42 protein-coding genes and 2 pseudogenes (2 of these 44 only partly in view) are annotated in these 57671 nt (G+C 66.3%); 19 read left to right on the top strand and 25 right to left on the bottom strand.

Going from position 1 to position 57671, the window contains the following annotated elements:
• A protein-coding gene (locus QX126_RS09335; protein WP_315712210.1) for an SDR family oxidoreductase crosses the window boundary here: on the bottom strand, nucleotides 1-614 show its 5' portion. 160 nt of this gene lie to the left of the window's left edge; 614 of the gene's 774 nt are visible here — the first part of the coding sequence; the start codon lies at nucleotides 612-614; its stop codon lies beyond the left edge, outside the window.
• A 213-nt stretch (nucleotides 615-827) separates the two neighbouring features.
• On the opposite strand from QX126_RS09335, the gene QX126_RS09340 reads away from it, so the two are divergent.
• Nucleotides 828-1808, top strand: coding sequence for a DUF2155 domain-containing protein (locus QX126_RS09340; RefSeq protein ID WP_315737766.1), 981 nt, complete (start codon nucleotides 828-830; stop codon nucleotides 1806-1808).
• A gap of 6 nt (nucleotides 1809-1814) precedes the next feature.
• Here the strand turns inward: QX126_RS09340 and aat are convergent, their stop codons facing one another.
• The 10 genes from aat to tcuA form a co-directional block, all read right to left on the bottom strand.
• Entirely contained in the window at nucleotides 1815-2495 is a 681-nt protein-coding gene (aat, locus tag QX126_RS09345) for a leucyl/phenylalanyl-tRNA--protein transferase (protein WP_315737767.1), read from the bottom strand.
• Between the two features lie 59 nt (nucleotides 2496-2554).
• Nucleotides 2555-3643 (bottom strand): sensor histidine kinase, encoded by a 1089-nt coding sequence (locus tag QX126_RS09350; RefSeq protein ID WP_315774627.1) that lies wholly within the window; start codon nucleotides 3641-3643, stop codon nucleotides 2555-2557.
• The gene (locus tag QX126_RS09355; RefSeq protein ID WP_315737769.1) at nucleotides 3640-4077 is read right to left on the bottom strand and encodes a response regulator; all 438 of its coding nucleotides are present in this window, start codon (nucleotides 4075-4077) and stop codon (nucleotides 3640-3642) included. The genes QX126_RS09350 and QX126_RS09355 overlap by 4 nt, the downstream gene beginning before the upstream one ends.
• On the bottom strand, nucleotides 4074-5594 hold the full coding sequence (locus QX126_RS09360) for a sensor histidine kinase (RefSeq protein ID WP_315774628.1): 1521 nt from the start codon (nucleotides 5592-5594) through the stop codon (nucleotides 4074-4076). Before QX126_RS09360 ends, QX126_RS09355 begins: the two co-directional genes overlap by 4 nt.
• A 114-nt stretch (nucleotides 5595-5708) precedes the next feature.
• Nucleotides 5709-7058 (bottom strand): acetyl-CoA carboxylase biotin carboxylase subunit, encoded by a 1350-nt coding sequence (gene accC, locus QX126_RS09365; RefSeq protein WP_315737771.1) that lies wholly within the window; start codon nucleotides 7056-7058, stop codon nucleotides 5709-5711.
• A gap of 90 nt (nucleotides 7059-7148) precedes the next feature.
• A complete protein-coding gene (gene accB, locus QX126_RS09370) occupies nucleotides 7149-7634 on the bottom strand; it encodes an acetyl-CoA carboxylase biotin carboxyl carrier protein (RefSeq protein WP_315737772.1) in 486 nt (161 codons plus the stop codon).
• A 51-nt stretch (nucleotides 7635-7685) separates the two neighbouring features.
• A complete protein-coding gene (gene aroQ, locus QX126_RS09375; RefSeq protein WP_315755619.1) occupies nucleotides 7686-8165 on the bottom strand; it encodes a type II 3-dehydroquinate dehydratase in 480 nt (159 codons plus the stop codon).
• A 281-nt stretch (nucleotides 8166-8446) separates the two neighbouring features.
• Nucleotides 8447-9109, bottom strand: a complete 663-nt coding sequence (locus QX126_RS09380) for a DUF1236 domain-containing protein (RefSeq protein ID WP_315780587.1) — start codon at nucleotides 9107-9109, stop codon at nucleotides 8447-8449.
• 181 nt (nucleotides 9110-9290) lie between these two features.
• Complete coding sequence (tcuB, locus tag QX126_RS09385; protein WP_315780588.1) at nucleotides 9291-10388, bottom strand: tricarballylate utilization 4Fe-4S protein TcuB; 1098 nt, start codon at nucleotides 10386-10388, stop codon at nucleotides 9291-9293.
• Complete coding sequence (gene tcuA, locus QX126_RS09390; RefSeq protein ID WP_315780589.1) at nucleotides 10375-11790, bottom strand: FAD-dependent tricarballylate dehydrogenase TcuA; 1416 nt, start codon at nucleotides 11788-11790, stop codon at nucleotides 10375-10377. Before tcuA ends, tcuB begins: the two co-directional genes overlap by 14 nt.
• 203 nt (nucleotides 11791-11993) lie before the next feature.
• Here tcuA and QX126_RS09395 point away from each other — a divergent pair, with 203 nt between their 5' ends.
• Nucleotides 11994-12665 carry a GntR family transcriptional regulator gene (locus QX126_RS09395; protein ID WP_315774634.1) on the top strand — a complete coding sequence of 224 codons (672 nt, stop codon included), beginning with the start codon at nucleotides 11994-11996 and terminating at the stop codon, nucleotides 12663-12665.
• 122 nt (nucleotides 12666-12787) lie between these two features.
• Here QX126_RS09395 and QX126_RS09400 read toward each other — a convergent pair whose 3' ends face one another.
• Together QX126_RS09400 and QX126_RS09405 are read right to left on the bottom strand one after the other, a co-directional pair.
• Nucleotides 12788-13552, bottom strand: a complete 765-nt coding sequence (locus tag QX126_RS09400) for a DsbA family protein (RefSeq protein WP_315780590.1) — start codon at nucleotides 13550-13552, stop codon at nucleotides 12788-12790.
• Nucleotides 13553-13680: 128 nt separating this feature from the next.
• Nucleotides 13681-15075: a M48 family metalloprotease gene (locus QX126_RS09405; RefSeq protein ID WP_315772228.1), complete on the bottom strand. Its 1395-nt coding sequence runs from the start codon at nucleotides 15073-15075 to the stop codon at nucleotides 13681-13683.
• Nucleotides 15076-15227: 152 nt separating this feature from the next.
• Here QX126_RS09405 and QX126_RS09410 point away from each other — a divergent pair, with 152 nt between their 5' ends.
• Both QX126_RS09410 and QX126_RS09415 read left to right on the top strand, forming a co-directional pair.
• Entirely contained in the window at nucleotides 15228-16427 is a 1200-nt protein-coding gene (locus tag QX126_RS09410) for a pyridoxal phosphate-dependent aminotransferase (protein WP_315780591.1), read from the top strand.
• 12 nt (nucleotides 16428-16439) lie between these two features.
• Nucleotides 16440-16628: pseudogene (locus QX126_RS09415) on the top strand (cation:dicarboxylate symporter family transporter); the annotation flags it as partial.
• 72 nt (nucleotides 16629-16700) lie between these two features.
• On the opposite strand, the gene QX126_RS09420 reads toward QX126_RS09415, so the two are convergent.
• On the bottom strand, nucleotides 16701-19916 hold the full coding sequence (locus QX126_RS09420; RefSeq protein WP_409999086.1) for an Rne/Rng family ribonuclease: 3216 nt from the start codon (nucleotides 19914-19916) through the stop codon (nucleotides 16701-16703).
• An 806-nt stretch (nucleotides 19917-20722) separates the two neighbouring features.
• Here QX126_RS09420 and QX126_RS09430 point away from each other — a divergent pair.
• The 5 genes and pseudogenes from QX126_RS09430 (at nucleotide 20723) to QX126_RS09450 (ending at nucleotide 27936) form a co-directional block, all read left to right on the top strand.
• Nucleotides 20723-22048, top strand: coding sequence for an N-acetylmuramoyl-L-alanine amidase (locus tag QX126_RS09430; RefSeq protein WP_315780644.1), 1326 nt, complete (start codon nucleotides 20723-20725; stop codon nucleotides 22046-22048).
• 230 nt (nucleotides 22049-22278) lie between these two features.
• Nucleotides 22279-24786, top strand: a complete 2508-nt coding sequence (locus QX126_RS09435) for a penicillin-binding protein 1A (protein ID WP_315737782.1) — start codon at nucleotides 22279-22281, stop codon at nucleotides 24784-24786.
• Between the two features lie 117 nt (nucleotides 24787-24903).
• Nucleotides 24904-26038 (top strand): peptide chain release factor 2 gene (prfB, locus tag QX126_RS09440; RefSeq protein WP_315737783.1). Its coding sequence is split into 2 segments (ribosomal slippage): nucleotides 24904-24972 and nucleotides 24974-26038, totalling 1134 coding nucleotides; the frame shifts between segments, so codons are not numbered across the junction.
• A pseudogene (locus tag QX126_RS09445) lies at nucleotides 26017-26922 on the top strand (NAD(P)-dependent oxidoreductase); the annotation flags it as partial. The gene prfB and the pseudogene QX126_RS09445, both read left to right, overlap by 22 nt.
• Nucleotides 26923-27033: 111 nt before the next feature.
• On the top strand, nucleotides 27034-27936 hold the full coding sequence (locus tag QX126_RS09450; RefSeq protein WP_409999087.1) for a DMT family transporter: 903 nt from the start codon (nucleotides 27034-27036) through the stop codon (nucleotides 27934-27936).
• A gap of 15 nt (nucleotides 27937-27951) precedes the next feature.
• On the opposite strand, the gene upp is transcribed toward QX126_RS09450, so the two are convergent.
• Both upp and QX126_RS09460 read right to left on the bottom strand, forming a co-directional pair.
• Entirely contained in the window at nucleotides 27952-28587 is a 636-nt protein-coding gene (gene upp, locus QX126_RS09455) for a uracil phosphoribosyltransferase (RefSeq protein WP_315755610.1), read from the bottom strand.
• Nucleotides 28588-28640: 53 nt separating this feature from the next.
• Nucleotides 28641-30368, bottom strand: a complete 1728-nt coding sequence (locus QX126_RS09460) for a cation:proton antiporter (protein ID WP_315755609.1) — start codon at nucleotides 30366-30368, stop codon at nucleotides 28641-28643.
• Nucleotides 30369-30393: 25 nt separating this feature from the next.
• On the opposite strand from QX126_RS09460, the gene QX126_RS09465 reads away from it, so the two are divergent.
• Nucleotides 30394-30948, top strand: coding sequence for a DUF3124 domain-containing protein (locus tag QX126_RS09465; RefSeq protein WP_315780646.1), 555 nt, complete (start codon nucleotides 30394-30396; stop codon nucleotides 30946-30948).
• 12 nt (nucleotides 30949-30960) lie between these two features.
• Here QX126_RS09465 and QX126_RS09470 read toward each other — a convergent pair whose 3' ends face one another.
• Nucleotides 30961-33111 carry a methyl-accepting chemotaxis protein gene (locus QX126_RS09470; protein ID WP_315780596.1) on the bottom strand — a complete coding sequence of 717 codons (2151 nt, stop codon included), beginning with the start codon at nucleotides 33109-33111 and terminating at the stop codon, nucleotides 30961-30963.
• Nucleotides 33112-33885: 774 nt separating this feature from the next.
• Between QX126_RS09470 and QX126_RS09475 the strand changes: the two genes are divergently transcribed.
• The gene (locus tag QX126_RS09475; RefSeq protein WP_315774644.1) at nucleotides 33886-35133 is read left to right on the top strand and encodes a LysM peptidoglycan-binding domain-containing protein; all 1248 of its coding nucleotides are present in this window, start codon (nucleotides 33886-33888) and stop codon (nucleotides 35131-35133) included.
• 207 nt (nucleotides 35134-35340) lie between these two features.
• On the opposite strand, the gene QX126_RS09480 is transcribed toward QX126_RS09475, so the two are convergent.
• Nucleotides 35341-36780: a PLP-dependent aminotransferase family protein gene (locus QX126_RS09480; protein WP_315780598.1), complete on the bottom strand. Its 1440-nt coding sequence runs from the start codon at nucleotides 36778-36780 to the stop codon at nucleotides 35341-35343.
• A gap of 107 nt (nucleotides 36781-36887) precedes the next feature.
• Here QX126_RS09480 and QX126_RS09485 point away from each other — a divergent pair, with 107 nt between their 5' ends.
• Nucleotides 36888-38015, top strand: coding sequence for a pyridoxal phosphate-dependent aminotransferase (locus QX126_RS09485; protein WP_315780599.1), 1128 nt, complete (start codon nucleotides 36888-36890; stop codon nucleotides 38013-38015).
• Nucleotides 38016-38264: 249 nt separating this feature from the next.
• A complete protein-coding gene (locus tag QX126_RS09490) occupies nucleotides 38265-39431 on the top strand; it encodes a trans-sulfuration enzyme family protein (RefSeq protein WP_315737794.1) in 1167 nt (388 codons plus the stop codon).
• Here QX126_RS09490 and QX126_RS09495 read toward each other — a convergent pair whose 3' ends face one another.
• Both QX126_RS09495 and QX126_RS09500 read right to left on the bottom strand, forming a co-directional pair.
• Nucleotides 39432-40790 carry a peptidoglycan DD-metalloendopeptidase family protein gene (locus QX126_RS09495; RefSeq protein WP_315780601.1) on the bottom strand — a complete coding sequence of 453 codons (1359 nt, stop codon included), beginning with the start codon at nucleotides 40788-40790 and terminating at the stop codon, nucleotides 39432-39434.
• Between the two features lie 105 nt (nucleotides 40791-40895).
• Nucleotides 40896-41582, bottom strand: coding sequence for a peroxiredoxin (locus tag QX126_RS09500; protein WP_315737796.1), 687 nt, complete (start codon nucleotides 41580-41582; stop codon nucleotides 40896-40898).
• Between the two features lie 514 nt (nucleotides 41583-42096).
• Here QX126_RS09500 and QX126_RS09505 point away from each other — a divergent pair.
• On the top strand, nucleotides 42097-45807 hold the full coding sequence (locus tag QX126_RS09505) for a DUF3971 domain-containing protein (RefSeq protein WP_315780603.1): 3711 nt from the start codon (nucleotides 42097-42099) through the stop codon (nucleotides 45805-45807).
• 52 nt (nucleotides 45808-45859) lie between these two features.
• On the opposite strand, the gene QX126_RS09510 is transcribed toward QX126_RS09505, so the two are convergent.
• The 3 genes from QX126_RS09510 to tyrS all read right to left on the bottom strand — a co-directional run bounded on the left by QX126_RS09510 (nucleotide 45860) and on the right by tyrS (nucleotide 50275).
• Complete coding sequence (locus tag QX126_RS09510) at nucleotides 45860-47557, bottom strand: methyl-accepting chemotaxis protein (RefSeq protein ID WP_315774651.1); 1698 nt, start codon at nucleotides 47555-47557, stop codon at nucleotides 45860-45862.
• Between the two features lie 149 nt (nucleotides 47558-47706).
• Complete coding sequence (locus tag QX126_RS09515; protein ID WP_315780605.1) at nucleotides 47707-48966, bottom strand: MFS transporter; 1260 nt, start codon at nucleotides 48964-48966, stop codon at nucleotides 47707-47709.
• 55 nt (nucleotides 48967-49021) lie between these two features.
• Nucleotides 49022-50275: a tyrosine--tRNA ligase gene (gene tyrS / locus QX126_RS09520; RefSeq protein ID WP_315737800.1), complete on the bottom strand. Its 1254-nt coding sequence runs from the start codon at nucleotides 50273-50275 to the stop codon at nucleotides 49022-49024.
• Between the two features lie 193 nt (nucleotides 50276-50468).
• Here tyrS and QX126_RS09525 point away from each other — a divergent pair, with 193 nt between their 5' ends.
• Nucleotides 50469-51572, top strand: coding sequence for an anhydro-N-acetylmuramic acid kinase (locus QX126_RS09525; protein WP_315737801.1), 1104 nt, complete (start codon nucleotides 50469-50471; stop codon nucleotides 51570-51572).
• 81 nt (nucleotides 51573-51653) lie between these two features.
• Nucleotides 51654-52331: a glutathione S-transferase family protein gene (locus QX126_RS09530; protein WP_315780606.1), complete on the top strand. Its 678-nt coding sequence runs from the start codon at nucleotides 51654-51656 to the stop codon at nucleotides 52329-52331.
• 327 nt (nucleotides 52332-52658) lie between these two features.
• Here the strand turns inward: QX126_RS09530 and QX126_RS09535 are convergent, their stop codons facing one another.
• Nucleotides 52659-53306 (bottom strand): alpha/beta hydrolase, encoded by a 648-nt coding sequence (locus tag QX126_RS09535; protein ID WP_008971476.1) that lies wholly within the window; start codon nucleotides 53304-53306, stop codon nucleotides 52659-52661.
• A 318-nt stretch (nucleotides 53307-53624) separates the two neighbouring features.
• Nucleotides 53625-54473 carry a LytTR family DNA-binding domain-containing protein gene (locus QX126_RS09540; RefSeq protein WP_315780608.1) on the bottom strand — a complete coding sequence of 283 codons (849 nt, stop codon included), beginning with the start codon at nucleotides 54471-54473 and terminating at the stop codon, nucleotides 53625-53627.
• Between the two features lie 115 nt (nucleotides 54474-54588).
• Between QX126_RS09540 and QX126_RS09545 the strand changes: the two genes are divergently transcribed.
• The 3 genes from QX126_RS09545 to sufC all read left to right on the top strand — a co-directional run.
• Nucleotides 54589-55752: a cysteine desulfurase family protein gene (locus QX126_RS09545; RefSeq protein ID WP_315780609.1), complete on the top strand. Its 1164-nt coding sequence runs from the start codon at nucleotides 54589-54591 to the stop codon at nucleotides 55750-55752.
• A gap of 84 nt (nucleotides 55753-55836) precedes the next feature.
• Complete coding sequence (gene sufB, locus QX126_RS09550) at nucleotides 55837-57333, top strand: Fe-S cluster assembly protein SufB (RefSeq protein WP_315737805.1); 1497 nt, start codon at nucleotides 55837-55839, stop codon at nucleotides 57331-57333.
• 113 nt (nucleotides 57334-57446) lie between these two features.
• Nucleotides 57447-57671, top strand: the beginning of a protein-coding gene (gene sufC, locus QX126_RS09555) for a Fe-S cluster assembly ATPase SufC (RefSeq protein WP_315712154.1). It continues 528 nt past the right edge of the window; 225 of the gene's 753 nt are visible here — the first part of the coding sequence; the start codon lies at nucleotides 57447-57449; the stop codon falls past the right edge of the window.

The following is a 57671-nucleotide window of genomic DNA, read 5'->3' on the forward strand; positions in this document are numbered from 1 at the left end:
CCGCTGCGCCCTTCGATGATCGCGCTCAGCATGCGGCTCTCGATCAGCCCGGGGCAGATGCAGTTCACACGCACATTAGTCCCGGTGCACTCCCAGGACGCGCTCTTGGTCAAGCCGATGACCGCGTGCTTGCTGGCGCTGTAGACGGCGATCTGCGGCGAGCCGATCAGGCCGGCGATCGAGGCGGTGTTGATGATCGAGCCGCGGTTCTGCTTCAGCATCACCGGAAGCACGTGCTTGAGGCCGAGGAAGACGCCGACGACGTTGACGTCGAGCACGCGACGGAACGCCTCCAGCGGGTAGGCGGTGATCGGCTTGATCTCGCCTTCGATGCCGGCGTTGTTGAAGAACACGTCGATGGTGCCGAACCGATCGCACGCTTGTCGCACATAAGCCGCGACCTGGTCCTCGTCGGTGACGTCGGCGGCCACGGCGAGCGCCTCGGCGCTTGCGGGCAGGGCGGCCGTCGCGGCGGCGAGATCGGCCTCGCGCCGGTCCACCGCGACGATGCGGGCACCGCGTGCGGCCAGCAGCCGCATGGTCGCGGCGCCGATGACGCCGGCCGCGCCGGTAACGACGGCCACTCGGCCGTCGAGACGGATCGAATCAGACATCGGTTTCCTTCCCTTTGACGCCGGTTCCGATCCGGCTCTTGATCACGACTATCTCATTGGATGAACCGGCTGACCAGCACGCGGAGCGCTGGCAGCTCGCCCTTCCCCCGCCGTATTCGACATGTTAACGGGAGGGCTGATCGAGAGCGGCGGATGGGTCATGACGCGATTTGATTGTCCCGAACCCCGATTCGCCTGATAAAGCCGCGCGAGATGCACCGAACAATCGTCCTGACCGGTATCGCGGCATTGCTGGCCGCCACATCCCTCACGCTGTCCGTGCCGGCGCGCGCGCAGATCGGTACCATTTTCTCCGATCCCGTTCCGCGCCCGCCGGGCAACATTCCGCGCCGTGGCGAGCCAATTCCGCCTCCCGAGGAAGAGGAGGAGGTCCCGGAGCTGCCGCAGGGCCGGGTGCTGCCGGCGCCGACCCGTCCGCCGCCAGGGCAGGGCGCCGCCCTGCCGGGCCCGGTCCAATCCCAGCCGCTGGCGCCGCCGCCGGGAACGACGATCCTGCCACAGAACAATCCCCCAGTCGCGGCCGTGCCGCCGCCCGGCCAGGCTGCGCCCGGTCAGCGGCAGGCACCGGCTCGCGGCGCACCCCAGAATGCGGCGATCCCGCCGAACGGCGCGGTGCCGCAGACGCCGGCCACCATCCAGCCGGGCGACGAGGTCGTGACCGAGCCGCCGGCGCAGAAGATCGTGAACAAGAAGGCGAGCTTCTCCGGGCTCGACAAGATCACCGGCCGCATCATCAATTTCGACGAGGACATCGGCGAGACCGTGCAGTTCGGCGCGCTCCGGGTGAAGACCGACGCCTGCTACACGAGGCCGGCCACCGAGGCCGCCAACACCGACGCGTTCGTGCAGGTCGACGAGATCACCTTGCAGGGCGAGGTGAAGCGCATCTTCTCGGGCTGGATGTTCGCGGCCAGCCCCGGCCTGCACGGCGTCGAGCACCCGATCTACGACATCTGGCTGGTCGACTGCAAAGAGCCGCAGACCACGGTGGTCAGCGCAGCCCCCGATCAGAAGCCCACGCCCACGGCGCAGCCGGCACAGAAGCGGCCGCCGCAGCAGAGGCAGGCGGCTCCCAGGCCGCCATCGCCGCCGCAGCAATATCAGACCCAGCAGGTGCCGCCACCGCCGCCGCCGCCCCAGGCGGGCGGACCGTTCGGCGGAGTGTTCAGATAACCGGGCTCAGCCGCGCGCGGCGATGATCGCCAACGCTTCGGTACCCGGCATCGGCCGATCAACCGCCAGCCTGGCGAAATTGGCGGCCGGTCCCCTCAGGGCCTTTTCGAGCAGCACGGTGTAGCGCCGGCGCGGGATCTCGACGGCGCCGAAGGTCTTGAGGTGCTCGGTGACGTATTGGGTGTCGAGCAACTCGAAGCCGCCGGCGATCAGCCGCGCGACGAGATGCACCAGCGCGACCTTCGAGGCGTCGCGGGTGCGATGAAACATGCTCTCGCCGAAGAAGGCGCGGCCCAGGCTGACGCCGTAGAGGCCGCCCACAAGCTCGCCATCCTGCCAGCATTCGACGCTGTGGCAATGGCCGAGCGCGTGGAGGCCGCTGTAGAGCTCGCGGATACGCTTGTTGATCCAGGTGTCCTCGCGGCCGGGCTGCGGCTCGGCACAGCCATCCATCACCGCCTTGAAGGCCTGGTTCACGGTCACGGTGAAGGTGTCCGATCGCACCGTGCGCGCAAGGCGCGAGGCGACGCGAAAGCCGTCGAGCGGAATGACGCCGCGCAGCTCCGGCTCGACCCAGAACAAGGTCGGGTCGTCGGCGCTTTCGGCCATCGGGAAGATGCCGCAGGCATAGGCACGCAGCAGCACCTCGGGCGTGATCTCGGACGCTGCAGAGTCGCGCGTATTCATGGGATCAGCATAGCAGGCCGACGTCGGGTGCGCGATGGTCGCGTGCCGGCTGCGTCGGCTCAGCCGACCCCAGCAGCCGCGGGCTTGGGAGCATGTTTTTCGAGGCGGAAGCGGACCACGATCTTGGTGCCGGCATGGCTCGGATCGGGGCCGACGGTGGCATCGAGCTTGGTCGCCATGGCGCTGACGATGCGCTGGCCCATTCCGGTCGAACGCGGATCGCTGGTTGCGTTGAGGCCGACGCCGTCGTCGGCAATCGACAGCACGATGTCCTCGCCTGCAAGCTTCAGCTCGACATGGATCGGGCCCGGCCCATCGGGGTAGGCGTATTTGACCGCGTTCATGACCAGCTCGTTGACGACGATGCCGATCGCGACCGCGCGATCCGGGTCGATCTCGACCGGCTCCGCCTTCAGGGTCAGCCGCGACATCCGGTTGCCCTCGGCCGAGCGGCGCAGGTCGTCGAGCAGCGAATCCAGATACTGGTTGAGCAGCACGCTCTTGAGATCCTGAGACGTGTAGAGCCGGCGGTGCACCTGCGCCACGGCGGCGACGCGGCCCATCGCATTGGTGAGCGCGGCCTTGACGTCGTCCTGGGTGCTGGAGTTGGCCTGAAGATGCAGCAGCGAGGCGATGATCTGCAGCGAATTGCCGACGCGATGATTGACCTCGCGCAGCAGGACCTCGCGCTCCGCCGCCAACGCCGCGTAGCGGTCGCGTGACGCCCGCACTTCGGCCTCCGCCTCGTCGCGGGCCTTCTGCAGCCGTGCCTGCCGCACCGCGCCTTCGGCTGCGACCTGCAGCAGCGGGATGAACTCGCCCTGCACGTCCTTGACGAGGTAGTCGGCTGCGCCCGCCTTCAGGGCTGTGACCGCGATCTTGGAATCCTGCGAGGCGGTGACGAACACCACCGGCGGCGGTTCGGGCAGCGCCATGATGCGCTCCAGCGTCTCGAGCCCGTCGAAGCCGGGCATGTACTGGTCGAGCGCAACGACGTCGATCCCGCCGCGCTCCAGCCGCTGCAAGCCCGCGCTGCCGTCGGCGGCGTGTTCCACCGTGAAGCCCAATCGCTTGAGCCCGCGCTCGACCAGCCGCGCCAGCGCCGCGTCGTCGTCGATGTAGAGCAGCGTGGGGGCGGCGGAGCTCATGCGGCGGGCGGAACCTGGATGACGGAGAAGAACAGACCAAGCTGGCGAATGGCGTTGGCGAAGCTTTCGTAGTTGACCGGCTTGGTGATGTAGACGTTGCAGCCGAGCTCGTAGCAGCGCTTGATCTCCTGCGAGTCGTCGGTCGTGGTCAGGATGACCACGGGCGCGCTCTTCAGGAAGCTGTTCTGCTTGACCATCTTGAGGATGTCGATGCCGGTCATGTCCGGCAGGTTCAGGTCCAGCAGGATCAGCAATGCTTGCCCCTTGTGATCGAGGCCGGTGCCGTCAGCACCCAGCAGATACTTCACGGCATCTGTACCGTTGGTGAACGGCTTGATCTCGTTGTTGACTCCCGAGCGGCGGATGTTGCGCTCGATCAGGCGGGCGTGGCCTTCGTCGTCCTCGATCATGATGATCGTCACGGGCATGGTCATCGGTCTGAGTTCCGGGTTGAGGCGTTCCAGTTGATCGGGAGCGTGATGGTGAACGTGCTGCCCTGGTCGAGCTCCGACGCGACCGACATGGTTCCGCCGAGCCGGCGCACCAGCGCGCGCACATGGGCCAATCCGATCCCCTGACCCGGACGGTCCTGGGTCCCGGCGCGGCGGAACAGATCAAAGATACGTTGGTGATCCCTGGGATCAATCCCCCGGCCATTGTCCGTGATCTCGAAGATGGCGAAACCGAGCTTGGTGCGGGCGCGAATGGCGATGTCACCGGCAACGCCGGGCTTCAGATATTTGATCGCGTTGTCGATCAGGTTGGAGAAGATCTGCTCCAGCGCAAGGCGGTCGCTGACGATGGCGGGCAGCGGCTCCACGCGGATGGTGGTGTTGGTTTCCGCAGCCTGATGCGCGAGCGTCGAGACGATGCCCTCGATCAGCTCGCGGGTGTCGATGCGCACCGGCACGAACTCGCGGCGGCCTTCGCGGGTCAAATTGAGGATGGCGGTGATGAGCCGGTCCATTTTTGCGATCGAGGACTTGATGAAGCCCAGCGCCTCGGTGAAATCCTCCGAGAGCTGCTTGTCGGCGCCTTCGAGCTCCGGCTCGGTGCCTTCGGCGGGCGGCGGCGCGTCCGACACCGCGCGCGCGAGCGCCGCGATGCGCCGGAAGATGTCGCTGCGCAGCTCGTCGAGCTCGCTGGTGAAGCCCATGATGTTGACGAGCGGCGAGCGCAGATCGTGGCTCACGATGTAGGCGAAGCGCTGGATCTCCTCATTGGCCTCGCGCAGGTCGGCGGTGCGCTCGTCGACGGTGGCTTCGAGGTTGAGGTTGCTCTCGCGCAGCTTGGCCTCGGCCTCGTCGCGGGCGCTGGTCGAGCGGCGCACAAGGAGCAGCGAGATGACGGCGAGCAGGACGACCAGCGCCGAACCGGCGACAGTGACGATGGTCGCGAGCTGCTGGCTCTCGTCGGCATTGGTGGTTCGCACCGCCAGCAGGCGTTCCTCCTCGGTGCGCATCGCCTCGGCGGTGGTACGCATGGTCGTGCTGCTGTCGATCGATGCGGCATCGCGCACCAGGGCCACCGCACTGGGAAGATCGCCGGACGCGACGAGAGCCTTCTCCCGGTCGAATTGCGCCAGTCGGGTCTCGATGATGCTGCGCAATCTGGCGAGCTTCGTCACCTGAGCCTGGTTGTCGGCGAGGAGCGTCGCAAGCTTGTCGAGCACGGGCCGGATCGCGGCAACGGCGGCTTCGTGATCTCTGAGAAAATCCGGGCTCTGGGTCAGCAGGTAGGCGCGGGCGCCGCTCTCGGCGCGGCGGACCTCGAGCAGCAGCGCATTGATCTGGTTCTCCGCCTCGATGGTGTGCACCACCCAGGCGCTGTCTCTGCGGGCCTTGTTGACCAGCAGCACCGAGGCCGTGCTGACGACGACCAGCACCAGGAATCCCGCCGACAACAGCAGGATTTGTCCTAGCGTGCGCCTCTGTCTGATCTCAGGCGCCACCGCTCACTCGCATGCCGATTGAAATACCTGCCCCCTCAGCGGAACCGCCGACAGAGCAGAACGTCGTGCAGACCGAAGAGTTCCCGCCGGGCCGCGGGATTCTTCAGGTGCTGCTCAGTCCGCGTTCTGGCCGGCGAGATACTGCTCGAGCCAGTGGATGTGGTAGTCGCCATCGATGATGGCGGGCTCGCGCACCAACGCCCGGAACAGCGGCAGGGTGGTCTCGATGCCGTCGACGACCATCTCGTCCAGCGCCCGCCGCAGCCGCATCAGGCACTCGACCCGGGTCTTGCCGTGGACGATCAGCTTGCCGACCAGCGAGTCGTAATAGGGCGGGATCACGTAGCCCTGATAGACCGCCGAATCGATGCGGACGCCGAGGCCGCCCGGCGGATGGTACTGCAGGATCTTGCCCGGCGATGGCCGGAAGGTGACGGGATTTTCCGCATTGACGCGGCACTCGATGGAGTGGCCGTTGATGACGACCTGATCCTGCGTCATCGGCAGGTCGCCGCCGGCCGCGATGCGGATCTGCTCCAGCACGAGGTCGATGCCGGTGATCATCTCGGTGACGGGATGCTCGACCTGGATGCGGGTGTTCATCTCGATGAAGTAGAACTCGCCGTCCTCATAGAGGAATTCGACGGTGCCGACGCCGATATATTTCAGCTCCTGCATCGCCTTGGCGACTGTCTCGCCGATCTTGGCGCGGCTGGCCGGGTCGAGCACCGGCGAGGGGCCTTCCTCCCAGACCTTCTGGTGGCGCCGCTGCAGCGAGCAGTCGCGCTCGCCGAGATGGATCGCGCCGCCGCGGCCATCGCCGAGCACCTGGATCTCGATGTGGCGGGGCTTCTGCAGATACTTCTCGAGATAGACCGAAGCGTCGCCGAACGCGGATTTGGCCTCGTTGGCCGCGGTGGTCAGCGCCAGTTGCAGGTCCGCCTCGGTGTGGGCGACCTTCATGCCGCGGCCGCCGCCGCCGGCGGCCGCCTTGACCAGCACCGGAAAGCCGATCTCCTTGGCGATCGCCATCGCGTCCTGGTCGGGCGTCACCGCACCGTCGGAGCCGGGAACGACCGGAATGCCCAGCCGCTTGGCGGTCTTCTTGGCCTCGATCTTGTCGCCCATCAGGCGGATGTGTTCCGCCTTGGGTCCGATGAAGTGCAGGTTGTGGTCGGCGAGGATCTCGGCGAAGCGCGCGTTCTCCGAGAGGAAGCCGTAGCCGGGATGCACGGCGTCGGCGCCGGTGATCTCACAGGCGGCGAGCAGCGCGGGGATGTTGAGATAGCTGTCCTTCGACGGCGGCGGGCCGATGCACACGCTTTCGTCGGCGAGGCGGACATGCATGGCATCGGCGTCGGCGGTGGAATGCACCGCGACGGTGGAGATGCCGAGCTCCTTGCAGGCCCTGAGGATGCGAAGGGCGATTTCGCCGCGATTGGCGATGAGGATCTTGTCGAACATGGTGCCTCGGGCGCGAGTGGCGAGTAGCGAATAGGGAGTAGCGAATAGGGAACGGACGGCTATTCGCTATTCGCCATTCGCTACTCGCAATTATTCAATGATCACCAGCGGCTCGCCGAACTCAACGGGCTGGCCGTCCTCGACCAGGATCTGCGTCACCGTCCCGGCGCGCGGTGACGGAATCTGGTTCATCGTCTTCATCGCCTCGATGATCATCAGGGTCTGACCGACCGACACCTTGGAGCCGACCTCGACGAACGGCTTGGCGCCGGGCTCGGGCGCCCAATAGGCGGTGCCGACCATGGGCGAGGGCACCACGCCGGGATGTTTGGACAAGTCCGCGCCGGCGGCTGCCGCCGTCGCAGCTGCGACCAGGGGAACGCCAGCGGCGACCGCTCCGATGGACGAATGGACGGCCGCCGCAACGGTCACGTTGCGGGCAACGCGGATGCGAAGGCCGGCACGCTCCAGCTCGATCTCGGTCAGGCTGGTCTCATCCAGCAGCGCTGCGAGCTCGCGAATGAGCTGGCTGTCTTCGGATTTCGCGATGGTCTTGTCGTCGGGCTGGGGCGCCATGATCTGATCCGGAACGTTGGGTGGCGTGAGGACTGTGACGTCAGGCTTGCGCTAGATGTCGGTCTGCGTATCGGCTTTGGCGCCGATCTTGGCGGCGAGGCCAGTGATCGCGAGCCGGTAGCCGTCGATGCCGAAGCCGCAGATCGAGGCAAACGCCGCCTTCGCGGTGAAAGAATGGTGCCGAAAGCTCTCGCGAGCGTGGATGTTGCTGATGTGCACTTCAACGGTGGGGATCTTCACCCCCATCAGCGCGTCATGCAGGGCAATGGAGGTATGAGAGTAGGCGCCGGCATTGAGGATGATTCCGACCACACCGCGGCTGCGGGCCTCATGGATGGAGTCGACCAGCACGCCCTCATGGTTGGACTGCCGGCACTCCGCCACCAGGCCGAAGCGGGCAGCCGTCTCGACGCAGAGCCGTTCCACGTCGGCGAGGGTGGCGTGGCCATAGGTCTCCGGCTCGCGGGTGCCCAACAGGTTGAGGTTGGGTCCGTTGAGGACATAGATCGTGTTGTGAGCGGCGTCGGCCATTCCCATCCCGGCGGTGTGGCGGCAGTGGGCGGCGTTATAGGTAACAAAGCCGCCAAGGGGAAGCCTTTCGGCAGCCAGGCCGGCCGTTCGAGGCTTGGTCCGTCACACGAAAAAACCGTCTTAAGTGTGCGAAATCGCTGATTAACCAGGTTTGTCCACCGGGCTGCACGGGCTGCGTGTGATCGCCCTTGCGTGCTCTTTGCGCAATAGATTTGCGCAATAGATAGAATGGGGCGAGCATTGCTGCCCGCCCCATGTCCTCATCGCCTGCCTGGTCGGGATCAGGCGTCGAGAACTGCGACGATCTCGTGGGTGCGAGGATCGATTACGATGATCTGCTCACGAACCAGGATGAAGTCATATCCGCGCCATTCCGGATAGATCGTCACGACTTCGGCCGGGAGCCGGTGGAAGTGAACGTCGCGCGGCACCCGGGTGCCGACCGAGATGTTGAAGTTCACGTTGGTCACCGGCTCGACGCGCTGGCTGCGGATCACGCTGGTGATCTTGGTGCGCTGCTCGGTCGTGAGCTTGGCGCCGGCGCCGGCCAGTCCGGTGGTGGTCTGCGACCGGTCGCTGCCGGTCTTGGTTTCGGCGTTCGTGCTGGTGCCGCTCTTGCTGTCGCGGCTCTCGGCCTTCATGCTCTTGGAGCCCGCCTTGTCGCTCTCGGAGGTCGCGCCCTTGGCAGTCGGACCCTTCATGCCTTCCTCGGCGCGCTGGCCCTTGGTCGCACCAGACTTCTGATCCGACTGGCTGGAGCGCATGTCGGACGCGCCGCCGGCCGCAGGCGAGGCGCTGTCGCGATGCATCGTGCCGCCGGGCGCGTTCATGCCGCCGGACTGTCCAACTGCCCCGCCCGCACCGCCGGCGCTCTGCGCATGAGCAAAACCTGCACCCGCCAGGAGCGCGATTGCAGCAACTGATACCATCAAGCGATTGGTCATCCTCTATCCTCCTCGTATTGGCACTGCCCGCGCCGACAACGGCAGGAGGTAGGAGTCGTTCCGTGCGTCTCCGATCGTTCCGGAAAAATGTCGCAGATCGCAACTTTATGAACGGATGCTCAGGGTCATGAATGCTGCATGACGACGGCGATCAGTTGCGTTGACGGCGACCTCGCACGAGCTACGCGCCGTGACGTTCGCGCGCGTAGCGGAGGAGCGCCAAGAATCGATAGAGGCCGTGCACGAACTTGCCATAGGGCATCGTGATGAAGATCGCGAACACCGCACCGAGATGGACCGCGAGCAGCACGCCCATCGTGCTGGTCTCGCGAAGCACGAGGAGAGCGAGTCCGGTCGCGCCGGTGAGGACGAGCATCGCCAAGAACGCGACATCCATGCCGCGGCTGCCGCCGTCCATCATCGCCGGCTCACGCCTGCGCTTGGCGGCGTAGAGTCCGAGCGGACCGACCACGATGCCCAATCCGCCGAGCGTGCCGAGCACGACAGGCAGATCCCACAACGGATAGGGCGCCTCGCGGTGCAGAAGATAGTGATAGAGCGTCGCGACGCTGGTCGATGCGAAGCAGAGCACGAAGCCCCAGAACGTCAGATGGTGATAGAACCGCCGGGTGTCGCGCGGCCGCTCATCCTCGTTGTAGCAGCCGACGCCGCCGCCATCGAGATAGCGCAGGCTGCCTGCGTCGCGAACGGCGCGCAGCAGCGGACGTGAGCGCGTCAGGGTCGAGCTCGGCTCGCCGATGTCATTCCAGAAGGCCCGAGCGCCCATGATGATGGCGATGATGGCCCACAGGAAGGCGGCGCCGAACAACAGCGCCATCGTGTTGTGCGGCATGAGCGCGTAGAACGAGCCGAGGCCGTGCCGGCTTGCGAACAGCGCGGCGGGATCGTTGAAGGCCACGAAGCCGAGGACGAACGCGGCCATGCTGATGACCGCGATGAGCGACACCGCAAGGCCGTTGCGCCTGAACAGCGGCGCCAGCGCGCGCGGCCAGGCATAGTCGGCGTAGCTCTCGTGCCGTACCCGGGTCAGAACGGACGGGACGCGAACGTCGAATTCGTGCGGCGGCGAGAATTGGCAGTCGACGTAGCAGGCGCCGCAGGCATGGCAGAGATTGGCGAGATAGTTGAGGTCGCCGCCGGTGAAGGCGCGGCGCATCTCCATGGCCGGAAACACGGCGCAGAGGCCCTCGCAATAGCGGCAGGAATTGCAGATCGTCATCAGCCGATCCGCCTCGGTCAACGCCTCACTGCGCTGCATGTGTCGCTGCTCCCCGGCCCGCGATGCGGCCGAATACGCTGCCGATCGTCATGCCGATGCCCGCGGCATAGCCGCGGCCGAGCACGTTGCCGGCCATGATCTCGCCGGCGGCGTACATGTTGTCGGCTGGCCCGCCGGCCTTCATCATCATCCTTGCCGCTTGATCGACGCGCACGCCGAGGTAGGTGAAGGTGATGCCGGGCCGGACCGGATAGGCGTAGAAGGGCGCTGAATCGAGACGGCGCGCCCAATGCGATTTGGGCGGCGCCAAGTTCTCGGTGCGACAATCGTCCAGGATGTCGGGATTGAAGCTGCCGTCGCGCACCGATGCGTTGAATTGCGCGACGGTGGTGGTCAGCTTGTCGGGATCGAGGTCGAGCTTGCCGGCGAGCTCGGTGATGCTGGCCGCCTCGATCGCGGGGTAGAGCGATGGCATGAACAGGTTCGCCGATTTCGCGTCGAAGATGATGTAGGCAATCTGGTTCGGCTGGGTCGCGACCAGGCGGCCCCAGATGGCGTAACGCTTCGGCCAGACATCCTCGCCTTCGTCGTAGAATCGCTCAGCGTTGTTGTTGACGACGATGCCGAACACGACGCAGTCGAGCCGCGTGATGATGCCGCCGTCATATTTGGGCGCCCGCGCATCGATCGCCACCGCATGGCATTGGGTCGGGTCGCCGATACTGTCGACGCCGGCGCCGAGCAGCATGTCCAGCACCGCGCCGCGATTGTTGGGCGTGCCGCGGATCAGGAAGTTACGGGCGATCTCACCCCAGCCCTCGACCAGCTTGTCGATGTTGGATTCGAAGCCGCCCGCGGCCGCCACCAGCGCCTTGCCGCCGATGCGCATCCTGCCGTTGCCGTGCTGCACGATCGCCGCGCGGAAGCGGCCGTCGTCCATCTCCAGCCCCACCACCTCGGCCTCGTAGCGCACGTCGACGCCGAGGAGCTCGGCGGTGAGATACAGCGCATTGAGCATGGCCCGGCCGCCGCCGAGGAAGAACGAGTTGGTCCGCCCTAAGCTCAGCGTCCCGCCGAGAGAGGGCTGGAAACGCACGCCTTGTTCGACGATCCAGTCGAGCATGTCCTTGGATTCGCGGATCATCAGCCGCGCCAACTGCTCGTTGGTCTGGCCTTCGGTGACGCGCAGGAGATCGTCCCAGAACTCGTCCTCGGTGTAGGGGCCGCTCAACGTCGCGGTCGCCGCGTCATGGGCGCAGCGCATGTTGCGGGTGTGGCGCGTATTGCCGCCGCGATAGAACTTCGAGGCGGCCTCCAGCACGATGACTGAGGCCCCGGCGCGCCGTGCCGCAATGGCGGCGCAGAGGGCCGCGTTGCCGCCGCCGGCCACGACGACGTCGTAGGTCAGGGGATGGTCGACGATATCGCTCTGATCAGTCATCGCAGGCCCTGGCGAACGCAAGGCGGCAGGCCCTGGATCGGCGTGCGTCCGCACAGCCACGCCATCGGCATGCCAGCCGTCGGCCTAGCGATGATGGACAGTGCTGAAGTGCCGGCTGCGGAGGCATGTGTTCGTATACTATTGTATACGAACACATGCAAGAGATGCTGTTGTTCGGAACAAGGTTGTGAGACAGTGACCCCATGTCCTCGGAAGCGCCATCGCTCACCATCGATCGTGACAACGTCTCTCTCGGCGAGGCGGTATTTCGTGCGCTGTGCCATGCGCTGGAGAACGGCCTCTATCGCTCCGGCGATCGACTGCGTGAGGATGAGGTCGCCCAGAAGCTGAACGTCAGCCGCACGCCGGTCCGTGAGGCCTTCGGCAAGCTGGTGGCCAAGGGGTGGGTGCAGCCGGCTGGTGGCCGCGGCCTGATCGTGCGAAGTCTCGACGAGAATGAAATCCTCGAGCTGTACGCGATGCGGGAGATTCTCGAAGGCGCTGCGGCCCGGCTCGCGGCACAGTATGCCGTGCCGGCCGAGATCGCGGCGCTGCGCGACATTCATGCGCGCTTCGTCAGCGGGGAGGGCGACGCCGTCGAGCTCGCGCGGCTGAATCGGCTGATGCACGGTGCGATCCAGCGCGCCGCGCGCAACCGCTATCTCGATGCCGCCCTCGAGGACATGCATGTGGCGACAGCGCTGCTGGGAACCACAACGTTTGCGGCCGAAGGACGTCCGGCAACGGCCGCGGCCGAGCATGGTGAGCTGATCGAGGCGATCGCGATCCGCGATCCCGATCGGGCCGAGGCGATTGCACGCGGCCACATCCGCGAGGCACTTCGAACCCGGCTCGGCATGAAGCTGACGGGATAGGCGAGGGCGGCGGCGCCACCGGTCTCTTGCTTCTTCACCGGCTCACGGCAAAAGCAGAAGGCCGGCTGATACAGCCGGCCTTCGATTGATCTCGTGATGGCGAGACGCTTTGACAGATATGCTCAGCAGCTCGCCTTGCCGCAGCGGGCCGTGCTGATCTTCTCGCGCAGGCCTTCGACGCCGACGGCGCCGATCACGACCTGCTTGCCGATCACGTAGCTCGGCGTGCCGTTCATGCCCATCTCCTCGGCGAGCTTGAAGTTCTCCTCGATCGTCGCCTTGGCCTCGGGGCTCGCCATGTCCTTCTCGACGCGGGCCATGTCGAGGCCGAGTTCCTTGGCCACCGCGAGCGCGTGGGCCTTGTCGGCCTGGCCGCGGCCGCCGAGCAGCTTCTGGTGGAAGTCGAGATATTTCTGCGGGGCCTGCATCCGAACGGCAACCGCGACCTGCGCGGCCTCGACCGAGCCCTGGCTCAGCACCGGAAATTCCTTGAGCACGACCTTCAGCTTCGGGTCGCTCTTCATCAGGTCCATCATGTCGGCCATCGCGCGCTTGCAGTAGCCGCAATTGTAATCGAAGAACTCGACGAAGGTGACGTCGCCATCCTTGTTGCCGAGCACGACGCCGCGCGGCGAGTTGAAGATGGTCTCGGCGTTCTTGCTGATGCTGGCCTCGTGCTTGGCCGCCTCGGCCGCCGTCTGGCGCTTCTGCAGCTCGGCCATCGCCTCTTCGAGCACCTCGGGATGCGCGATCAGGTAGCTTCGGACGATGGTCTCGATCTCGCCACGCTGGCTGTCGGAGAAGCTCTCCGCCGACGCGAGCTGAGGCACGCCGCAGAGCGAAAGCGCGAGCAACATCGCGGGAATGAGCGTGCGGACTGACGGCATGAAGGAGGTCCTCTGGGTCAAATGATCGGGTCCTTGTCGATGGTCGTGATCGGTATCTTGATATTCTGGATCGGATGATAGCAGTAATTCAAAACTTCAACGGGCGCCAACCCCCGCTGTCCGACACATTACTGGCCGGAAAGCGGCTTTGCCGTGACGATGTCGTCGGCCTTGACCCAGCCCGGCGACCCCACCGCGAAGCGGGTTTTCGCACGCGAGGCAAGCTCGCGCGCCGTCTTGTTGTCGCCACGCAGGAAGGCGGCCTGCGCCGAGGCGAGATCCGCCTCCGCATAGTCGCCCTTGCGGCCATAGGCCATCGCGAGCTGGGAATAGCCGAGCGGTGCCTCGGATTCGCGCGCGACTGCCGCGCGCAGGATCGAGATCGCCTCGTCAGTGTAGGCTTTGTTCTCGGATGCCACCAAGGCCTGACCAAGTAACATCTCGATGAGCGGAGCGTTATTGGACAGGTGCACCGCCTTGCGCAGCGGGGCGATCGCCTCAGTGGGACGGCCGCCCTCCAGCAGGGCCTGGCCACGGACCTCGTAGAAATAGGCGTTGTTGGGCTGCACCTGGATCAGGGCGTCGATCTGGCTCAGGGCGCTGCGCAGGTCGCCATGCAGGTAGGTGGAGATTGCCCTGGCGTAGCGGGCGGGCAGGCTGGTGTCCGACAAGGGATATCGCCGTGCCACCGTGTCCGGCCGTTCCATGAAGGCCGAGATCTTGGCCCGGACCATGTCGTGGCGGAGCTGCAGCGCGGGGTCGTCCTTCTTGTCCCAATAGGGGCTCTGGCGCGCGAGGCCCTCGAGCGCCTCGACGCGATCGGCCGGCATCGGATGTGATTGCAGATAGGGGTCGGCGCCACGTGCGGCGAACAGGCTCTCATTGGTGAAGCGCTTGAACGTCTCGTACATGCCCTTCGGCGATTGCGCTGCCGCAGTGAGGAATTTCACCCCCGCACGGTCGGCGTTCTCCTCCTGCTGGCGCTGATACGACAACAGCGAGCGGCGGATGACCTCGCCCGGCGCGGACAGCGTCGCGGCGCCGGCATTGGCGAGGCCGCTGCCGCCGCCGCGGGCGCCGACGGCGAGGGCGCCGGCGCCGAGAATGGTGGCGATGATCATCTGGGTCTGGGCGGTGGCGAGCTGCTGGCGCAGCTTGGCGAGATGGCCGCCGGCGAGATGGCCGGTTTCGTGCGCGAGAACGCCGATCAGCTGGTTCGGATTTTCCGACTGAAGGATCGCACCGTAATTGACGAAGATGCGGCGGCCGTCGGCAACGAACGCGTTGAAGGACGCATCGTTGATGATGACCATCTGGATGTTCTGCTTTTCGAGTCCGGCGACGCGCAGGATCGGCCGCGTATATTCACGCAGCAGCACCTCGGTCTCGGTGTCGCGCAGGATCGGCGGTCCCTTGCCTTGCTGCGCCGACGCAGGCGCGAGCGGCGCCAGCGTCACGGCCGCAGCGACGACCGCGGCAAGCCCGCCGGACAGTTTCTTGCGAAGCACGATACGGAGCGACATCAGGCGATCTTTGCAATTGGCGCGAGGCTCGAGACGGGCTATTGCCCACCAAACGGCGGAATGCGGCTCATCTGCGGCGAATGAGGCCCATGGGCTGACCTCGACTGGTTCACGGAGCGGGTCCGAACAGCCGGGGTCAATAGCAGATATCGATGGTGGATGCGACAGTGATACCGACATTGGAACAGCGGATCGCCAACCTGTCGGCGCCGTCCGCGCGCAGCAATGTTCCGCCGTTCATGGTGATGGACGTGATGGCTGCGGCCGAGCGGATCGAGGCGGGCGGCGGACATGTCATCCACATGGAGGTCGGCCAACCTGCGGCGCCTGCGCCGCGAGCGGCCATCGCGGCCGCGCACGCTGCGCTCGATCAGGCACGCATCGATTACACCTCGGCGCTCGGCCTGCTGTCGCTGCGACAGCGAATCGCGCGGCACTATCGCGAGACGCACGCTTGCGAGATCGATCCGGCGCGGATCGTGATCACGACGGGATCCTCGGCCGGATTCATCCTCGCGTTCCTGGCGATGTTCGAGCCCGGCGATCGCGTGGCCGTGACCGTGCCTGGCTATCCGCCCTATCGCCACATCCTGACGGCGCTGGGCTGCGAGCCGGTGCTGATCGAGACCACGGCGGAGAACCGTCACGCCCTGACCGGCGAGGCGCTGCTTGCCGTTCACCGCAAGACGCCGCTGAAGGGCGTGCTGGTGGCAAGTCCCGCCAATCCGACCGGCACCATGATGTCGCGTGAGGCGCTGGGCGGCGTCATCGCAGCCGCGCGCGATGCGGGCATCCGCTTCATCTCCGACGAGATCTATCACGGTCTGGACTACGCGTTTCCGGCGGTGACGGCGGCGGAGCTGTCAAGCGAGGCCCTGATCATCAACTCGTTCTCGAAGTACTTCTGCATGACCGGCTGGCGCATCGGTTGGATGGTGGTGCCGGATGCGCTGGCGCGGCCGATCGAGCGTCTGCAGCAGAACCTCGCGATTTCGGTTCCGACCCTGTCGCAGATCGCTGCGGAAGCGGCGTTCGACGGCCGGACCGAAATGGAGACCATCAAGCACGGTTATCAGGAGAACCGCCGCATCCTGATCGAGGGTTTCCCGAAGGCCGGCCTGACCCGCTTTCTGCCGGCCGACGGCGCGTTCTACCTCTATGCCGACGTGTCCGACTTCACCTCCGACAGCTTCGACTTCGCCAAGCGGATGCTGGAGGAGACCCATGTTGCGGCCACGCCGGGCGTCGACTTCGATCCGATCCACGGCCGCAGCTTCGTGCGCTTTTCCTATGCGCGTTCGGCCGAGGACATGCGCGAGGCCGTCTCCCGGATCGCCCGCTGGCTCGCGTAGGGCGGGCAGGGCGTCGGCGCCCTGGCGCGCGGCGACATCCTGCAGGTGCTGCTGTTCGCGATCCCGTTCGGCTTCGCGCTGATGGCGCGCGGAGAGCGCAGTCAGCGGCCGCGGGACGTGATCGACGATACGTCGCATGCGGTGTTCGGCGTCATCGCCATCGTCATGAAGGCGGCGCCGATCGGCGCATTCCGCGCCATGGAAGAACGTCATATGAAAACGCCCGGCCATCTGCCCGGCCGTTTTGCATTGAAGCGTCGGAAAGCGGGGGGCTTACTGCCCGCCACCGAAACGGCGGGACCACCAGCCGGCCCGGCGGGGGGCCGCAGGGGACGAGGAATCGGTGGCCGCCGGCTCGGACGCAGCGACGTCGACAGTCGGAGCGGGCGCGCTGCTCTCGGCGACGTTGACGGCCGAAACCGCGCTCTCAGGCCTGGGCTCGGTGAGGAAGCTGACCTTCTCGCGAACCGTCGAGCGGCGCGGGGTCTTCTCGGATTCCGTCTTCGGAGCCTCGGTCTGCTGCACTTCGGGTTGTCGAGGAGCAGCCTGGGGCACGGGCACGGAGGCGTCAGCGATGGGCTCATCGGCCTCGGTTGCGGTCGCCGCATGGACCGGCGCCGCGGGTTCGGCCGGTTCTTCCTCGTCGTGGCGGGAAGCGCCATTGCCGTCGAAATCGGCCACGGCGGCTTCTGCCTCCGATGCCGAAGCCGGCGCGAGCTCGTCGCCGATTGACGCGGCGAGACCTTCTTCCGCGCCACCGCGCCGACGGCGACCGCCGCGGCGTCCACGCCGGCGCGGACGCCGCTCACCGCCAGGCTGATCCGTCTGCTCGCCTTGGGCGAACGCAGGCTGTTCCTCCGACTCGTCGTCTTCGCCGTCGGAGTCCTCGGCTGACTGCTCGGCGGCAAGGCCCGGCTCTGCGGGCTGCAGTCCGGCCGTTCCTTCAGGCAGCGTGCCCTCGCGGGTCTCGCCGCCGCGGCCGCGCCGGCGCCGTCGCCGCTTGCGGCGCGCGCCGTCCCGCTCGCCGTCGGCAGCGCTGCCGTCGGCCGCGTCCTCGGACAGACCTTCGGTCTCCTCGGTCTCGACCTCGGATTCCGTCTCGATGTCGAACGTCTCCTCGTCGTCGAAGACTTCCTCGGCCACCAGCGGCGGCGCGGAGGCCTGCGCCGCGAGCAGCGCCTTGGCGGCCTCGAGCGTATGCACCTGCTCGCCGCGATCGATGATGAAGGATTGCTGGCCGCTCACAGTCGGATCGGCGATGACCGCGAGCGACACCTTGAAGCTGTTCTCGAGGTCGCGCAAATGGCCGCGCTTGTGGTTGAGCACGTAGAGCGCCACCTCGGTGCGGGTGCGGACCACGAGGTTGTGGGTCGCGCCCTTCATCAGCGTCTCTTCGAGGCTGCGCAAGAGCTGCAGCGCCACCGAGGATACCGAGCGCACGTGGCCGGTGCCGCCGCAATGCGCGCACGGCTCGGTCGAGCTTTCCAGCACGCTGGCGCGGATGCGCTGGCGCGACATCTCCAGCAGGCCGAAATGCGAGATGCGGCCGACCTGGATGCGCGCGCGATCCTGCCGCAGGCAGTCCGACAGCTTGCGCTCGACGGAGCGGTTGTTGCGCTTCTCGTCCATGTCGATGAAGTCGATGACGATCAGCCCGGCGAGGTCGCGCAGCCGGAGCTGGCGCGCCACTTCCTCGGCGGCCTCCATATTGGTCTTGAGCGCGGTGTCCTCGATGTGATGCTCGCGCGTGGCGCGGCCGGAGTTCACGTCGATCGAGACCAGCGCTTCGGTCTGGTTGAGCACGATGTAGCCACCCGAGCGCAGCTGGACGGTCGGCGAGAACATCGCGTCGAGCTGGCTCTCGACGCCCATGCGCGAGAACAGCGGCTGGCCGTCGCGATACTGCTTCACCGCCCGGACGTTGGTCGGCATCAGCATCTTCATGAAGTCGTGCGCCTCGCGATAGCCGGCTTCGCCGGCCACCAGGATTTCGTCGATCTCCTTGTTGTAGAGGTCGCGCAGCGAGCGCTTGATCAGCGAGCCTTCCTCGTAGACCAGGGTCGGGGCCTGCGACTTCAAGGTCATGTCGCGGACCGTTTCCCACAGCCGCAGCAGATATTCGAAGTCGCGCTTGATCTCGGGCTTGGTGCGGTTGGCGCCGGCGGTGCGCAGGATGACGCCCATGCCCTCGGGCACGTCGAGGTCCTGCACCACTTCCTTCAGCCGCGAGCGGTCCTGCGCCGAGGTGATCTTGCGGCTGATGCCGCCACCGCGCGCCGTGTTCGGCATCAGCACGGCGTAGCGGCCGGCCAGCGACAGATAGGTCGTCAGCGCCGCGCCCTTGTTGCCACGCTCCTCCTTCACGACCTGCACCAGCATCACCTGGCGGCGCTTGATGACCTCCTGGATCTTGTACTGGCGGCGCGGGCGGAAGGTGCGCTCAGGCACTTCTTCCAGCACGTCATCGCCGCCGACGGATTCAACGAGCTCTTCCTCGATCTCTTCGCCGTCGTCCTCGTCGTCCTCGTGGTCGCCGGACCCGGATTCGGCGCCGTTGTCGTCGCCCGGCACGATCGTGACGCCGTTGCCGTCATGCTCGGCTACGGGCGCGCCGTCATCGTGGTGATCATGTTCGTCGTGATCGTGATGGTCATGGTCGTCATGGTCATGTTCGTCATGACCATGCTCGTCACGATCATGGCTTGCATGGTCATGTTCTTCGTCGTGCTCTTCCGCGGCGACAGCGGGGCTGGCCGCCTCGGCAGAGGTCGCGTCGCCGTTCTGCGCGACCGCGGTGTCCGCGGCTTCGCCGGCGGGCTGTTCCGCAGCCGCCACACGGTCCTGCGCGGCGACAGCATCATGCGGCTCGTCGGCCTGGTCGCGCGATTCGTCGGCTGCACCGTGGTGAGCTTCGCCCGGCGCGTCCTGACCCTGAGCCTTGACCGGGCCCTCGGAGAAGCCCTGCGCCTCGCTGGGATCGGTCGCGTCGGCGTGCGGCCGATCGTCGTCCTGCGCATAGGCGTGGTGCTCATGCGCCTCGTGGTCGGCCTCATGCCCTTGGGTCTGGGCAGGGAGGCCTGCCTCGGCGGCCTCGACGATCTCGCTCTGAACCCGTTCGCCGCTGCCGCGGCGTCGCGAACTGCGGTGCCGGTTGCGGCGGCGATTGGAGCGGTTCTCGCTTTCCTCTTCGGCTTCGCGATGCGCGCGCTCCTCGGCCTCGATCAGAGCCTGCCGGTCGGCGACCGGGATCTGATAATAGTCCGGATGGATTTCGCTGAAGGCCAGGAAGCCGTGGCGGTTGCCGCCATACTCGACGAAGGCGGCCTGCAGCGAGGGCTCAACGCGGGTAACCTTGGCCAGGTAGATGTTGCCGCGGAGCTGCTTGCGTTGGGCCGTTTCGAAATCAAATTCCTCGACGCGGTTGCCGCGGACGACAACGACCCGGGTCTCTTCCGGGTGGGTAGCATCGATCAACATCTTGTTGGGCATATTGGAACTCTTGGAGGCGACGGGCGCGATTGGCCGCGAGCGCGTGGCGCGCTGTCGGATGACGCGACGGTCCACCTGATTCGGGGGTGAGGGGAAGGCCTAAACGCAGCTGGTCGCGCCGCGCCAACCCTGATGCCGGCGGGGCGATTGGCCGGGCAGGGGTCTGGCCCCGCATCGGCACGGATCGTCCGCTGGTCATGGTTGGCAACTCAGTCTGGCGCATCAAGCGTCGGCCCGTCTGGAATACGTGGGCGGCAGCGGGTGCCGCCTTGCTCTGTTGCCGAAGGCCAGATTGCGCCGAAACGCTTGCCTGGATCGAATACCCACCCTGTCACGGGTGCGGTATCAGGCTATACCGTGTCTGACCTGGTGCCCGGGCGGTCTCTGCGAGGAGGCGCCTGACAGGCGCCACTCGGCTCGTGACCGGCTCTCCGTTGCGGCCGCGCGGGATCGCGCAGGCTTTGGTGGAGCGTCGGAAAGGCGCTGGAATCTCCGCCACGATCGAGGACCCGATACCGAGCACCCCGATCACGAAGCTTCCGGCGTTTCACCGGGAGGTTGAACGCGACACAACCGGCAGTAAGGATTAGCCTTCAGCCCTTCGTACATACGAGGAATGGTCAGGTCGCGCAAGCGAAGCGTCGCGGAACCGCAACAATCGGTGGCCTTTAACGAAAATGACAAAATTTGGCGGTTAACCCCTGGGATTGGTTGCGGTAAGACCATCCCGCGGAGGCATCGATTTGGCAGCTGGCCGGGCGAATTACCTTTCTTTGCTGGGATGCGCGTCGCTGTGCGTCACGCAAATGTTATGTGCGGCCGTCATTCCGGCCCGCGCCCAGAGCGGGCCGGTCGGCCAGGTGCCGCCTGCCGTGGTCGGGCCAGGGTTCCCGATCGCCACCGATGCGCGGGTCGCCGGCGATTCCCGACAGACCCGATTCGTGCTCGATCTCGACCGGACGGTGCCGTTTCGAGCCTTCCTGCTCAGCGAACCCTATCGCGTCGTCGTCGACCTGCCCCAGGTCAGCTTTCATTTGCCCACCGGAGCCGGGACCAGCGGCCGGGGTTTGGTGAAGGCGTTCCGCTATGGGATGGTGATGCCCGGTGGGTCTCGCATCGTGTTCGATCTCACCGGCCCGGCCCGAATCGCCAACTCCACGGTGCTTGATGCCGCCAACGGTCAGCCGCCGCGGCTGGTGCTCGAACTGGAGGAGGTCGACGAGGCGACCTTCGCCCGCGCCATTGGCAGCGACAGTCGTCTTGCCGCCAGGCCTGCCGATTCGAGTTCCGCGACGGCGTCGGTCGCTGTCGCAGGAAACCCTGCGCCGCCGGCAGTCCGGCCGCCGCCGACCACGGTTGCCATCGCTCCCCCTCCGACGGACGGCCCGCCGGACACCCGGCCCGTGATCGTGATCGACCCCGGTCATGGTGGCGTCGACTACGGCACACAGGGCGGGGAGGTGCCGGAGAAGAATCTGGTGCTCGCCTTCGGCCAGGCGCTGCGCGAACGGCTGGAACGGTCGGGCAAGTTCCGCGTGGTCATGACCCGCGACGACGACACCTTCATCCCGCTCGGAGACCGGGTCCGCATCGCCCAGAAGCAGTCGGCGGCGCTGTTCGTCTCCATCCACGCCGATGCGCTGCCGCGAGGTGAGGGCACTGCGCAGGGCGCGACCATCTACACGCTGTCCGACAAGGCGTCCGACGTCGAGGCGGAACGGCTGGCCGAGGCCGAGAACCGCGCCGACCAGATCGGCGGGGTCAATCTGACGGAGGAGCCGGCTGACGTGGCCGACATCCTGATCGATCTGGCCCGCCGGGAAACGCGGACGTTTTCCAACCGGTTCGCCCGTCTGCTGATGAACGACATGAAGACGGCGGTGCATATGCACAAGCGCCCGCTCAAATCGGCTGGTTTCCGCGTGCTCAAGGCGCCCGACGTGCCATCCGTGCTGGTCGAACTCGGCTATGTCTCCAATAAGGGCGATATGGGAAACTTGGTCTCCGACGCATGGCGGTCGCGCACGGCGGACGCAATGGCGCGGGCGATCGATGCCTTTCTGGCCAAGCGCATCGCCAATGCGGGCCCCGACAGGCCGGACAAGCCGGGGCCGGTACGCGCAAAGCCCTAGTTTGGCCACAGCAACATCCCTATAAACGTGCTGCGAGGCACCCGGAATCAGTGAAGATTCCTTCTCGGCAGACTTGTGATAGGCTTGACCGCTGATAGGCTTGACCGTGCGTTTCTCTGGCATGGGTCACGCGGCATTGCAGCCGACCGTGTGATTTTTGGCGGTAGCGCCCGTGGGTGCGCCGCGTCCGAGCCGAGAGACGAAACAAGAGTTGGAACGGATATTCGCCGATGCGCTTTCTGGTGCGGTTTTTGGGCTTCCTGTTCGCGGCCGGTACCGTCTTGTTCCTGGTCGGTGTGGCAGCAGCGGCCGGCCTGATCTGGCATTTTTCCAAGGACCTGCCTGATTACTCCCAGCTGCAGGATTATGAGCCGCCGGTGATGACGCGCGTGCACGCGGCCGACGGCTCGCTGGTCGGTGAATATGCCCGGGAGCGTCGGCTGTACCTGCCGATCCAGGCGGTTCCCAAGCTCGTCATCAACGCCTTCCTCGCCGCCGAGGACAAGAACTTCTACGAGCATGGCGGCATCGACTTCACCGGCATGGCGCGCGCTGCCGTGGTCTACGCCCAGAACTTCGGCTCGAATCGCCGCCCGCAGGGTGCCTCGACGATCACGCAGCAGGTCGCCAAGAACTTCCTGCTGACCAACGAGGTGTCGTTCGCCCGCAAGATCAAGGAAGCGCTGCTGGCGATGCGCATCGAGCGCACCTACTCGAAGGACAAGATTCTCGAGCTCTATCTCAACGAGATCTATCTCGGCTCCGGCGCCTACGGCATCGCCGCGGCGTCGCTGGTCTATTTCGACAAGTCGGTCAACGAACTGACGGTGGCCGAGGCCGCCTATCTGGCGGCTCTGCCGAAGATGCCGGGCAGCCTGCATCCGATCCGGAATCGCGACCGCGCCATCGAGCGCCGCAACTATGTCGTCGATCGTCTGCTTGAGAACGGCTGGATCAAGCAGGCCGACGCCGACAAGGCGCGCAAGGACCCGCTGACGATTGCGAGCCGCAACACCGGCGCCCACATCTTTGCAGGTGAATATTTCGCCGAGGAAGTGCGCCGTGACATCTTCGAGCGTTATGGCGAGAAGAAGCTCTACGAGGGCGGCCTGTCCGTCCGGACGACGCTCGATCCGAAGATCCAGGTCATGGCGCGCAAGGCCATGGTCGCCGGACTCGTGAGGTACGACCAGGAGCAGGGCTATCGCGGGCCTGTCTCCAAGCTCGATACTTCGGGCGACTGGGGCGTGAAGCTCGCGGACATCAAATCGCTCTCGGACATCTCACCGTGGCGGATGGCCGTGGTGCTCGAGACCAGCGATCAGTCCGCCCGCATCGGCTTCCAGCCGCCGCGCGAGCTCGGCGGCGCCGTCAGCAAGGAGCGCCAGACTGGCCTGATCACGCTCGACGGCGTGAAATGGGCGCGGGCTGCGACGGCCAATGGCCGTGGCAAGGTGCCGACGTCGGTCGCCCAGGTGCTGCAGCCGGGCGACGTGATCTATGCGGATCCGCTGTACAAGGAAGGCAATCCGGTCGAAGGCCAGTATCGCCTCGAGCAACTGCCCGAAGTGTCCGGCGCGATGGTTGCCATGGATCCGAATACGGGCCGTGTGCTCGCGATGGTCGGCGGCTTCTCCTTCGACCAGAGCCAGTTCAACCGGGCAACGCAGGCCTACCGGCAGCCCGGATCGTCATTTAAGCCGATCGTCTATTCGTCAGCGCTCGACAACGGCTATACGCCGTCGACCCAGGTCGTCGACGCACCGATCGAGATCGACCAGGGGCAGGGTGGCCAGGTCTGGCGCCCCGAAAACTTTACCAACGGCAAGTATCTCGGGCCCACGACCTTGCGCAACGCGCTGCGCCTGTCGCTGAACACGGTGACCGTGCGTCTCGCGCAGGACGTCGGCATGCCGCTGATTTCCGAGTATGCCAAACGGTTCGGAGTCTATGACGAACTGCCGAATTACCTGTCCTACGCACTCGGTGCGGGCGAAACCACGGCCATGCGCATGGTCACGGCCTATTCGATGATGGCCAATGGCGGCCGCCGGGTGAAGCCGACGCTGATCGACCGGATCCAGGATCGCTACGGCCACACCATCTTCAAGCATGATGCCCGCGAGTGCCGCGGCTGCGACGCGCCGGACGGCTGGAAGAACCAGAGCGAGCCGCAACTGGTCGACCGCCGCGAGCAGGTGCTGGATTCGATGACCGCCTATCAGATCACCTCGATGCTCGAGGGTGTGGTGCAGGCGGGTACGGCAACCGTGCTCAGGGAGGTCGGCAAGCCGATCGCCGGCAAGACCGGCACCACCAACGAGGCCAAGGACGCATGGTTCGTCGGCTTCTCGCCGGACCTCGCCGTCGCGATCTACATGGGTTACGACAAGCCGCGGCCGCTCGGTAAGGGTAATGCCGCGACCGGCGGTCATTTGGCCGCGCCGATCGCAAAAGATTTCATGAAGCTCGCGCTGGCCGACAAGCCGGCCACGCCCTTCAAGATCCCGGCCGGCATCAAGCTGGTGCGTGTCGACGCCAAGACCGGCATGCGGGCGAGCCCGGGCGACGGCGGCCGTACCATCATGGAGGCGTTCAAGCCTGGTACGGCGCCGCCGGACAACTACTCGGTCATCGGTGTCGCCGACGCCGATGGACGTGTGATGCCGTCGCAGGGCGGCGGCCAGCCTGATGCGGGCAGCTTCATCATCCGTCCGGGTACCGGTAGCCTCTACTAGACCGGCGAAACTGTGCTGGTGCGGTGCAGAGCGATTGCGCTTTGCGCCGAGCGCCGTTACATCCCCCTGTGAGAGATGATGCTGCGGCGCTTCGAGCCGTGGCCTGAAGAGAGCGACATGCGCGCCGAAATCGAGAAAATCGTAGAAGAGATCAAGCAGTCGGTCGGGCTGCTGAGGAGGCATCTTTGACGTCGAGACATCGACGGCAAGGCTCGCTGAGCTGAACAAGCTCGCCGAAGATCCCAATCTCTGGAACGACCCCCAAAAAGCTCAGCGGCTGATGCAGGAGCGGACCTCGCTGGAGGATTCGCTGACCGGCATTGGCAAGGTCGAGCGTGAGCTCAGCGACAACATCGAGATGATCGAGCTCGGCGAGGCCGAGAACGATCCGGGGGTCGTCACTGAAGCCGAGAATGCGCTCAAGGAGCTGAAGAAGGAGGTCGCGCGGCGCGAGCTCGAGGCGCTGCTGTCCGGCGAGGCCGACAAGTTCGACACCTATCTCGAGGTCCATGCCGGCGCCGGCGGCACCGAGAGCCAGGACTGGGCGCAGATGCTGCTGCGCATGTACACGCGCTGGGCCGAGACCCACGGCTTCAAGGTCGAGTATCTCGAAGAATCGCTGGGTGAAGAAGCCGGCATCAAGTCCGCGACCATCCAGATCTCCGGCCATAACGCCTATGGCTGGCTGAAGACGGAAGCCGGCGTGCATCGCCTGGTCCGAATCTCGCCGTTCGATTCGAATGCGCGGCGCCACACTTCATTCTCTTCGGTGCAGATCTTCCCGGTCATCGACGACAGCATCAAGATCGACATCAAGGAGTCCGATGTCCGCGTCGACACGATGCGGTCGGGCGGCGCCGGCGGCCAGCACGTCAACAAGACCGAATCGGCGGTGCGGCTGACGCACATCCCGACCGGCGTTGCCGTGGTCTGTCAGGCCGGTCGCTCACAGCACAAGAACCGCGCTCAGGCCTGGGACATGCTGCGCGCACGTCTCTATGAGATCGAGTTGAAGAAGCGCGAGGAGAAAGCGGCGGCCGACCAGGCGGCCAAGACCGAGATCGGCTGGGGTCACCAGATCCGTTCCTACGTGCTGCAGCCGTATCAGATGGTGAAGGATCTGCGCACCGGCGTGCAGACGTCCGACACCGCCGGCGTGCTCGACGGCGATCTCGACGAGTTCATGGCGGCGACGCTGGCGCAGCGCGCGTTCGGCACGACGCCAGGCGCTGCGATCGAGGACGTCGATTGAGCGTGGCGCGCGTTGCCTTCATGGGGCTCGGGCGCATGGGCCATGGCATGGCCGGTCGTTATCTCGACGCAGGCTATTCCGTCGCGGTCTGGAATCGCAGCCGGGCGAAGGCGGAGGATCTGATCGCGCGCGGCGCGCGCTGGTCGACCTCGCCAGCTGATGCGGCAATCGATGCCGATGCGGTCGTTACGATGGTGGCTGATGACGACGCCTCGCGCGCGGTGTGGCTCGGGCCGGATGGCGCCGCGGCCACCATGCGGGTCGGCACGATCGCGATCGAATGCTCGACCGTGTCGCGCGACCATGCGCTGCGCCTGTCGCGCGAGCTGGATGCGCGCGGCGTGACCTATCTCGACTGCCCGGTGACCGGGCTGCCCGACGCGGCCGCGAGCGGCAAGCTGACCTTGCTGGTCGGCGCCGACGCCGCCGATCTCGACCGCGCGCGGCCGTATCTGGCGCCGATCGGCTCGACCATTCGCCATTTCGGGCCCGTGGGCGCCGGGACAGTCTACAAGCTGATCAACAACCTGCTTGGCGCGATGCAGATCGCAGGTCTTGCGGAGGGGCTCGCAATCGCCGAGCAGGCCGGCCTCGACATGAAGCTCGTGCTGGAGGCGATCCAGAGCGGCGTCGCGGCGAGCCCCCAGGTGCTGCGCCACGCGCCGCGCATGATCGCGCGCAACTTCGCCGATGCCAGCTTCACGGCGGCGCTCCGTCACAAGGATGCAGCCTATGCGCTGCAGCTCGCCGAGCAGCTGCTTGGTGAGCGTCCCATCATGGCCCAGGCAGCCGTCGATGCCTATGCGCGGGCGAAGGCGGCGATGCCGGATGAGGACGAAGGCCGCATGATCGAGCTGGTCTCGCGGCCAAGAGATACGTGGTAGAGCGCGACGTCTGCGCCGACGGAAAGCGGGTGGACCTTGCTCCGCTTCATCTGCAACGTTCACGCGGACATTGAACAGCGGTTTGCGGTGATGACATCCCCGAACGACAGGATGGACACGCGGGATTGGTCGCTGCTTGGGCTGCTGTCGCTGCTCTGGAGCGGATCTTTCATCTTCAACGGCCTTGCCTTGAAGGAATTGCCGCCGCTGACGCTGGTGCTGCTGCGCATCGTGTTGGCGGCCGCGATCCTGCTGCCGCTGTTGCGACTGCGCGGGCTCGGCTTTCCCAAGGGGTTTGCCGGCTGGCGACCGTTCTTTGCCGTGGCGCTGTTCAACAATGTCGTGCCGTTCTGCCTGATCGTGATCGGCCAGACGTTCATCACCTCCGGCCTTGCCGCCGTCCTCAATGCGACGACGCCGCTGTTCACGATCGTGGTGATGGCAGCCGCGGGAGAGGAAAGGCTGTCGGCCCGGCGGGCAGCGGGTCTGGTCGTAGGCCTCGTCGGCGTCGTGATCCTGCGAGGTGGGCCGGGGCTCGACGGCTCGGCAGGCGGCTACGGCTTTCTGTTCGGTCTCGGCGCGTCCCTCAGCTACGGTATCGCCGCGCTGCTGGTGCGCCGCCATCTCGCCCATTCGCCGCCGCTTGCGACCGCCACCTTCCAGCTCTCGGCTTCCAGCGTGATGATGCTGGCCATCGCCGCTGTCGTCGACCAGCCATGGCGTCTTCCAATTCCCGGACTGCAGACCTGGCTCGCGGTCATCGGGCTTGCGGCGCTGTCGACGGCCTTCGCCTATATCGTGTTCTTCCAAATCCTGCGCCGCTCCGGGGCGACCAACGTGATGCTGGTGACGTTGTTGATCCCCTTGACGACGATCCTGCTCGGGTCGCTGGTGCTCGGCGAAAGCATCTCGTTGCGGGAGATCGGCGGTGCGCTGGTGATCGGGAGTGCGCTGCTGGCGATCGATGGTCGCATCTTCAGCGTCATTCGTCCTTCGCCGCGACCGTCCTGCTGAACCGCTCGCGCACGATCACTTCGTGCCGAACATCCGATCGCCAGCATCGCCGAGGCCGGGCACGATGTAGGCGTGGTCGTTCAGCTTCTCGTCGATCGCCGCGGTCCAGATCGGAATGTCCGGATGCTCCTTCTCGAACTGCGCGATGCCCTCAGGTGCCGCCAGCAGGCAGACGAAGCGGATGTCGCGGGCGCCGCGCGTCTTGAGGAGCTCGGCTGCCGCGCAGGCCGAATTGCCGGTCGCGAGCATCGGGTCCATCAGGATCACGGTGCGGTCGGTCAGGTCCTGCGGCGCCTTGAAGTAGTACTCGACGGCCTGCAGCGTCTTCGGGTCACGGTAGAGCCCGATATGGGCGATGCGCGCGGACGGCATCAGCGCCAGCATGCCGTCGAGGAAGCCGACGCCGGCGCGCAGGATCGGCGCAAGCGTCAGCTTCTTGCCGGCGATCTTCGGTGCCTTCATCGGCGCGATCGGCGTTTCGATGTCGACCAGCTCGAGCGGCAGGTCGCGCGTCACCTCGTAGGCCAGCAGCATGCCGATCTCGTTCAACAGCTCACGGAAGCCCTTGGTCGAGCGGTCACGCTCGCGCATCAGCGAGAGCTTGTGCTGGACCAGCGGGTGATCGACGACGTGAACGTTCGTGTTTGCCATGCTTCAAGTCCAGCGGGATCGGAGATTCTGTGGAAGATGGATGCGCGCCGGCCTCATGGCAGCACCTCGCGGCGATCGGCGAGCATGGCCTCGGCCTCGTTGCGGCGCTCCGACAACAGGCCGGCGCTGGCGTCCTGGATCAGGTTGAGCAGAACCTGCGCATCGCTGAGCCTCGGCACCGTCACATAGTCGGCGCCGGCGTCGTAGAGATCGTTGACATCCGCGAGCAGGTCGGCGGTGGCGACGATCTTGGCCGTGGCATTGATGCTGCGGACGTGCCGCACCAGCTTCTCGTTGTTGGCGCCCTTGAGCAGCGAATCCGGGATGCTCAGGATGATCAGCTCGGCCTGGCCGACCCCCGCATGAACCAGCGTGTCGACATTGCTGATGTCGCCATAAGTCACCTGGATGCCGCGATCGGACAGGGTGCGAAACACCACCGGATTGAAATCGACCACGCCGATCTGCTCCAGCAGCGCCGGCTGGCTGCGCTCGATTTCGCTGAGGAGGGCGCTGGCGGTGCGGAAGAATCCGAGCAGCACGATCGGACGCCCGGCGCCGTGTCCGCCCTCGTGGCCGGCCTCGCCATCCTTGCTTGCATCGAGGTCGCGCAGACCGATCCGCTTGAGCAGCGGGATGCTTCGCCGCGCGATCGGATCGGAGCGGACGATGACGAAGGTCGAGAGCACCGCGAGCAGCACGAAGGCAAAAGACGCCGCGCTCGACGTGCCGTTCTTGAGGTGACCGGCGGCCGCGCCGGTCTGGATCACCACCAGCGAGAATTCGCTGATCTGGGCCAGGTTGAGCGCCGGCAGCAGGCTGGCGCGCAGGCCCTGCCGCATCATGTACAGCGGCGTGAACGTGGTGAGCAGCCGGCTCGCCACCGTGAACAGCGCGATCACCAGCGCCAGCCCGACAACGGACATCGTCGGGATCGGGATGGTCATGCCGAGCGCGACGAAGAACAGCGTGATGAAGAAATCGCGCAACGTCGTGACCTTGGCGGTGACGTCGAGCGCGTAGGGGAAGGTCGATAGCGAGACGCCCGCGACCAGCGAGCCCATCTCGCGTGACAGGTGCAGCCTTTCTGCGATCTCGCCGATCAGGAAGCACCAGGCCAGCGCGCCGAGCAGGATCAGCTCCGGGGTACGCGCGATGCGATGGAACACCGGCGGCAAGACGTAGCGGCTGAGGAGCAGGGCGATCGCGACCAGCGTGCCGGCGCGGGCGAACGACAGCAGGATCACGCTGACATGGAGGTCGTCGAGGCTCGGCTGTACCGCCAGGAAAAGGATCGCGAACACGTCCTGCAGCACGAGCACGCCGAGCGTGATGCGGCCGGGCAGGGTGTCGAGCTCGCGCTTCTCGTACAGCACCTTGACGATGATGACGGTCGAGGACAGCGCGCAGGCGACGCAGAGATAGAGCGCGTCGTAGCTCTCGGCGCCCATCCGCATGCCGATCGCGACGAAGAACAGGATGCCGAGCGCGGCGCCGCCGAGCAGCTGGACGCCGCCCGCGATGAGAATCACCGGGCCGGCGCGGATGATCTTCTTGAGGTCGATCTCGAGCCCGATCATGAACAGCATGAAGATCAGGCCGAGCTCCGAGATCACGGAAATCGACTCCTGGGACTTGACCCAGCCGGTGCCGAAGGGGCCAATGGCGAAGCCCGCGACCAGATAAGCGAGAATCGAGGGCTGGCGCCATTTATGCGCTGCCAGTCCAAGCACCCACGCAAACAGGATGCAGAGCGTGATGTCGCCGATCAGTTCATGCATGAAGCAACCCCCGGGGCGGCAACTTATGTCGTGCCGCCGCGCAAGGAAACCCGCAATCTGTCACATCCGGAACGGCGCGTTCGCGCTGCTGCTCATCGCAGCTGCTGCGGTCGGCCCGGCGCAGGCCGCGGACGACGCGACCGCCGGTTTCGCGAGCTCGCTGACGCCAGTTCCGGCGGAGCCCGTCACGGTCACGGGCGCCGTCTATGTCCCCGTCTATTCCAGCGTCGCGATGACCCCGGGCCGGGTCCAGGCCGATTTCTCGGTGACGCTGAGCATCCACAACGCCTCCGAGCAGCGGCCGCTGATCGTCCGGCGCATCAACTATTACGATACGGCCGGCACGCTGGTGGAGGCGCATCTGCGCGAGCCCGTCGCCTTGAAGCCGTTCGCGACCGTCGAGGTCTTCGTGCCCATCAAGGACACCCGCGGCGGCACCGGCGCCAATTTCGTCATCGACTGGGCCGCGACCGGTGAGATCGCCGAGCCCGTCGTCGAGGCGCTGATGGTCGGCGGCATCGGCGCCGGCCATTACGCCTTCATCAGTCAGGGCCGCCCGATCCGGCTGACCGGGCGGTGAGCGCGGGGCGGCTCAGGCCGCCCGCACGTTGCCGAGGAATCGGTCGACCTCCTGCCGCAGCCGGTCGCTCTCCTGTGACAGCGACTGCGCCGCCGACAGCACGTTGCCCGAAGCAGAGCCGGTCTGCGAGGCGCCGCGCTGGACGTCGACGATGTTGGTATTGACCTCGGTGGTGCCGCGCGACGCCTCCTGGATGTTGCGCGAGATCTCCTGCGTCGCCGCGCCCTGCTGCTCGACGGCGGCGGCGATGGTCGAGGAGATTTCCGACAGCCGCTCGATCGTCGTGCTGATCTCCCGGATCGCCGACACCGATTCCTGCGTCGCCGCCTGGATGCCCGAGATCTGCTGGGCGATCTCACCGGTGGCCTTCGAGGTCTGCTCGGCGAGCGCCTTGACCTCGGACGCGACTACGGCGAAGCCGCGGCCGGCATCGCCGGCGCGCGCCGCCTCGATGGTAGCGTTCAGCGCCAGCAGGTTGGTCTGGCCGGCGATGGTGTTGATCAGCTCGACCACGTCGCCGATCCTCGCAGCTGCCTTCGAGAGCTCGTTGACGCGGTCGTTGGTGGTGCGCGCCTGATCGACGGCGCCGTTGGCGATGCGCGCCGATTCCTGCACCTGGCGGCTGATCTCGGTCACCGACGAAGTCAGTTCCTCGGTGGCCGAGGCGACCGACTGCACGTTCGTCGCGGCCTGCTCGGACGCGGCGGCCACGGTAGTGGCGAGCTCCTGCGAGCGCGTCGCGTTCGAGGTCAGCGTGCCGGCGGACGTCTCGAGCTGTGACGACGCCGAAGATACCGTCTGCACGATGCCGCCGATCGCGCTTTCGAATTCGCTGGCGAGCTTGTTCATTCCGGCCTTGCGCTTGACCTCGGCCGAGTGCTGCACTGCCCTCACTTCCTCGCTGTTGAAGCGGACGATCGCCTGCACGGTCTGCAGGTTGCGCAGCGCCTCGCCGAGCTCGTCGTCGCGCTCCACCGGGATGCGGTTGTCGAGCTTGCCCTGGCTGATGTTCTGCATCGCGTCGTTGAGCACCTTGAGCGGCCGCAGCACCGCGCGGATGCCCTGCAGGCTGAACGTAGCACCGATTCCGATACCCGCCAGGATCATCACAGAAATGATCGCGAGCACCACCAGATATTGTCTCTCGGCCTCCTCGTAGAGCGCCTTGCCTTCCTTCACCTGGATCTGAACGAGCTTGTCGAGCTCGTGCTTGGCGGCCTCGAACAGATCATGCCCCTTGGTGGCGATATGCTGGCTCGCCTCGTCGAACTTGCCCTGCTCGAGCAGAGCCAATCCTGGCCTGATGCCTTCCTCCAGATAGGCCTTGCGTCTGATCGCGAAGGCATCGGCGACGATCTTCTCCTCCGGCGTCAGGTAGCTCGCCATGTAGTCGGCCCACACCTTGGTGATCCTGGCGCTGTTTCCGTCCACCAGCGCCCTGATGCCGTCGATCGGTTTTCCGGCCTTGCCGTTCGCTGCCGCGGACTGTTGCGACGACATGTTCTGCAAGGTACGATCGTTGATCTCGAGCAATTGCGCCAGTGGAATCGTGCGATCCTCGTACAGCGACTTCATGGCGACGTTGGTGGAGCGGGTCGACAGCAGGCCGGCCGCGCCGATGATCAGCATGAACACGCCCAGCACCGCGGCCAAGGTCGTCAGGCGCGCCCTGAGCGTACCCGTGAACAGCGACAGGCGGTCGAACACCGAGCGGCGGCGGATGACGCCCGCGCTGATCGCGTAGCCCTGCGCCTTGTTCTGATTCAGCAGCCCGTAGACCTTCTCGGCCTCGGCGCGCTGCTCGGCCGGCAGCTTGGTGCGGATGGAGGTGTAGCCCGTGATCTCGCCGTTCTCGCGGATCGCCGACGCGGTCGCCTGCACCCAGTAGAAGTCACCGTTCTTGCGGCGGTTCTTGACGGCGCCGGCCCACGGCTTGCCTTGCTTCAGCGTGTCCCAGAGGTTGGCGAATGCGGCCTCCGGCATGTCGGGATGACGGATGATGTTGTGCGGCTGGCCCATCAGCTCGTCCGGCGTAAAGCCCGCGGCGTCGACGAACTGGTCGTTGAAATAGGTCAGCTTGCCCTTGAGATCGGTGCGCGAGACGATCAGCGTCTCGTCGGTGATCGGGTATTCGTTGGACGTGACGGGTAGATTCTTGCGCACGGATATGAACTCCCAGCTGCCCAGTCGTATTCAGTGTCGGAATGCCAACCTTGGAACTAACAAGAGGCCCCAATCCGTTAAAGGTTGCGTAAAAGATGGGCACCGTAGGACTACGCGTTGTGCATTGCAGTGGGGCGGGAGCTGGGCACCACCTCAAACAACCAGCAATTGATACCGCATGCGAAATGCCTCGTGACGCATAAGCGTCCGAGCTTTGGGCAGCGAGCCCTCGAAACGAGGGCGCAGGGAATGCCGGGTGAAGGCCTCACCCATGGCCCGCCTGCGAAAAAAATGCAGGCGGCAGGTACCACAGGCAAAGCCGTAGCCGGCATTCCCTGCGCGATGGCTTTAACAACTTATACGCGATCTCCCCGGGGACCGGGCTTTCTTGCCCCCGTCATCCGCGCCGTGACTTTATCGGCACCGGCACGAACTTAGCGCCAGCATCGGGGCGCCAGGACCACGCGACTTCGTCGTCCGCGAGCGGCCATGCCCGTCGTGCATCGCAGCCCACGTCCACCGCAGCCCGCCCCAACGTCCGTGACGACGCGTACGCCCCTCGCAACGAGGCGGGATGGGGAGATCATACATGATTTCTGGAAAAAAGAAACAGCAAAATGGCATGGGGGTATTCGGCTAAAGGGGATGATGCCGAGCATGGGCCCGTTCAGCCGAATGATGGCGTTTCGGCGAACATGGTGCTAAGAGCGAACCGAGCATCCTGCTGGCGGAGCCGTCGTCTCCGTGTTCGCCGCGAACAGGACGGAGCTACGCATGAGCACCGGAATCAGTCGAGGCGTGTTTTGGGCAGGCGGTTTCGTGGCCGCGCTCGCGGCGGGCGCTGCCGCGATCGTGCTGGCGCCTGGTATCGATCTCGACCTTTCGATCTTCAAGCGTGAGCTGTCGGCCGCAAGCCCGACGGATGCTGCAGCACCGCGAGCGGCGTCTGCCCCAGCGGCTCCGGGCCGCGCGGTGGTGGAGCAGGAGCCGGCAGACCCGGGCGGCGCGAAGCAAGCTGCGGCCGCGCTGGCGACTGCCCGGCAACAGGCTAGCGGTCTGGCAGCGCTGTTGGCGCCGGTCGCGCCAGCCGCTCTCGACAGCGACGAGCCGTCGTTCGACGTGGTCAGCGTGGAGCCCTCGGGGGAGACCGTGGTCGCAGGCCGGGCCGCGCCCGGCGCGACCGTCGAACTGCTGCGCAACGGCGAGCCGCATGCGCAAACGGTTGCCGATCGATCGGGACAATTCTCCATGGTTCCGCCTCCCTTGCCGGCTGGAGCGTTCGACCTGACCCTGCGGTCACGGCAGCTCGACGGCCGCGAGGTGTCATCCAAGCAGAGCGTGGCCGTCGTGGTCGACGCCCGAAAGCAACCGCCTACGGTCGCGTTGATCGCGCCGGACCAGCCGACCCGCGTGCTGTCGAAGCCTGAGGGGGCGACGCCTCAGGCCGTGGCGATAGAGGCCGTGGACTTCGAGCCGAACGGAAATCTGCGCGTCAGTGGACGGGCCCGGCCCGGCGCGACGGTGCGGCTCTATCTCAACGATCGCCTGGTCAGCTCGGCCATTGCCGGTGCTGACGGTCGTCTCGCGGCGACCATCAAGGACGCCGCCTGGGGCAGCAAGGACCGGTTGCGGCTCGACGAGGTGGATGCCAAGTCGGGCACGGTTCAGGCCCGCGCGGAAGTGCCTTTGAACGTACCGGAGACGCTGACCACGGCCTCGCTGCCCGCGGCCGCCGGCCAGGGGAGCGCAGCCGCTCCCGCGAGCGCAAGCGCTCCAGGCGCGCGCACGCAGCTTGCGGCGGCATCGCCGGCCGACCTCAAGGACATGGCGGCATCACCCGCCCGCGGCGGTGGCGCCAGGACGATCACCGTGTCGCGCGGCGACAGTCTGTGGCACATCAGCCGGCGCCTGCTCGGCGAGGGCACGCGCTATGCGGTCATCTACCGTGCCAACCGCGAGCAGATCCGCCGGCCCGATCTGATCTATCCCGGCCAAGTGTTCGTGCTGCCGGCCAAGCGCTAGGCGGGGCTGAACTGACCGCTCGCGCAGATCCATGATTGAACCATCGCTGTCATCGTCCGCGAAGGCGGACGATCCAGTACGCCGAGACGTCGCGGTTCGCATCTTCTGCCGCGGAATACTGGATGCTCCGCTTTCGCGGAGCATGGCGAGGGTGGAGACGGCCAGACTTCCACCGCCCATCAATTGCCGGCTCTCAGGAAACGGTGTCTAGGCGAGCGGCTCATGAGCCAGCTCCCCCAGCCGTTCGACGCTGCGCTCGATGCGTGCGTCCCAGTCGTGGCTGCAGCTCAGCCGCAGGCAGTTGCGATAATCTGATGTCGCCGTGAACAGGCTGCCGGGCACGAAGCAGATGCGTTCGCGGATGGCATGGTCATAAAGTGCGTCGGAATTGAAATCCGCGGGCAGCTCCAGCCAGAGCACGAAGCCGCCTCTGGGGTCGGTCATCCGCGTCTCCTTGGGGAAGCTGCGGTCGACAGTGCGGCGCATGCGGTCCATGTTGGCGGCGAACACCTTGCGGATGCGCCGCAGATGGGCGTCGTAGCCGCCGGAGCCGAGGAAATCCGCCATCGCCTTCTGCGGCAAGGCCGCGCCGCTCAGCGACAGCGCGAACTTCGCGGCAAGGATCTGATCGTGGCGGCGGTTGGAGGCGAGCCAGCCGATGCGATAGCCCGGCGCGATGGTCTTCGAGAACGAGCTGCACAGGATGATGTCGGCCTTCGGGGCGATCGCGGCGAATGGGCGCGGCCGGTCGTCGCCGAAGCTGATGTCGCCGTAGATGTCGTCCTCGATCAGCGGCACGCCGTGGCGCGTGAGCACGCGGATGATGGCGGCCTTGCTGGCATCGTCGGTGCGCGTGCCCAGCGGATTGTTGAAGCTCGAGGCGAGCAGGCAGGCGGCGACGCGGCGCGCGCCGAGCGCCTTGTCGAGCGCGGCGACGTCGACGCCACGGGTCGGATCGGTCGGCAGCTCCAGCGCGCGCAGGCCGCGGGCTTCGAGCACCTGGAGCAGGCCGAAATAGGTCGGGGATTCGATCGCGACCGCGTCGCCCGGCCGGGTGGTGACGCTCAAGGCGATGTTCAGCGCCTCGGTGCAGCCGTTGGTGATGAGGACGCCATCGGGCGGCACGGCGTGGCCGAGGCGCAGTGCGCGCGCGGAGATCTGCGCGCGCAGCTCGGCATCGCCATGCGGATCGGCGTAGATGTTGTAGTGGCGGCCATGGACGCGGGCGCAGCGGGCGAGATGACGGTCGAGCCGCTCGGCGGCGAGCAGGCCGGCGCTCGGGAGGGCGCAGCCCAGCGGGGCATAGGTCGGGTCGCCGGCAAAGGCGAGCACGCTGAAGACGGGACTGGAGACGGCCACCACCGGGTTGGCGCGCTGCGGCGGCTGCGACGCGGTCGGCAGCGCGCGTTGCCGGTGGCTCCGCTGCGTGACGTAGAAGCCGGATTTCGGCCGGGCTTCGAGCACGCCGCGATCTTCCAGCAGGCGATAGGCCTGCACCGCCGTGGTCAGACTGACGCCGTGCTGGGCGGCGAAGGCGCGCACCGAGGGCGCGCGCATGCCCGGACGCAGGACGTTGTCGTCGACCAGCGCCGTGAGGTGGCCGGCGAGGGCTTCGTAGAGCGGCGAAGACGGGGTGCGCTGGTCCATACAGATCATCCAATCGCCAATCTGTACTGGTGGCAATCGGGCGTCTCTGTATCTGTCATCCCCAGTCCCCCGGGCGGTAGCTTGAGCGCATCACTCGGAGCTCAGCCATGCCGCACGTGCCCAGCCGTTTCCCGTACAACGACATCATCAGCTTGACCTCGCAGCCGGTCCGCTACGATCTCGCCGAGAGCATCGGCCCGGATCTTGGGCTTGACGAGCTGCTCGCGGACGGGCTCGGCGACGCGCTGACGGATGTTGTGCTGAGCTATGGTCCGACCGAAGGCCACCTCGAGCTGCGCGAGCTGATCGCCGCGCGACATGGTGTCGGCGCTGACGACGTCATCACCACCGTCGGCGCCATGCAGGCGCTGTTCCTGACGGCCTTCGTTCTCAGCGCGCCCGGCGCGGAGGTCGTGATCGGACGTCCTGCGTTTCCCAACGCGCGCAACGTGCTTGCGTCGGTGGGCCTGCGCGTTCTCGACCTGCCGCTGCATTTCGATGACGGCTATCGTCTCGATGTCGGCCGCCTGCGCTCGTTGCTGACGGCGCGGACGCGGCTGGTCAGCCTGGCCTCGCCGCAGAATCCGTCCGGCGTGGCGCTGTCCGATGCCGAGCTGCGCGAGGTGCTCGCGGCGATGGACGAGATCTGCCCCGATGCGTTCCTGCTGGTCGACGAGACCTATCGCGAGGCCGTGCATGGCGAGGCGGAGCCGCGTCCGAGCGTCGTCGCGCTGGATCGGCGCATCATCAGCTGCGCGTCGTTCTCGAAATGCCATGGCGCGCCGGGCATCCGCACCGGATGGGTGATCACGCGGGACGAGGCGCTGCGCGCACAGCTCGTGCTCGGCAAGTTCAACACCACGATATCGAACTCGGTCGTCGATGAGGCGATCGCGCGATCGATCCTGCGGAATCTCGACGGGATCATGGGCGAGCGGCGCCGTCATCTTGCCGAGGGTCTGGCGCGCACCGCCGGCTTCGTTGCCGCCCATGCCCGCCTGCTCGAATGGATCAGGCCGGATGCGGGCGCGCTGTGCTGCATCAGGCTCAGGCGCGAGATGTTCGAGGACGCGGCGGTGGCGCGCTTTCATCGCGAGCTGGCCGAGCGCGAGACTCGCGTCGGTCCGGGATCGTGGTTCGGCGACGAGGCGCGGGTATTCCGTCTCGGCTTTGGCGTGCTCGCGTTGCCCGAACTCGACGAGGCGCTGCGGCGCGTCTCACAGGCGCTGAAATAGGCGTCCATTATGGCGGTCGATCAGCCGTCATTGCGAGCGAAGCGAAGCAATCCAGGGCTGCGAGTGCGACTCTGGATTGCTTCGTCGCTTCGCTCCTCGCAATGACGGTGCCCCAAGATGACCTTTCGCCAAGCGGCGGGCCTCTTCTCAGTTGGATCGGTCACTCCCCAGTTTCGGTTATCGAAACCGCCCCCCTGACCTCGCGCATTTGCGTTACGATGGCTGCACGCATTGTCTCACGAGGTGTCCATGCACGATCTCACCCGCTGCGTTCAGCATCCTGCCGTGTCGCATGACGGCTTCACGTCGCTGGCCGTTCCCACCTATCGCGCCTCGACCATCGTCTATGACGATCCGCAGGACTTTGCCGGGCGCGCCGCGCGCGGCCTCGACGGCTACACCTATGGCCTGCACGGCACGCCGACGACACGGACGCTGGAAGCGCAGATCACCGCGCTGCATGGCGGCGAGCGCACGGTGCTGGTGCCGTCCGGACAGGCCGCGGTCGCGATCACGATGCTCGCCGTGCTCAAGCCCGGCGACACCGTGCTGATCCCCGATCACGTCTATCCGCCGGTGCGGCATCTGTGCGCCAATTATCTCGCCTCGCGCGGCATCGCGCATCGCGTCTATGATCCGCTGATCGGCGCCGGGATCGCCGATCTCATCGACGCCAGCACCAAGCTGGTCTGGCTGGAGTCGCCGGGCTCGGGCACGATGGAGGTGCAGGACGTGCCGGCGATCGCGCGGGCCGCGCGGGCGAGGGGCGTGCTCACCGGTTGCGACAACACCTGGGCGAGCCCGCTGCTGTTCAAGCCGCTGGCGCATGGCGTCGATTTCGCAGTGGAGGCGCTGACCAAATATGTCGGCGGTCATTCCGACCTGCTGCTCGGCTCGATCACGGTTGGGGATCTCGGCCTGCGCAAAGCGCTGAAGGAGGTGCTCGGCGTGCTCGGCATCGGCGTCTCGCCGGACGAGGCGGCGCTGGCGCTGCGCGGCATCGAGACGATGGGCGTGCGCATGGCGCATTCCGGCCGGGTCGCGCGCGAGTTCGCCGAGCGCCTGCAGGCCGCGCCGGCGGTCGCGCGCGTGCTGCATCCGGCGCTGCCGTCCTGTCCCGGCCACGAGATCTTCGCGCGCGACTTCAAGGCCGCGAGCACGGTGTTCAGCCTGGTGATCAAGCCGGAGTTCACGGCGCGAATTAATCCGGCGCTCGGCCATGTCCGCCTGTTCGCGATCGGCGCCTCCTGGGGCGGCACCCACAGCCTGATCGCGCCGATGGATGTGGTCGCCGACCGCACGGTGCGGCCGTGGAATGCCGCGGAAGGATTGGTGCGGCTCAGCATCGGACTCGAGGAGCCGGGCGAACTGTGGGACGACCTGTCGCGCTTTCTGGATGCGCTGGTGGCGGGCTGATCAGCCAGCGCTCAACCTGATCCCCGCGCGCAAGAATTTCTGCGGGTCGACGGCTTCGCCGTCGATGCGGGTCTCGTAGTGCAGATGCGGGCCGGTCGAGCGGCCTGTCGAGCCGACCTCGCCGATGATGTCGCCGATCTTCACCTGCTGACCGATCTTGACGTTGATCTCGGAGAGATGGCCGTAGCGGGTGGAGAGGCCGTTGCCGTGATCGACCTCGACCATGCGGCCATAGCCGCCGGCCCAGCCGGCATTGACCACCTTGCCGTTCGCTGTCACGCGAACCGGATCGCCGGTGGCAGCACGGAAGTCGAGCCCGGTATGCATCGCGGGACGGCCGAGGAACGGATCCGAGCGCACGCCGAAGCCGGAGGTGAACTCGACCTCGCCGATGACCGGCTTGCGATAGGGTACCAGCGACAGCGCGCGGTTCATCTTCTCGACCTGGGCGCGGGTGATGCTGATGCGGTAGAGCTGACGCTCGAACGGACCAGATTCGGCGCCGAGCTTGACCGGCACGAACGGGCCGCCCATGCCGCCCTTCGGCGCGGCCGCCTCGATCTGACCCATGTCGAGGCCGAGGTCGGTGATGACGCCGCGCATCCGCCGCAGCTTCGATTCCAGCGTCTCCTCGGCCGAGGACAGCATCGCGATCTGCCGCGCCTCGACCTGGTCGAGCGAGCGCGTCAGCCGCGTCAGCACGCTGTCGACGCCGGCGAGCTTGGTCGATGGGTTCGGCTGCGCATTCGCCATCACGGGGCTGCGCGATTCGAGCCGGGCCTCGCGATCCGGCGGCGCGGTGAAGATCACGGTGTCGCTGATCGGCGACGGTTTTGGCGCGGACGACGCCGACTCGGTTGCCGCGGGTCCGCGTGCCGGCAGACGGATCGAGCCGGTCACGTCGGGCATGCTACCCAGCGCGGTGGCGCGACCCTCGAGCGCGGTCTGGCGCTTCAGAATCTGGTCGAGCTTCTGGTCGAACTGTTCCTGGTCGAGCAGCTGGCGGCTGGTGGCGCGGTCGACCTTGGCGCGCAGCTCGGCGATGCGGTCCTCATAGGCGTATTGCATCTCGGCCTGGCGCGCGATCAGCCGCGTCAGCACGTCGTCGCGGAAGGCGAAATAGGTCGCGGTCGCCGCCGACCAGAGGCCGAGCAGGCTGACGGTGCCGACCACGATCCAGAACACCACGGGGCCGATGCGCACCTGCTTGCCGGCATGCACCAGCGTGTAGTCGCTCTGCGATGCGGCCGCGACCTGCGCCGGATGGCTGACGGGTGCACGCCGATGGTGGTGGGCGTGCCCGCGATCATGAGGATGGTGCTGGGGATATTCGGCGTGATGGCCGGAACGATACGACATCGGCACTCCCGCGCCGGCCGGAGATCGTCATTCCAGCGGCGTCATTTACGGGAGCGATTTGACCTCTGCATGGTTAATTTTCCGCCAACGCCGTCAGGCGCATTCTCAGAGCGCGCGCGTCGCCGCCAGCACCGCATCGGCGTGGCCGTCGACCTTGACGTTGCGCCACACTTTGGCGACGCGGCCGTCGGCGCCGATCAGGATGGTGCTTCGGATGATGCCGAGGAACTTGCGGCCATAGAGCGACTTCTCGCCCCAGGCGCCGTAGGCCCCCAGCATCTCGTGCGTCTCGTCCGAGATCAGGGGCACGGCGAGATCGTGCTTGTCGCGGAAATTGTCCTGTGCCTTGACCGAATCGGCGGAGACGCCGAGCACGGCGGCGCCGGCGGCGGCGAAGTCCTTCGACAGGCGGGTGAAGTCGATCGCCTCCTTGGTGCAGCCGGGCGTATTGGCCTTGGGATAGAAGAACAGCACGAGCTTCCGGCCGGCATAGTCGGCCAGCGAGACGGTTCCGCCGCCATCGCGCGGCAGCTTGAAGGCGGGCGCCTTGGCGCCCTCGGCGAGGCCCGTTCCGGCCGCAGCCGGCGTCGCGGGCTTGGCCTTCGCCGCCCCGGTTTTGGTGGGCGCGGCTTTGGTCGTCGCGGTCTTGGCGGAGGTCGTCTTGGCGGCTTTCGTCAATGTCGGTTTGGCCGTCTTCTTGGTGGCCTTCTTGGCCGCGGTGGCAAGCCGGTTCCCGTCAATCGCCCCGTAGGACGCCGGGTTGGAGGATTTCTTTTGTGATTCCTTTGACATACGCCTTCCTTTCGTCGCTTTCGGCGGCTCAAAAATGAAAGTATCTCGGTTCTTGTCCGGTGTCCCGGGATCGATCTGGCATCCGTGCTTCGCGGCGCGCAGGGGATCACGCCTCTTGCGATGAAGGGAAGATCATGGCTACCAGCAGGCGTGAGCACCAGCGCAGTCGAGCACAGTGCAATGACGACTCTCGTACCGTCCGGATCAGACGCTCCACCAAAAATTTCGTCCGGCGGTGGAGCGGCGCCGGTCCGCTGGCGCGAGCAGGTGGGCAAACCTGACGGCGGTGGGGTATGGTGACGGGGATTTCGCGCGTCGTCCGCGCCGCCGGCGTACCGCCGGCAGGCGTGTTGACAGCTCCCGCCGAAGCGTGACGGGATCATTGGGGGATCGGGCCCTGCCGGCAGTGAGCACGCGCGCTGCGTGAACGGGCGGGGCTACACCGGCGACCAACCTGGCCGAGGCCAGATTGGCACGAAATATTTCGGACACGAGGGGCCGGCACCGAGAGGCAATGGCAAGACAGACATCACCCCACCGGCCCCATCTGCAAACGGACACCCAGGGCCAACAGTGGGATGAGGCCGACTGGGATGTGGCCGACCAGTACGAGGCCGCCGCTGAGCCCGACGAGAGGGCCGGGCAGCGCGGCCGCCGCCTGTTGTCGCGGTCCGATTCGGGCGAGAGCACCGGTCGATTCGGCGGATCGCGCCCGCGCGTGCCGGGCGGCCGCATGGTCAAGCGGGTCGTCGTCACCTTGGCATCGCTGATGCTGCTCGTGGGGCTCGGCTTCGCCGGCCTGTGGCTGCGGCTGGGTGCGGGCCCGATCAGCCTCGATCTGGCGACGCCGTGGCTCGCGGCGGCGATCGAGGACAATATCGGCCACGGCAACACCGTCGAGGTCGGCGGCACCCAGATCGAGCGCGCCGGCCGGATCCGGATCGCGGTCCGGATCCGCGATATCATCGTGCGCGATCAGGATCACGCCATCGTCGCCAGCGCGCCCAAGGCCGAGGTGCGGCTGTCCGGCGCTGCGCTGCTGATGGGCCAGCTGCGCGCCGAGAGCCTCAAGCTGGTCGACGCCGAGCTCGCGATCCGCATCACGCCGGACGGCACCGTCACCGTATCGACGGGTGAGACCAACAAGCCGCTGGCGACGGGCGTCGCCTCCAAGCGCGACGCCGGCCTGCCGCCGACATTCCCGCGGCCGGGACAGGCCGCGCCACCGCCCAATGCGCCGGGACCGCAGGCCGGCTCGCAGCCGTCAGCACCGACCACGTCGACTTTGCCTGCGACTGCCGCGCCGGCCGCGCCCCAGAACGGCCTGCTGGCCGGCCTCGACTGGCTCGACAGCCTCAGCCTGACCGGGCTCGATGGCCAGAACCTGAACGAGATCGGGTTGAAGAACGGCGTGCTGATCGTCGACGACCAGCAGCGCGGCAACAAATGGACGTTCGAGAACATCAGCCTCAGCCTGCGCCGGCCGTCCGGCGGCGGGGTGGCGCTGAGCCTCGGCGAAGAGGGCGCCAAGCCCTGGTCGCTGCGCATCCTGGTCGGGCCCCAGGCCAACGGCGTGCGCACGGTGGACATCAAGGCCGACAAGGTGTCCACCAGCAACATCCTGCTGGCGATGCGCCTCAAGGATCTCACCTACATGGCGGACCTGCCCATGAGCGGCGAGATCAAGGGCGAGCTCGCGCGCGACGGGCTGCCGACCTATCTGCGCGGCAAGATCAACATCGGCGCGGGCAAGATCATCGACACCGATACGCCCGACTATCCGATGGCGATCGACTCCGCCGAGATCAGCATGGAATGGGACGCCGGGCGCCGCGTGCTGGTCGCGCCGTTGAAGGTGATCTCGGGCGCCAACCGCGTCACGCTCAACGCCAATCTCGAGCCGCCGAACGACACCGCAAACGACTGGCGGCTGGGTCTCAACGGCGGCACCATTCTGCTCGGCGCCATCGAAAACGAGCCGCCGCTGATCTTCAACCGCATCTCGATCAACTTCCGCTTCGACACCGAGGGCAAGCGCGTGCTGCTGACGCAGGCCGAGGTGTCCAACGGCGAGATCGGCGTCGCCGGCACCGGCAGCGTCGAGTATGCCGGCGAGCCGCGGCTGAAGCTCGGCTTCGCGGCGACGCCGATGCCCGCGCTGGCGATGAAGCGGATCTGGCCGGCGCTGATCGTGCCGGAGGTGCGGGCCTGGATCATCGAGCGCATCGAACGGGGCTCGGTGCAGCGGATCGATGTCGCGGTCAACTCGCCGACGCGCAACCTGCCGCGCAAGGGGCCGCCGATTCCCGACGATGGTCTCGACGTCAACATCGTCGCCACCAATGTCACCGTGCATCCGGTCGACGGCCTGCCGTCGGTGCGCGATGCCGACGTGAAGGCGCATGTCACCGGCCGCACCGCGACGGTGACGATCGGGCAGGGCGTCGCGGATACGCCGGCCGGACGCAAGCTCAACTTCTCCGACGTCGTGTTCGAAGTGCCGGACATGGCGCCGAAGCCGTCGCCGTCGCGGGTACGCATGCGCGTCGAAGGTCAGGTCGCCGCTGCCGCCGAGATCCTCGCCTCCGACCGGCTCAACGATCTGTCGTCGATGCCGATCGATCCCAACCAGACCAAGGGAACGTTCCAGGCCAGCGTCAATCTCGCGATGCCGGTCAAGGGCGAACTGACCAAGGCCGACACCAGTTACGCGGTCACGGCCGATCTCAACGGCTTTGCCGCCGACAAGCTGGTGATGAACCAGAAGCTCGAGGCCAACACGCTCAAGATCGTGGCCAACACCGCCGGCTATCAGGTGAAGGGCGACGTCAAGATCAACGGCCAGCCGGCCACGCTCGACTATCGCAAGCCGACCGAGGGCGACGCCGACATCAAGATGCAGGCGATCCTCGACGATGCCAGCCGGGCCCGGCTCGGCATGGATCTGGGCACCGCGATCACCGGCAACGTGCCGCTCAAGCTCAATGGCAAGATCGCGGGCTCCAGCGATCGCGACAGCCGCATCGGCGTCGAGGCCGATCTGACCCAGCTCAAGCTCGACAACCTGCTGCCGGGCTGGGTGAAGAATCCGGGCAAATCGGGGAAGGCCACCTTCAACGTTGTCGCCAAGCAGCAATCGACACGCTTCGAGGACATCAACATCGAAGGCGGCGGCGTCTCCATCAAGGGCTCGCTGGAAGTCGACCAGAACGGCGACCTGATGAACGCCAACTTTCCGATCTATTCGCCGTCGGAAGGCGACAAGACGCAGCTCAAGGCCGAGCGCGGCCAGGACGGCGTGTTGAAGCTGTCGATGCGTGGCGACGTGTTCGACGGCCGCGGCTTCCTGAAGTCGGCGATCTCGGGCACCAACAAGGACGCCGACAAGAACAAGGCGCGCTCGAACCTCGACTTCGACGCCGAGGTCAAGCTCGGCGCCGTCGCCGGCTTCAACGGCGAGGCGCTGCGCAGCGTCGACGTCAAGCTCTCCAGGCGCGGCGGTGCCTTCAAGAGCTTCAATCTCAGCGGAAAGGTCGGCCGCGACACGCCGGTGACGGCCGACCTGCGCATCGGCCGCGAGGCGCCCAGCGCCGATCCGCGGGCACGCCGCCAGGGCCGCGAGGTGATCTATCTGGTGACCAATGATGCCGGCGCGCTGCTGCGGTTCGCCGACACCTATTCCAAGATGGCAGGCGGCGAGCTGGAGCTTGCGATGGAGCCGCCGACGGCCGACACCAGCCCCAAGGAGGGCCTGGCGATCGTTCGCAACTTCACCGTCAGGGGTGAGCAGGCGCTGGATCGCGCTGCCTCAGGCGCCGCACAGGGCGCCTCGCAAGGCATCGCCTTCACCATGCTGCGCGCGGAGTTCACGCGGCAGAACGGGCTGCTCTCGATCCGCGACGGCGTGGTCAAGGGACCGACGCTCGGCCTGACCATCGAAGGCAGCATCGACTACAACGTCAACCAGGTCCGGGCTTCGGGCACGATCGTGCCGTTGTACGGGCTGAACAACATGTTCAACCAGATCCCGATCGTCGGCCTGTTCCTCGGCGGCAGCAATGAGGGGCTGTTCGGCGTGACCTACGAGGTTGTGGGCACGCCGAGCCAGCCTGTGGTGCGCATCAATCCGATCTCGGCCATGCTGCCGGGCGTGACGCGCAAGATCATGGACTTCAACACCGGCAAGCAGCAATACCCGCCGGCGGAGCTGCCGCCGAACAATTGACGCCGCTGGTCGCGTCAGCGTTTGGCAACGCCGTTGTGGCGGATCGAAGCGGTCAGGCGGCTCTGACGCCCGCAAGGAAGGTGTCGACCTCGCGGGAGAGCTGCTCGGCCTGCTTGGAGAGGTTGCCGGCGGCGATCAGCACGTGGCCGGCGGCGCTTCCGGTCTCATTGGCCGCCGTCGAGACGCCGCCGATGTTGGCGGTGACCTCGCGGGTGGCCTGCGCCGTCTGGGTGACGTTGCGCGCGATCTCCGCCGTGGCGGTTCCCTGCTCCTCGATCGCCGATCCGATCGTCGCGGCGATCGCCGACACCTCCTCGATGGTCAGGGTGATGCCGTCGAGCGCGCCGACCGCTTCCCTGGTCGCGTTCTGGATCTGGGCGATGCGGTCGCCGATCTCCTGCGTGGCCTGCGCGGTCTGGCTGGCCAGGCTCTTCACCTCCGCCGCGACGACGGCAAAGCCGCGGCCGGCTTCGCCGGCGCGCGCGGCCTCGATCGTGGCGTTGAGCGCCAGCAGGTTGGTCTGGCCCGCGATGCTGGAGATCAGCTCGGCAACGTGCTCGATCTGCTTGGCGCCGTCGGCCAGTGCGCGAACGATCCCGTCGGTGTGGCGCGCGCTTTCGACGGCGCGTCCGGTGACCTCGGCGGATTGGGCGACCTGACGGCTGATCTCGGTGATTGACGAGGTCAGCTCCTCCGCAGCGGTGGCGACCGTCTGCACGCGCGAGCTCGCCTCCGTCGCCGCGGAGCTGACGGCGGTGGCGCGCGCATTGGTGCTCTCTGCCGTGCCGGTCATCGATTTTGCCGTCGCCTCGAGTTCTCCGGCGCCGGACGCCATCAGGGCGACGAGCTGGCCGACGGAGGCATCGAAGCGGTCGGCCATCGCAATCAGCGCGTCGCGCTTGTCCGCTTCGCTGCGCTGCTTGGATGCGGCCTGCTCCTGCTCCAGCATGCGCGCGGTGATCGCCGTCTTGCGCAGCACCTCCAGGGTCTCGGCCATGCGGCCGATCTCGTCGCCACGCTCGGTCTCGGCCACCGGCTGCTCGAGCCGCCCGCCGGCGATATCCTGCATGCGATCCTTCAGCCGATGCAGCCCGCCGACCACGTTGTGCGAGATCAGGAAGGACAGGAGGCCGAGCAGCACGAGCAGCGCCGCGCCGATCCCCGCGAGCCGCATCAGCAGTGCATAGACATCCGCCTCGATGTCGTCGACATAGAGCCCGTAGCTCATGACGATGTTCCACGGCGCGAAGCTGCGGACGAAGACGACCTTCCTGAGCGGCTCGGTCTGGCCGGGCCGGGGATAGAGATAGGACGTCGTGCTGCCTTCGGGTTTCTGCTGCGCAGCCTTGATCTGCGCATCGGCGATCATGACGCCGTTGGCGTCCTTGGTGCCGAGGATCTTGCCTTCCAGCTTCTCGTTGGCGGCGTTCAGAAGAAGCGCCGAATCGGACGCGTTGTAGGCGATCGGATATCCCTGGCCGTTGTTGAACGTCATCCGTCGCGCAAGGTAACGAAACTTGTTCTTGGCCTCCTCCACCGACATCTTTCCTGCCGCGACCTCCGTCTGCAGCGTCTCCGCGAGGCCGTAGACGAGGTCGACCGCCGTATGCATCTGGGTGATGCGGTCCTCCAGCATGCGCGCGCGGCTGAGCCAACCGGAGACGGCCACGATCGCGATCACCGTCGCGATCGCAAGGATCACCATGCTTGCAAGCTTGGTGCGGAACTTCATGCGGCTGAGCAGTGTCACGGCGTCCTCTTCGTTGTTGTTGCCGGAACAACTATCATCAAGCTGCTTACTAATCATGAATGCGAATCTGTCGAGCCGAGTCCACTATGTGGACTGACGCGGCAATCAGGCGCGTCCCAGCACATCGTGCGCGGATGGCCCGACCGCAACTACGTGCGGAGGGCAGGAACCACGAGGAACGGGATCATCCCGATGACGACGCTCACGAGCGCGAGCAGAATGACGGCATCGTAGCCGTGGGTGAGATCGTGGATGACGCCGCCGCTCCACGATCCCAGCGCGGATCCGAGCCCGCTGCCGATCGTGATGGTGCCGTAGATGGTGCCGAGCCGCTTGCCGCGGAAGATCTTCATCGCGGTGGCCGACAGGAGTGGCCCGCGCGAGCCGATCATGCTGCCGAAGCAGACGACGAAGCCGGTGAGCAGGAAGATGTTCGGCGAGAATTGCAACGCCCACAGCATCAGGATTCCTGCGATCGATACGGCGTAGGAGAACAGCACCGACGGCCGTCGGCCGATCAACCCGTCGAGGGCCGAGACGCCGAGCATGCCGAACAGCAGCACCACGCCCGAGAAGCCCCAGGCGGTGGCGGCCTGCAGCGGCGCGAAGCCGGCGTCGATCAGATAGGCGACGACCTGCGGTGCGATGGCATACATGCCAACGGCGGTGAAGAAGAAGGTCGAGAACAACGCCCAGAAGGCGTGATGGCGCAGCGCCCGCGACAAGGTCCAGGCATCGTCGGCGAGCTCGTCGGCGACGGGCCTGGTGATGTGGGGCGCGCCGGCGGCAAACAGCCGCCAGGGCAGCAGCGCCAGCGGCACCAGCAGAATGAAGGCGGCGGCACCGAACGCCTGATATGTGCTGCGCCACCCGATCGCGTCGATCAGCAGTTGCGAGCCCGGCAGCAGGATCAGCACGCCGGCGCCGGTGGCGGAATAGATCACCGCCATCGCGGTCGGCAGCTTCTTGCCGAACCAGCGGCCCAGCAGGATCGAGTTGGGGACGTTGCCGATCAGCGCGATGCCGATGCCGACGCACAGGCCGATGCTGATCTGGAATTGCCACAGCGCCTGCGCGTGCGCGGCGGCCGTGAAGGCTGAACCAAGCAGCAGGAGGCCGAGCGCATAGACGGCGCGCGGTCCGGAGTGGTCGAACAGCCGCCCGATCAGCGGAGCGGCGAGGCCGCCGGCGAGCGCCGTCAGCGAATAGATCGAGACGACCTCGGAACGATCCCAGCCGAAGCTGTCGGAGATCGGCTTGAGAAAGACGGTGAAGCTTTCTCCCAGCCCGCGGCCGATCACCGACAGCGCAAAGCAGAGACCCAGCACCACGAACGCCATGCGCACTCGTGGTGGAGCTGTCGGGGTTTCCTCGGCTTGCGCAGGCTCTCGCGGCGCGCTGATCGTCATGCCGTCAGGGAGCGCCTTTCGGCCTTCCCTGACAAGCAGGCAAAAACGAATGCGGCTATGCAGGCTTGACCAGCACGTGGCGCTTCTTGCCCAGCGACAGCTTGATCACGCCCTCGCTGGTCAGCGCCGCCGGCGTCAGCGCCATCTTCTCGTCGGTGACCGCAACGTCGTTGACGCGCAGGCCACCGCCCTTGATCTGCCGCCGCGCCTCGCCGTTGGAGCCGACGAGGCCGGCCTTGACGAAGGCGTTGAGCACGCCAAGGCCAGCGTCGAGCTCGGCCTGCGGCACCTCGACCGTCGGCAGGTTCTCGGCGATGGCGCCTTCCTCGAAGGTGCGGCGGGCGGTCTCGGCAGCGGTGCGCGCCGCCTCTTCGCCATGCAGCAAGGTGGTGGCCGCATCGGCCAATGCCTTCTTGGCCTCGTTGATCTCGGCGCCCTGCAGTGCAGCGAGCTTCTCGATTTCGGACAGCGGCAGCGTGGTGAACAGCTTGAGGAACTTGACGACGTCGGCGTCCTCTGTGTTGCGCCAGTACTGCCAGAAATCATACGGGCTGCACTGGTCGGCGTTGAGCCAGATCGCGCCCTGCGCGGTCTTGCCCATCTTGGCGCCGGAGGCGGTGGTCAAGAGCGGCGTGGTCAGCGCGAACAGCTGCTCGGTGCCCATGCGGCGGCCGAGCTCGACGCCGTTGACGATGTTGCCCCACTGGTCGGAGCCGCCCATCTGCAGCCGGCAGCCGGTGCGCCGCGCCAGCTCGACGAAGTCGTAGGCCTGGCAGACCATGTAGTTGAACTCGATGAAGCTCATCTCCTGCTCGCGCTCGAGCCGCAGCTTGACCGAGTCCATGGTCAGCATGCGGTTGACCGAGAAGTGCCGGCCGATGTCGCGCAGCATCTCGATCCATTTCAGCTGCGTCAGCCATTCGGCATTGTCGAGCATGATGGCGTCGGTGGCGCCATCGCCGTAGCGCAGCACCTTGGCAAACACGCCGCGGATCGACGCCTTGTTGGCCTCGATCTCCTCGACCGTGCGCATCGCGCGGGTCTCGTCCTTGCCGGAGGGATCGCCGACCATCGTCGTGCCGCCGCCCATCAGGGTGATCGGCTTGTTCCCGGTCTGCTGCAGCCAGTACAGCATCATCATGGTCAGGAAGTTGCCGATGTGCAGCGAGCGTGCGGTGCAGTCGTAGCCGACATAGGCGGTCGCCTGGCCCTTGGCGGCGAGGGCATCCAGCCCCTCGAAATCCGAACACTGATGAATGAACCCGCGGCTCTGCAGCACGTTCAGGAAATCAGACTTGAAGCCAGTCATTGTCGGCGACTCTGAGCATTTGTTTACGGTATTGACCGCTTGTCGCGGGGACGTGCGGGGGGCACATGCCACGGATACGGGCGTTGTGGCATTATAAGATGCGCCGGGCTTGTACAAGCATGTGCACGGCCTGGGCGGGACCTCAAATCGGCCGTACTTGGCAAGCAGGGCAGGGTTTTTAGGTTCGACTGCAATGATTCTGACCGCACTTGGCCTCATGAGTGGCACCTCGCTCGACGGGGTGGACGTGGCCCTGATCGAGACCGATGGGCGGCAGATCAAGAGCCTCGGTCCCTCGGGCTACCGGGCCTATAGCGCTGCGGAGCGCAGCCTGCTGCGCGAGGCGCTCGCCGATGCGGTGCAGATCGAGCGGCGCGATGCGCGCCCCGGACGGGTGCGCGACGCCGAGCGCGTCGTGACGGTGGCGCATGCCGAGGCGGTCGCCGCGTTCCTGGCGCAGCACCGGCTGAAGCCCGAGGACATCGATATCATCGGCTTTCATGGCCAGACCGTGCTGCACCGCCCCGAACGCCGCCTGACCGTGCAGATCGGCGACGCGGCCGCGCTCGCCAAGTCCGTCCATATCCCGGTGATGCACGATTTCCGCGCTGCCGACGTCGATTTCGGCGGGCAGGGCGCGCCGTTCGTGCCGGTCTATCACCGCGCCCTGGCGCAATCGCTGTCGCGCGCGGGGCCGATCGCCGTGGTCAATATCGGCGGCGTCTCCAACATCACCTATATCGACGGCGACGACGTGCTGATCGCCTGCGACACCGGTCCCGGGAATGCGCTGCTCGACGACTTCATGCACCGGACCACGGGACAGGCATTCGATCAGGATGGCCGCGTGGCGGAGCAGGGCAACCCGGACGAGGCCTGGATCACCAGCGCGCTGGAAATGCCCTTTTTCGCGCTGCCGCCGCCGAAATCTCTCGACCGCAACGATTTTGCCGCGCTGAAGCTGGGCGATGTGAAGCCGGCGGACGGGGCCGCGACCCTGACGGCGTTCACGGCCGCAGCGATTGCCCGCATCATCCCGCTGCTGCCGAAGCCGCCGGCGAGCTGGATCGTCTGCGGCGGCGGCGCCCGCAACCATACCATGATGCGGATGCTGCGCGAGCGTGTCGCGCCGGCGAGCGTCGAATCGGCCGATGCGCTGGGCTGGTCGGCGGACGCCATCGAGGCCCAGGCGTTTGGCTTCCTGGCGGTACGCGGCATGAAGGGCCTGCCGCTGAGCTATCCCACTACCACAGGCGTGCCGTTTCCGATGACCGGCGGGGTCATTGCGCGCCCTTGATTCATGCAATTGCATGAACCTTGACAGTTCGATGCGTATGCATCTAGTTTGATGCATCTGCATCAAACTGCCGAGGATGTCATGGCGCCTGTCCTGAAGCTGATCAGCCACAAGCTCTGCCCCTATGTGCAACGCGCCGTCATTGCGCTGAACGAAAAGGGCGTCGCATTCGAGCGGATCGACATCGATCTCGCCAACAAGCCCGACTGGTTCCTGAAGATCTCGCCGCTCGGCAAGGTGCCGGTGCTGGTGGTACCCTTGGGCCAGGGCGAGGTGGCGCTGTTCGAGAGCAACGTGATCTGCGAGTACATCGAGGAGACGCAGCCGGCTGTGAGGCTGCATCCCGAGGACGCGCTGGTCCGCGCGCAGCATCGGGCCTGGATGGAGTTCGGCTCAGCGATCCTCGGCGATCTCTGGGGCCTGGAGACGACGCAGGATGCCGCATTGTTCGCCGCCAAGCGCGAGGCGCTGACGGCGAAGTTTGCTCGCGTCGAGGATGCGCTGGGCGAGGGGCCGTATTTTACCGGCGCGCGTTTCAGCCTGGTCGACGCCGTGTTCGCGCCGATCTTCCGCTACTTCGATGTGTTCGATGCGTACGGTGATCTCGGCATCTTTGCGTCCACGCCGAAAGTTCGGGCGTGGCGCGATCAACTCGCGCAGCGGCCGAGCGTGAGGACGGCGGTCAGCGTCGACTATCCGCAGCTGCTGCGCGCGTTCCTCGCGCGGCACGATGCGTATTTGTTGAAGCAGGCGGCGTAGAGAGGCACGACGTTGTCATGGAAGGTGCCGGCTCCACTCGCAGCGTCATCGTCCGCGCAGGCGGACGATCAAGTATTCCGAGACGCCGGTGACGAACTGAGAAGCCGCGGCGCACTGGATCACCCGCCTGCGGACGATGACGGCGGAGGATGTGGCGGCAGTTCGTAGTTCGTAGGGTGGGCAAAGCCGCAGGCGTGCCCACCATTGTCTCCGAGCCGCCAAATGAAGATGGTGGGCGCGGCGCGTTGCGACCATCCGCGTTGACGGAGTGTCGGACGCGCCTTTGCCCACCCTACAGATCGAGGGCTTTGCAACGACGCGCCGACCTCACCTCACATTGGCGAGGCGCATGTCGAGATAGGCGGTGATGGTTTCCATCAGCGGCTCGAGCTTGCCGTCGAAGAAGTGGTTGGCGCCGGGGATGACCTGCTGGTCGATCACGATGCCCTTCTGCGTCTTCAGCTTCTCGACCAGCGTGTTGACGTCCTTGGGCGGCACCACCGCGTCGCGCTCGCCATGCACGATCAGCCCGGAGGACGGGCAGGGCGCCAGGAACGAGAAGTCGTAGAGATTGGCGGGCGGGGCGATCGAGATGAAGCCCTCGACCTCCGGGCGGCGCATCAAAAGCTGCATGCCGATCCAGGCGCCGAACGAGAACCCGGCGACCCAGCAGGCGCGAGCCTCGGGGTTGATGGTCTGCGCCCAATCGAGCGCGGAGGCCGCATCGGACAGCTCGCCGGTGCCGTGATCGAACGAACCCTGGCTGCGGCCGACGCCGCGGAAATTGAAGCGCAGCACCGAGAAGCCGCGATGCGCGAAGGCATAGTAGCACTGGTACACGATCTGATGGTTCATCGTGCCGTGGAACTGCGGATGCGGATGCAGGATCATCGCGATCGGCGCGTTCTTCTGCTTCGCCGGATGGTAACGGCCTTCGAGGCGGCCGGCCGGACCGTTGAAGATGACTTCAGGCATCAGAGAATCCTTGGCAGAGCGTCGACCGACTTCGTCCGAGCTTCATCTGGCGCCTCGCCGACGAATTCCGCAGGACAAGTGGTGATCGAGCGCCATCCGTTCGCTTGGACGGAGCAGCGCTGGCGTGACTGGAAGTTGGCCTTCTAGCATGGAGCGCGGGGCAAAAAGCAAGGATTTTCAACGCCCGGCAAGGCGGCTGCGGCAGGGATGCAGACCGGGCCGCCGATACAGCGGCGGGGCGAAGCGGCCGCGGAACGTCATCCGAATGCGCCTGCAATTCTATGAAAATACTGGCGTTTTCGTCTGCAGCCCGGCCGTTCAGCGCAGCGACGCCGTCTGCTCCAGCTGCGCAACGGCGCTGCGATAGCGACGGCTGCCCTGCACGGATTGTCCGTTGTCGAAGGTCAGGCCGAAATCGCCCGTTGGCAGGACCGAAAGCGCGGCGACCCGGGCCATGTTGACCAGCCGGCCGCGGTGGATGCGGACGAGCGCGAAGCGGGCGAGCTCGACCTCGGCGGCCGACAAGGTGCCGCGGATGAGATGCCGCCTGCCGTCGGCCATGGCATATTCGACGTAGTTGCCGGCCGCGGCCACCCACAGGATGTCGGCCGGCGAGATGCGGATGCGGCTCGGGCCGTCGCGCAGCCAGAGCGTCGCAGGGGCAGGAGGCTCGGATCGCCGTGTCGGCTCTCGGACAGCGCTCGCGCGATAGCCGTCGTGCAGCCAGAGCGTGCCACCGATGAGCAGCGCCGTCATGACGTCCTTGCGGAACTCGTACACGATGGTGGCAAGGGAGAGCTGGAAGTCGTACGCGCCGCCCGCGGTCCACATCAGCAGCTTGCGCAGCGTCACCATGCCGATCATGTGAAGCGCAGAGAAGGCGACGATGGCGGCGACGGCGAGCGCGATATGACGTGCCATGGCGGCCGGGCCCAGCCGGATGGAACGAACGGTGGCGACCGGCAGCGGCGCCAGCAGGATGATGACGACAATGCTCGTCATTTCCCACAGCAACTGCTTTTCCAGATCATAGGCCGCGCCCCGCCTGACGGCATCGTGAGCGGTGGAAAGGGCGTTGACGACGCCGATGCCGAGCGAGAGCCCGGCCATGATCGCGTAGAAGGTACGATCATTCGGACGCAGCATCGAGCCGACAAGCTTGTTCATGGCACCGGACCCGCTATCTCAATCTCGCGCCCGACGATATCACGCTGGCCGTCGCGCATCATCATGGCGCGGGCGAGCGATGGTCGTTCGTGTCCCGAGTTGATAAGAACGAGCCATGGCCGACAGGATCTATCTCGACTGGAATGCGACGACCCCGCTGCGACCGCAAGCGCGCGCGGCGATTCTCGCCGCGATGGATCTGGTCGGCAATCCCTCGTCGGTTCACGCCGAAGGCCGCAAGGCGCGGCGGCTGACGGAGGAGGCCCGCGAGGTGATCGCCCGGGGGCTCGGCACCGTCGCGCGCCGCGTGGTGTTCACCTCCGGCGGAACCGAGGCCAATGTGCTCGCCTTGAGCCCAGGCCTGCGCGCGCCGGCCGGCCCGGTCGAGCGGCTGCTGGTGTCTGCGGTCGAGCATGCCTCGGTGCTGGCCGGCGGCCGGTTCGCGCCATCAGCGGTGCAGACGATCCCGGTCGACTCCTCCGGCGTGGTCGATCTCGGCGGCCTGGAAGCCCTGCTGGCCGGCGGGCCGCCGGCGCTGGTGTCCGTCATGGCCGCCAACAACGAGACTGGGGTGCTTCAACCGGTTTCGAAAGTCGCCGAGATGGTGCACCAGGCGGGCGGCGTGCTGCACGTCGATTCGATCCAGGCATTCGGGAAAATACCCCTCGATATCAAGCAGATGGGCGCGGACCTTGTGACCATCTCTGCGCACAAGATCGGCGGACCCAAGGGCGTCGGCGCGCTGGTCCTGGGCGCCGGCGTGGAGGAGCCGATTCCAGTTCTCCGCGGTGGCGGCCAGGAGCGCGGTCGCCGGGCTGGAACCGAAAACGTGGCCGGAATTGCCGGATTTGGCGCCGCGGCCGGCGTTGCCCTGGCTTCGCGCGAGGTGGACCTGACCCGGATCACGGCGCTGCGCGACCGGCTGGAAGCGGGCCTTCGTCAGATCGCTGGCGTGACGGTATTTTCGTCCGAAGCGGCGCGGCTTCCGAACACGACGCTGTTCACCGCACCGAGGCTCAAGGCCGAGACGGCCGTGATCGGCTTCGATCTCGAAGGGATCGCGGTGTCTTCCGGCTCGGCGTGCTCGTCCGGCAAGGTCCAGCCGTCCCATGTGCTGGAAGCGATGGGCGCCAGTTCCGCAGCGGCCCAGGGAGCGGTGCGCCTCAGTCTCGGCTGGTCCACCACGGAGGCGGAGGTCGATCGTTGCGTCCAGGCTTGGCGAAAGCTGTCATTGACCCTACTTAAAGGAGGCGACGAAACCGTGCTTGAGCGATTCTAAGGGCGTGATTTCGTCGAGGAAACGTCGTAAGACGGTTCCAGAAGATGTCCACCGCGGTCCTTGAAACCGCGAGCGGAGGATGGAATGCCAGCCGTACAAGAGACGGTCGACCGCGTCAGGCGGATCGACGTCGACCAATATCGCTATGGGTTCGAGACTGTCATCGAATCCGAGAAGGCTCCGAAGGGGCTTTCCGAAGACACCGTCCGCTTCATCTCGGGCAAGAAGAACGAGCCCGCCTGGATGCTCGAATGGCGCCTCGAGGCCTATCGCCGCTGGCTGACCATGACCGAGCCGACCTGGGCGCGCGTCGACTATCCCAAGATCGATTTCCAGGATCTCTACTACTACTCGGCGCCGAAGCCGAAGAAGCAGCTCTCCTCGATCGACGAGATCGATCCTGAGATCCTGAAGACCTATGAGAAGCTCGGCATTCCCCTGCGCGAGGTTGCGATCCTCGAAGGCGTCGAGCCGGTGCCCGGCGCTGGCAGCCCCGAGACGCGCAAGATCGCGGTCGATGCCGTGTTCGATTCGGTGTCGGTCGCGACCACGTTCAAGGAGGAGCTGAGGAAGGCCGGCGTGATCTTCATGCCGATCTCGGAAGCCATCCGCGAGCATCCCGAGCTGGTGCAGAAATATCTCGGCAGCGTGGTGCCGACCTCGGACAATTTCTATGCGACGCTGAATTCGGCGGTGTTCTCCGACGGTTCGTTCGTCTACGTGCCGCCGGGCGTGCGCTGCCCGATGGAGCTGTCGACCTACTTCCGCATCAACGAGCGCAACACCGGCCAGTTCGAGCGCACGCTGATCATCGCCGACAAGGGCGCCTACGTTTCCTATCTCGAGGGCTGCACCGCGCCGCAGCGCGACGAGAACCAGCTGCACGCGGCCGTGGTCGAGCTGGTCGCGCACGATGACGCCGAGATCAAGTACTCGACGGTGCAGAACTGGTATCCGGGCAATTCGGAAGGCAAGGGCGGCATCTATAATTTTGTCACCAAGCGTGGCGACTGCCGCGGCGACAATTCCAAGATCTCCTGGACCCAGGTCGAGACGGGATCGGCGATCACCTGGAAATATCCGAGCTGCATCCTGCGCGGCGACAATTCCCGTGGTGAATTCTATTCGATCGCGATCTCGAATGGCTATCAGCAGGTCGATAGCGGCACCAAGATGATCCATCTCGGCAAGAACACGACCAGCCGGATCATCTCCAAGGGCATCGCCGCAGGCCGCTCGCAGAACACCTATCGCGGCCTGGTGACGGCGCATCGCAAGGCGTCCAACGCGCGCAACTTCACCGCCTGCGATTCGCTGCTGATCGGCGACAAGTGCGGCGCGCACACCGTGCCCTATATCGAGGCCAAGAATTCCTCGGCCACTTTCGAGCACGAGGCGACGACGTCCAAGATCTCCGAGGACGTGCTGTTCTACTGCGTCCAGCGCGGCCTTTCGCAGGAGGAGGCGGTCGGCCTCGTCGTCAACGGCTTCGTCAAGGACGTGCTGCAGCAGCTGCCGATGGAGTTCGCGGTCGAGGCGCAGAAGCTGATCTCGATCAGCCTCGAAGGATCGGTCGGCTAAGACCACATGGGAGCGGGTCCGCGGCGCGGCCCGCTCTTGCTGACATCAACATCATCCGCCCTCGGACCCGATCGATCGGTTGCTCCAGGGCAAGCGTTGAGCGGAAACAGATTATGGCACTACTCGAAATCAACAATCTGCAGGTCCGCGTCGAGGAGCGCGAGATTCTCCACGGCCTGACGCTTTCGATCGACGCCGGCAAGGTGCACGCCATCATGGGGCCGAACGGCTCCGGCAAGTCGACGCTCTCCCATGTCATCGCCGGCAAGCCGGGCTATGAGGTCACCGGCGGCGAGATCCTGTTCAAGGGCGAGGATCTCCTGGCGATGGCGCCGGAC

The organism is Bradyrhizobium sp. SZCCHNPS1003, assembly GCF_032381555.1.
Taxonomy (GTDB): Bacteria; Pseudomonadota; Alphaproteobacteria; order Rhizobiales; family Xanthobacteraceae; genus Bradyrhizobium.

What these genes read in the sequence shown, in the direction of transcription:
- QX126_RS09340 (WP_315737766.1), top strand. Translation starts at nt 828, where the DNA reads ATGCACCGAACAATCGTCCTGACCGGTATCGCGGCATTGCTGGCCGCC.
- aat (WP_315737767.1), bottom strand. Translation starts at nt 2,495, where the DNA reads ATGAATACGCGCGACTCTGCAGCGTCCGAGATCACGCCCGAGGTGCTG.
- QX126_RS09350 (WP_315774627.1), bottom strand. Translation starts at nt 3,643, where the DNA reads ATGAGCTCCGCCGCCCCCACGCTGCTCTACATCGACGACGACGCGGCG.
- QX126_RS09355 (WP_315737769.1), bottom strand. Translation starts at nt 4,077, where the DNA reads ATGACCATGCCCGTGACGATCATCATGATCGAGGACGACGAAGGCCAC.
- accC (WP_315737771.1), bottom strand. Translation starts at nt 7,058, where the DNA reads ATGTTCGACAAGATCCTCATCGCCAATCGCGGCGAAATCGCCCTTCGC.
- accB (WP_315737772.1), bottom strand. Translation starts at nt 7,634, where the DNA reads ATGGCGCCCCAGCCCGACGACAAGACCATCGCGAAATCCGAAGACAGC.
- aroQ (WP_315755619.1), bottom strand. Translation starts at nt 8,165, where the DNA reads ATGGCCGACGCCGCTCACAACACGATCTATGTCCTCAACGGACCCAAC.
- QX126_RS09380 (WP_315780587.1), bottom strand. Translation starts at nt 9,109, where the DNA reads ATGACCAATCGCTTGATGGTATCAGTTGCTGCAATCGCGCTCCTGGCG.
- tcuB (WP_315780588.1), bottom strand. Translation starts at nt 10,388, where the DNA reads ATGCAGCGCAGTGAGGCGTTGACCGAGGCGGATCGGCTGATGACGATC.
- tcuA (WP_315780589.1), bottom strand. Translation starts at nt 11,790, where the DNA reads ATGACTGATCAGAGCGATATCGTCGACCATCCCCTGACCTACGACGTC.
- QX126_RS09395 (WP_315774634.1), top strand. Translation starts at nt 11,994, where the DNA reads ATGTCCTCGGAAGCGCCATCGCTCACCATCGATCGTGACAACGTCTCT.
- QX126_RS09400 (WP_315780590.1), bottom strand. Translation starts at nt 13,552, where the DNA reads ATGCCGTCAGTCCGCACGCTCATTCCCGCGATGTTGCTCGCGCTTTCG.
- QX126_RS09405 (WP_315772228.1), bottom strand. Translation starts at nt 15,075, where the DNA reads ATGTCGCTCCGTATCGTGCTTCGCAAGAAACTGTCCGGCGGGCTTGCC.
- QX126_RS09410 (WP_315780591.1), top strand. Translation starts at nt 15,228, where the DNA reads ATGGTGGATGCGACAGTGATACCGACATTGGAACAGCGGATCGCCAAC.
- QX126_RS09420 (WP_409999086.1), bottom strand. Translation starts at nt 19,916, where the DNA reads ATGCCCAACAAGATGTTGATCGATGCTACCCACCCGGAAGAGACCCGG.
- QX126_RS09430 (WP_315780644.1), top strand. Translation starts at nt 20,723, where the DNA reads ATGTTATGTGCGGCCGTCATTCCGGCCCGCGCCCAGAGCGGGCCGGTC.
- QX126_RS09435 (WP_315737782.1), top strand. Translation starts at nt 22,279, where the DNA reads ATGCGCTTTCTGGTGCGGTTTTTGGGCTTCCTGTTCGCGGCCGGTACC.
- QX126_RS09450 (WP_409999087.1), top strand. Translation starts at nt 27,034, where the DNA reads ATGGACACGCGGGATTGGTCGCTGCTTGGGCTGCTGTCGCTGCTCTGG.
- upp (WP_315755610.1), bottom strand. Translation starts at nt 28,587, where the DNA reads ATGGCAAACACGAACGTTCACGTCGTCGATCACCCGCTGGTCCAGCAC.
- QX126_RS09460 (WP_315755609.1), bottom strand. Translation starts at nt 30,368, where the DNA reads ATGCATGAACTGATCGGCGACATCACGCTCTGCATCCTGTTTGCGTGG.
- QX126_RS09465 (WP_315780646.1), top strand. Translation starts at nt 30,394, where the DNA reads ATGTCGTGCCGCCGCGCAAGGAAACCCGCAATCTGTCACATCCGGAAC.
- QX126_RS09475 (WP_315774644.1), top strand. Translation starts at nt 33,886, where the DNA reads ATGAGCACCGGAATCAGTCGAGGCGTGTTTTGGGCAGGCGGTTTCGTG.
- QX126_RS09480 (WP_315780598.1), bottom strand. Translation starts at nt 36,780, where the DNA reads ATGGACCAGCGCACCCCGTCTTCGCCGCTCTACGAAGCCCTCGCCGGC.
- QX126_RS09485 (WP_315780599.1), top strand. Translation starts at nt 36,888, where the DNA reads ATGCCGCACGTGCCCAGCCGTTTCCCGTACAACGACATCATCAGCTTG.
- QX126_RS09490 (WP_315737794.1), top strand. Translation starts at nt 38,265, where the DNA reads ATGCACGATCTCACCCGCTGCGTTCAGCATCCTGCCGTGTCGCATGAC.
- QX126_RS09495 (WP_315780601.1), bottom strand. Translation starts at nt 40,790, where the DNA reads ATGTCGTATCGTTCCGGCCATCACGCCGAATATCCCCAGCACCATCCT.
- QX126_RS09500 (WP_315737796.1), bottom strand. Translation starts at nt 41,582, where the DNA reads ATGTCAAAGGAATCACAAAAGAAATCCTCCAACCCGGCGTCCTACGGG.
- QX126_RS09505 (WP_315780603.1), top strand. Translation starts at nt 42,097, where the DNA reads ATGGCAAGACAGACATCACCCCACCGGCCCCATCTGCAAACGGACACC.
- QX126_RS09515 (WP_315780605.1), bottom strand. Translation starts at nt 48,966, where the DNA reads ATGACGATCAGCGCGCCGCGAGAGCCTGCGCAAGCCGAGGAAACCCCG.
- tyrS (WP_315737800.1), bottom strand. Translation starts at nt 50,275, where the DNA reads ATGACTGGCTTCAAGTCTGATTTCCTGAACGTGCTGCAGAGCCGCGGG.
- QX126_RS09525 (WP_315737801.1), top strand. Translation starts at nt 50,469, where the DNA reads ATGATTCTGACCGCACTTGGCCTCATGAGTGGCACCTCGCTCGACGGG.
- QX126_RS09530 (WP_315780606.1), top strand. Translation starts at nt 51,654, where the DNA reads ATGGCGCCTGTCCTGAAGCTGATCAGCCACAAGCTCTGCCCCTATGTG.
- QX126_RS09535 (WP_008971476.1), bottom strand. Translation starts at nt 53,306, where the DNA reads ATGCCTGAAGTCATCTTCAACGGTCCGGCCGGCCGCCTCGAAGGCCGT.
- QX126_RS09540 (WP_315780608.1), bottom strand. Translation starts at nt 54,473, where the DNA reads ATGAACAAGCTTGTCGGCTCGATGCTGCGTCCGAATGATCGTACCTTC.
- QX126_RS09545 (WP_315780609.1), top strand. Translation starts at nt 54,589, where the DNA reads ATGGCCGACAGGATCTATCTCGACTGGAATGCGACGACCCCGCTGCGA.
- sufB (WP_315737805.1), top strand. Translation starts at nt 55,837, where the DNA reads ATGCCAGCCGTACAAGAGACGGTCGACCGCGTCAGGCGGATCGACGTC.